Origin of the sequence: Micromonospora terminaliae, assembly GCF_009671205.1 — a bacterium.
GTDB classification, from domain to species: domain Bacteria; phylum Actinomycetota; class Actinomycetes; order Mycobacteriales; family Micromonosporaceae; genus Micromonospora; species Micromonospora terminaliae.
Map to the genome: position 1 here is coordinate 2556565 of NZ_CP045309.1, position 55323 is coordinate 2611887.

The following is a 55323-nucleotide window of genomic DNA, read 5'->3' on the forward strand; positions in this document are numbered from 1 at the left end:
GCCGGCCGACGCGACACCGAACCTCCCTTCGCAGCACGGTCCGGCGGCCGAGTGATCGGCCGCCGCAGGAACGTGCGCGTTGTCGGCCGGTCAGACGCCGGCGCCCTCTGCGATCCCGGGCTGGGACCTCCCCGCTGCGGCCCAGGATCGTCTCGATCATGGGCCGGCCAGTTGCGCTGCCACTATATCGGGCTCCCCCGACCGGCTCCGGGCCCCGCGCTGCGCCGGTGCTCAGCTTGTGCCCTTGTGCGGCGCGGTACTACCCGTACGGCATCCTAGGATACTAGCTGACCGGCGTCGTCCCCGCTGGTGCGGTGGGCGGGTCAGGCGGTGCGGGCCGTGGAGTCGGAGCCCGCCTGCGGGGCGTTCATCGACGCAGCCTGGCCGAACGCGACCAGTGCCAGCAGCAGCTCGTGCTGCATCCGGTTGGGCATCCGGTCCAGGACCGCCTGGACCGCCCGGTGCCGCCGCTCGGTCAGCTCGCGCAGCAGGGTCTCCGCCGCGGCCGTGGGGAGGAGCCGCACCTCGCGCCGGTCGCGAGGGTCGGCCACCCGGCGCAGCAGGCCGACGGCCTCCAGGCGGTCACAGAGCCGGCTCGCCGACGAGGGCACCACATCGAGCAGCTCGGCCAGCCGGTTCACGTTGGTCTGCGGGTGGGCCATGATCAGCGACAGCACCCGCAACTGGGTCGGCGACACGCTGACCGTGTGCCGCGACGTGGCGGAGTCGAGCACACCGATGAGCGCCTCGGCCGCCGCATCGATGGCCGCGGCAAGATTCGGAGGTCGCTCCACCCGCTGTCCCCTGCGATCGTCCCGCTCGTGTTCGCTCCGCCGGTCCGTCACCGCCCGCCGACGCCGTCCGGTGGGCTGGAACCGCGCCAGTCCAAGCAGACGACGACCGCGTCGTCGCGCAGATCCGCGTCGGCATGATACGCGTGCAACTCGCGCATCACCGTACCAACTGCCTCGGTCGCCGGTTGCAACCGAGTGGACCGCATCGCGCGCGCCATGGCCCGCTCCCCGTACGGCTCCAGGCCGGACGGCTCCGCCGCGTAGACCCCGTCGCTGACCACGAAGAGCCGATCCCCCGGCTCCACGGTGAACTCCTGGACGTCGTAGCGGGTCTCGGCGAACATGCCCAGCGGCAGTTGCTGCTCCAGCGTGATCGGGGTGACGACCCCGGCGCGCAGCCGCAGGACGTGCGGCGAGCCGGCGTCCACGGCGCGCACCACGCCCCGCCGGTTGTCCAGCTCCAGCAGCAGCGTGGCCACGTGCCGGCTCCCCCGGTGCTGGTAGAAGATGGTGTCCGAGGCCAGCTCGGCCTGCTCCACGAGGCTGCCACCGGAACGTCGCGCGTTGCGCATGGCGTTGACGGTCACCGCGGTGAGCAGTGCGGCGGCCAGCCCGTTGCCGGCGCCGTTGAGCACCGTGACGGTGAGCCGGTCGCCGTCGACCGACCAGTCGAAGTGGTCACCGCCCACCGTGTACGCCGGTTCGAGCTGCCCCGCCAGCACGAAGTCGCCGTGCGTGACGCTGCGCCCGGGCAGCAGGTCCCACTGCATCTCGGCGGCCATGCTGAGCCGTTCCCGGCGGCGCGCACGCCGGTAGCGGTCGGTCTCCCGGTCCGCCGCCCGCAGCGCCACGGCCAGCTCGCCCGCGACGTCGTGTGCCGCCGTCACCGTCGCGGCGTCCGGCGCGGCCGGCAGCTCCACCATCAGCACGCCGAGCCGCTCCCCCCACGCCGACAGCGGCAGGTAGGCGCGGCACCGGCCGTCCTCCCCGGTGTCCAGCACCGGCTGCTGGCTGCTGAAGCAGCGCTGCGCGACGCCCTGGCAGGCGAGGAAGCCGCCCTCGGGCAGCTCCGGGTCGAGCACCGGCCAGAGCCCGGTGAACCGGTAGTCGGCGACGAACACCTCCGTCCGCGACGCGTCGAGCACCCGGCGGACCGCCGCGTCGGCGGCCTCCACCAACTGGTCGGGGGGCGCGGCGCGCAGGGCGCGCGCCACTACTCCGGACGCGTCCGGCATGCTGACATCCTCCGATGACGACTATTGCTGTAGGGCAAACATCATACGGAGCCGCGGAGACACCGGCACGGCCCGGTTCCCGACCTGCGCCGCGAGGGGCGCCGGTCGGGGTGGACGGCCCTGCTCAGCCCGCCGGCTTGACCGCCAGCGCGCCGTAGAAGGCGTCCGGCACCGGCTCCGGGGCGCCGGCCGGCCGCCATTGCGCGACCGGCACGATGCCATCCGCCGTCGGCTGCCAGCGGCCGAGCAGCGGCGCGAACCGCGCGGGCGCCCGCATCCGGAACGCCGGGCCCATCATGGCCAGCGCGTCCGGGTACGCGGCGAGCTCCTCGCTGTCGAAGTCGATCGCCAGGAAACTGCCCGGCGCGACCGCCTCGTACAGCTCGTCGAGGGTCCGGGCGAGCGTGTCGTCGTCGAGGAACGCGGCCAGCCCGAGGAAGACCACCCCGACCGGCCTCCTCCCCCACCCCGGCACGAAGCGGTGCAGCTGGGCCGGGTCGACGGTGCCGATGTCGGTGGCGTCGCCGTAGCCGTAGCCGGCGCGGTCGCTGTCGGCCAGCAGGCGCTGGCCCAACCGGACCGTCGCCGGGTCGACGTCGGTGTAGAGCACCGTGGCGTCCGGCGCCACCTCGTGCACGTTGCCGCAGGTGGGCACGCCCGCGCCGAAGACCAGGAAGCCGTCCACCCCGGCGTCGGCGATCGACCGGACCGCCCGGCCGAGAAAGTCGCGCAGCGCGCGGAAGATCGCCGCACAGGGCCCGTACGCGTTCTCGAAGGCGCCGGCCGCGGCCACGTCGACCGGGTGGTGGTGCGCGCCACCGAGCCAGTAGTCGATCATGCGGGCGGTGCTCGGCTGGTCGGGCTCGGCCATCGACGAGACTCCCTTTCTCGGCGCTGGCCGCCAGCGTACCCACGGGCCGGCTCGCGCGGTATCGCCTCGGCGACGGGCCGCCGGCCGCGATACTGGCCGCGGGCGCCGACGGCGAGGAGGTACGGCGTGAACTCGGCGAACGGCGCGGCGGTGGTGGTCGGGGTGGACGGCTCGAAGCCGGCACTCAAGGCCGTGCGGCTGGCGGCGCAGGAGGCGGCGCGGCGGGAGCGGCCGCTGCGGGTGGTGCACGGCTTCATCTGGCCGCTGCTGCGCGTACCCGTGTCGGCGCCGGCCGGGGCGCCACCCGGAAGCGGACTGCGGCAGCAGGCCGAGGAACTGGTCGCCGCGGCGGTCGCCGAGGCCGAGTCGGCCGCGCCCGGGCTGCGGGTCTCCGGCGAGATCATCGACGGGGAGGCCGCCGCCGTGCTGCTCGGCGAGTCCCCGACCGCCGCGATGATCGTGCTGGGCGACCGGGGCCTGGGCGGCTTCGCCGCGCTGGTGGTCGGCTCGGTCGCGATCCAGGTCGCCTCGTACGCCGACTGCCCGGTCCTGGTCGCCCGTGGCTCGCCGCGGGCCACCGGCCCCGTGGTGGTCGGGGTGGACGGCTCGACCCTGTCCCACGCCGCGGTGGACTTCGCCGCCGAGGAGGCTGCGGTCCGCGGGACCCGGCTGCACACCGTGCTCGCCTACACCCACCCGGCCTCCAGCGGCCCCGGCGACATGCAACCGCTGGTGTACGAGGAGAGCGAGCTGCGCGGCGAGGAGGACCGGGTGCTGGCCGAGTCCCTCCGCGGGCTGGCCGAGCGCCGCCCCGGGGTGCCGGTCACGCGGGCCGTGGTGCACGCCCGGCCGGTCGCCGCGCTCGTCGAGGCCTCCCGCGAGGCCCAGCTGCTGGTCGTCGGCCGGCGGGGCCGGGGCGAGCTGACCGGCCTGCTGCTCGGCTCGGTGAGCCAGGGAGTGCTGCACCGCGCCGACTGTCCGGTGGCGGTGGTCCGCGCCCCCGGGTGAACGGTTGGCGGGGGCCCCGGCGGGTAGACGGTACGGTCAGCCACAGCGACCGGAGGAGGCAGCGATGCCAGGACCACGGCCGGGCAGCAACGCGTACGACAAGGAACGGGCGCGGCTGCGGGATGTGATCGAGCAGTCCGGGCGGGCCGCCGACCAGGAGGCGAACCAGGTCGCGAACCGGATCCTCCAGGACGACCGCGGCCAGCGGGGCGTCGTGCGGGGCGAACGGACGTTCGGGCCCAAGGGCGAGCGCGAGCCGGGCGACCCGAAGTGAGGGCCGCTCCCGTCGTCGACGGCGCCATCGCGGGCGCCGTCGGCAGCGCGGCCTTGAACGTCGTCACCTTCCTCGACATGACGCTGCGCGGACGGCCGGCGAGCAGCACCCCGGAGCAGACCGCCGGGAAGCTGGCCGACGCGGCGCACGTGGACCTCGGGCCCGCGGAGAAGGCGGCCAGCCGCCGTACCGGCGTCGGGTCGATCATCGGCTACGGCACCGGCATCGCCGCCGGTGCGCTCTTCGGCCTCCTGGCCGCCCGCCGCCGGATCCCGCTGCCGCTGGCCGTGGGGATGCTCGGCGGCGGGGTCATGGCCACCTCCGACGGTTCGCTGGCCGCCCTGCGCATCAGCGACCCGCGCACCTGGAGTACCAAGGACTGGGTGTCCGACGTGGTGCCCCACCTCGCGTACGGAGCGGCGGTCGCAGCCACCTGGCGGAGGCTGCGACCGCCGTCGCGGCGGGGCTGAGTCAGCCCCGCCGGTCGCTCTCGTCGTCGGCCACCGGCTCGCCGGCCGGGCCGTACGGCGACACCTGTCCCTTCGGGACCGGCCGGCCGACGTCCGCGTTCGAGCTGCCGCCCTTGCCGTGGGGCCCTCGGCTCCCGGACTGTGGAATGAGTTCCCGGCTGTCCTGGCTGGTCGCGCCCTTGTCGTTGCGGCGCAGTTCCTCCTGCTGCGGCTTGACCACAGGTCTCTCCTTCCGGTGGCGGCGCACGGCGTGGGCCGCGCACCTGCGCTGGGTACCCGCCGCCGCCGGGCACATTCCGGCCCGGCCGTGGGGCGTCTGGTCCGGCAGCGGGCGGGTATCCCCACCGGATGCCAGACGATCGGAACGTGGCCCGGGCCCTGCTGGACCGGCAGTCCCGCACCTACGCGGAGGAGGCCGGGATCGGCCTCGCCGACCGGCCGGGCCCGCTCTACCAGCTGCTGGTGCTCACCACGCTGCTGAGCACCCGGATCCGGGCGTGCGTGGCGATCGCCGCGGCCCGCGAGCTGTTCGCCGCCGGCTGGCGCACCCCGCAGGCCATGGAGGCGGCGAGCTGGCAGGACCGGGTCGACGCGCTCGGCCGCGGCCACTACCGGCGCTACGACGAGCGGACCGCCACCATGCTCGGCACCGGGGCGCGGCTCTGCCTGGACCGGTGGCACGGGGACCTGCGCCGGATGCACAAGGAGGCCGACGGCGACCGCGGGGTGCTCCGCCGGCTGCTCACCGAGTTCCCCGGCATCGGCCCGACCGGCGCGGACATCTTCCTCCGCGAGGCGCAGGCCGTCTGGCCGGACGTGCGCCCCTACGCCGACCGGCGCACCCTGGCCGGCGCGCGCCGGCTGGGCCTACCCGGGAACACCGGCGGCCTCGCCCGGCTGGTCGGCGAGGCCGACTTCGGGCGGCTGGCGTCGGCCCTGGTGCGGGTGGCGCTCGGCGAGGAGTCGGCCGGGGAGGTCAGCCGGACCGCGGCGGCCCGCTGAGCCGCCCGGGCCTCACTTCGCCGGCCCGGGCTTGGTCAGGTTCCAGGCGAGCGCCGAGGCGAGCAGCGCCAGCAGCACCACGCCGCCGGAGATGCCCCCGCCCTCCCCGCCGCTGCTGCGATGGCCGGTGGCGCCGAAGTAGATCACGGCCAGCCCGGCGAGCACGGTGACGAACGTCCGCAGTCCTCGGTCCTTCACGTTCGGAGACGCTACGGCCGCCCGCGGCCCCGGACGGCCGGTTTCGCCCGCTTGTCCCCCGGTCGGGTGGTCACTCCGCCCGGCAGCCCGCGGCCGGACCGCGCAGGCGTACCCGGCGGATCGCCCGGTCCACGACCTCGACCACCTCGACGGTGAGCCCGGGCAGCCGGATCCGCTCCCCCGGCCCGGCGGGCAGGTGACCGAGCCCGGCCAGCACCAGCCCCGCGACGGTCGTGTACTCCCGGGTCAGCGGGAAGGTCAGCTGCACGCCCGCGTCGGGCAGGTCGTGCAGCGGGAAGTCGCCGGGCAGCAGCAGGGCGCCGTCCGGCTCCCGGACCGCCTCCCGCACGTCCCGGTCGGTCTCGTCGTACAGCTCGCCGACGACCTCCTCGAGCAGATCCTCCATGGTGACCAGGCCGTCCACGCCGCCGTACTCGTCGATCACCAGGGCGAGCTGCTCGTGGCGCTGGCGCAGCTGCCGCATGGCGTCGGCCACCGGCAGCGTGCCGGGCAGCAGCACGGGCGTGCGGGCGCGGTCCCCCACGGCGGCGCCGTCGGCGTCGACCAGGTCGCGGATGTGGACCACGCCGCGCACGTCGTCCAGCCCGCCGGGGCCCGTCACCGGCGCCCGGGAGCGGCCGGTGGCCGCCAGCCGGCGCATCGCCTCCGCCGCGGTCAGCTCCGCCGGCAGGAACGTCACGTCGCGGCGGGCCACCAGGATCTCCCGCAGGGTACGGCCGGCGATGTCGAACGCCCCGGCCAGGATCTCCCGCTGCTGCGCGGAGAGCCCGCGCTGGCTGACCAGCATCTCGCGCAGCTCGTCCTCGGTCATCTCCTGCCGGTTGGCCCGGGGATCGCCGCCGGCCAACCGGACGAGCAGGTCGGTGGCCCGGCTGAGCAGCCACACCGCCGGGCGGGAGATCCGGGCCAGCACGTCCAGCGGCGCGGCGCTGAGCAGCGCCCAGCGTTCCGTCGCCTGCATGGCCAGCCGCTTCGGGGCCAGCTCACCGACGACCAGCGTCACGAAGGTCAGCACCACGGTCACCAGCACCACGGCCACCGGGCGGGCGGCCCGGCCGAGGAAGCCCAGCGGCCCGACGAGCGGCTCCGCCAGCGACACGGCGGCGGCCGCCGAGGCGAGGAAACCGGCCAGGGTGATGCCGAGCTGGATGGTGGCCAGGTAGCGGTTCGGCTCCCGGGCCAGCCGAATCAGCCGCGCCCCGCTGCGCCCCGCGCGGCCCAGCCGCCGCAGCTGCCCCTCGCGCAGCGTCACGATGGCCATCTCGCTGCCGGACAGCGCCGCGTTCACCAGCACCAGGACCAGCACCAGGGCGAGCTGTTCGGCCATCAGTCGGTCTCCAGGTCGTCCAGGGAGATCGCGTGCGTCATGAGCCACCGGGCCAGCGCACCCATTCCGAACAGCCACAGCGGCGCCGACTCGGTGGTGCCGTTCGTGGCGAAGACGGCGAACCGCAGGTCCGGTGCCCGGTACGCCTCGATGCGCCACCGGTGGTTCCTGTCCCGCCAGACCGCCGAAGGGTCCATGGCGTCACCGTAGGTGACCGGGTGCGGCTGCCGGTGCCGCTTGGCTCACCCGGGAGGGTGGACCACCTCGCGGGCGTCGTCGGGCAGCCGGCGCGTGGCGCCGCGGCGGTCGAGCAGTTCCAGCAGCGGCACCGCCACGCGCCGGGTGGTGTCCAGGGCCTGCCGGGCCGCGCTGAGCGTGAACGGCTGCGACAGCCCGGCGAGCACCCGCACCGCGTCGTCCAGCGCGCCGGGCAGCAGCACCACGTTGTCGGCGAGCTTCAGCAGGGCGCCGGCACGCACGGCCGCCCCGATCTCGCGGGGGCCCAGGCCGAAGTCGGCGAGGCGGTGCGTCTCGGGGGCCTGGAAGGGGCGGTCGCCGTACTCGGCGCGGACCCGGGCCACCGCCCGCGCCACGGGTTCGGGCAGCGTGTCCGCCGCGGTGGCGGTGACCCGGCCGGCCCGCAGCCGCAGCGGCGGGCGCAGCAGCGCCTCCACGAGCGCCCGGTCGGGCAGGTCGAGGCGGTGCCGCAGCACGTCGACCGGCACGCCGGCCGCCAGGGGTTGCTCGCGGGCGTACCGGGCGACCTCCTCGGTGAGCCGGCGGCCCAGCTCCCGCCAGTGGTCCGGGTCGGCGAGCCAGTCCCCGGCGACCGGCGCGGCGGTGGCCGGCACGCCCATCCGGGTCAGCTCGCCGGCCCGCACGAGGCGCCGCCGGCGCAGCTCCCCCGCCAGGTCGGGCCGGCCGTCCAGCCCCGCCAGCACGATGGCGCGGGCGGCGGCCGCGCCCCGGCGCCGCAGCGGCGGCGGGTCCACGTCCAGCACGGTCACCCCGCCGCTGACGTGGTGCCGGCCGGGGTCGCGCAGCAGCGCCCGGTCGCCGATCACCAGCGGCAGCGGGCGGGCCAGCCGGAGCCGGACGGTGTCCGGCCCGAGCGGGCGGACCCGGGCCGGCACGGCGGCCGAGCCCACGTGCAGGGTGAGGGTGGGCGGCAGGTCGGCGGCCGGATCACCGGCGAGCCGGACGTCGAGCAGGTCGGTGCCGCGGAACCGGCCGGGGCTGAGCAGGGCGTCGCCGCGGGCCACCCGGTCGCGGGGCAGCCCGCGCAGGTTCACCGCCACCCGCGCCACGGCGCCCACCTCGGCGCGGGCGGTGTTCAACGCGTGCAGGCCGCGGACCCGCACCGGTTCCCCCGTGGCGGCGAGTTCGAGCGTGTCGCCGACGCGCAGCCGGCCGGCGCCGAGGGTGCCCGTGACCACCGTGCCGCTGCCGCGGACCGTGAACGAGCGGTCCACCCAGAGCCGGACCGGGGCGTCGGCGGCCGGGTCGGGCAGCCGGGCGACCAGCCGGTCCAGCGCGGCCCGCAGCTCGGGCAGGCCCGCACCGGTGACCGCGCTGACCGGCACCGCCTCCACCGCGCCGAGGGAGGTCGCGGCGATCTCCTCCCGCGCCCGGGCCAGCGCCGGCCCCGGGTCGGCCAGGTCCGCGCGGGTCACCGCGAGCAGCCCGTGGGACACCCCGAGCGCGTCCAGCGCGGCCAGGTGTTCGGCGGACTGCGGCATCCAGCCCTCGTCGGCGCCGACCACGACCAGCGCGGCCGGGACGGGCCCGACGCCCGCCAGCATGTTCGGCACGAACCGCTCGTGCCCGGGCACGTCGACGAACGCGACGGTGCCGCCGGCGGGCAGGGTGGTCCAGGCGAAGCCGAGGTCGATGGTCATGCCCCGGCGGCGCTCCTCCGCCCACCGGTCGGGTTCCATCCCGGTCAGCGCCCGGACCAGCGTGGACTTGCCGTGGTCGACGTGCCCCGCGGTGGCCACCACCCACACGGTCAGGCCCCGACCCGCAGGATCGCCGCCCGCACGTCCGGGTCCGCGGCGGCGGGCACGCAGCGCAGGTCGAGCAGGAGCCGGCCGTGCAGCACCCGGCCGAGGATCGGCGGCGCGCCGGTGCGCAGCGGCTCGGCGTACCGCTCGGGCAGGCTCAGCGCCCACGAGTCGAGTTCGACCCCGGGGGCGCCGCCGCCGCCGACCACCGCCGCGCTGGGCACCACCTCGGCCTTGCAGCCGTCCTCGCCGAGCCGGTCGCGCAGCCGTTCGGTGCGGGCGCGCAGTGCCCCCGGCTCGGCGTGCAGGGCCTCCCGGGTCGGGGTGGTCGGCGCGTGCAGGGTGGCGGCGAGCGCGGCCAGGGTCAGCTTGTCGACCCGCAGCGCCCGCGCCAGGGGGTGCCGGCGCAGCCGCTCGACCAGGTCGGCCGCGCCGAGCAGCAGCCCGGCCTGCGGCCCGCCGAGCAGCTTGTCGCCGCTGGCCGTGACGAGGTGCGCACCGGCGCGCAGCGTGGTCGCGGCGTCCGGCTCGTCGGGCAGCAACGGGTCGGGCGCGAGCAGCCCGGAGCCGATGTCGGCGACCACCGGTACGCCGAGGGTGGCCAGCTCCCCGACCGGCACGGTGGAGGTGAAGCCGGTGACCCGGAAGTTCGACGGGTGCACCTTGAGCACGAACCCGGTGCGCGGGCCGACCGCGGCGGCGTAGTCGGCCAGGGCGGTGCGGTTGGTGGTGCCCACCTCGCGCAGCCGGGCCCCGGTGCTCTCCAGCAGGTCGGGCAGGCGGAACCCGTCGCCGATCTCGACGAGTTCGCCGCGGCTGACCACGATCTCCCGGTCCGCGGCGAGCGCCGTGGCGGCCAGCACCAGGGCGGCCGCCCCGTTGTTGACGACGTGCACGGCCGGCGCCTCGGGCACGGCGGCGGCGAGCGCGTCGAGGGCCTCCCGGCCACGCCGGGCCCGCCGCCCGGTACGCAGGTCGAGTTCCACGTCGGTGTGCCCGGCGGCGGCCACCAGGGCATCGACGGCAGCGGCCGCCAGCGGGGCCCGCCCGAGGTTGGTGTGCAGCACGACGCCGGTGGCGTTGAGCACCGCCCGGGGCGCCGGCGCGGGCAGGTCGGCCAGCGCGGCGTCGCGTACCTGCTCGGGAGTGAGCTGGCCGGCGCGGGCCCGGCCCTGGGCCCGGACGATCGCGGCCTTGACCCGGTCGCGGCCGAGCGTGCCGGCCGCGGCGGCCAGCGCCGGGTCGGCGAGCAGCGCGTCGGTGCGCGGCACCCGCCGCCGCGGGTCCACGTCACGCATCGGGTCTCCCAGGGAACGGCTTGGCGGAGACGGACGGGAATCGAACCCGCCTGGCCCGGGTCCCGGACCACACCGGTTTTGAAGACCGGGAGGGGCACCAGCCGCCTGAACGCCTCCACGAGCACTTAACCACACCTGATCTCCGGCCGCCCGGGGAGGACCGGATCAGGGCCCGGGCGTCTGGAAGTGGGGCCGCGGCTTGCCGGGAGCGGTGGGCAGCCGGGTGATCGGCGGGAGCACCAGCGCCACGAACGCCAGGATGCCGATGACCGTGAAGGGCAGGGTGTAGCTCTTGCCGCTGGCCTCGTAGAGCAGCGAGGTGAGCAGCGGGCCCACGACACCGCCGATGCTCCACGCCACGATCATCGCCCCGTAGATGGCGCCGGCGTTCGGCGTGCCGAAGTAATCCGCCGCGGTCGCCGGCATGGTGCCGAAGCCGCCGCCGTAGGCGAGGTAGACCAGGGCGGCGAGGACGGCGAAGAGCCAGAACGCGGAGGCGTGCGGCAGGATCAGGAAGCAGACGCCCTGGAGGGCGAGCATGCCGATGAACGCCGGCATCCGGCCGACCCGGTCGGACAGCCACGCCCACGCCACCCGCCCGCCACCGTTGAACAGGCCCAGGACGCCGACCATCCCGGCGGCCGTCGCGGCGCCGACCCCGGCGACCGTCTGCGCGGCGTCCGCGGCCTGCGAGATGAGCGCGATGCCGCAGGTCACGTTGAGCGTGAGGATCAGCGTGAGCAGGTACCACTGCCGGGTGCGCAGGGCCTCGCCGAAGGTGTAGACCCGGGTTCCGGCGACGGCCCGGCCGCCGACCGCCGGCGTGAAGCCCGGCACCTGGTAGCCGGCCGGCGGGTCCCGGAAGAACGACGCCCCGAGCAGCACCGCCACCAGGTAGGCGATGCCCAGCGGCAGGAAGACGCTGGTCTTGTGGTCGGTGCCGGCCAGCAGGCCCTTCGCCACCGGTGCGGTGATCACCGCACCGAACCCGAAGCCGGCGACGGCGATCCCGGTGATGAGCCCGCGCTTGTCCGGGAACCACTTGCTGAGCATGGCGATCGGTGTGATGTACGCGGCGCCGAGCCCGATGCCGCCCAGCACGCCGTAGGTGAGCAGCAGCAGCCACAGCTGGTCGCTCGACGACACCAGCGACGCGAGCATGGTCCCGACGGCGTAGAGGATCCCGCCGCCCAGGGCCACCGGCCGCGGCCCGCGCCGGTCCTGGATACGCCCACCCACCAGGCTGCCGATGAAGATCGTTCCGATCGCCACCTCGAAGGGCAGCACCACCTCGGCCTTGCTCCATCCGAACTCGTCCTGGAGCGGCTTGTTGAACACACTCCAGGCGTAGACGGCGCCCAGCGCGAGCTGGACGAGGACGGCAGCGATCACGAGGCCCCAGCGGCCCCGGGTCGGTGGTGGATTCCCCCGCGAACGAGCGGCTGTTGTGGCCATGAGCGGTACCCCCGTATCGGCTCATGGGCCCGGCGCCTGTCCTGCCTATCCCCCGTTCGGGCCGGCGCCCGGCCCGTTGACGTGTGGTTGCTGGCTTGCCCGCCGCTGCGCGCGTTCCCGCTGCGGCACGACGGTGTACTTGGGATCCCGCGCCGAGGCCACCCCGCCGTGGAAGATGCCGAACCGGGTGCAGACGGACGCGGCGAGCAGCGCGCCGCCGGACAGGGCCGACAGCATCCGGCTGCGCCGCCCGACCAGGGCGCCGGCCACCCCGGCGGCGGTGAGCGTCCGCCCGGCGCGCAGCAGCCTCCCGGCGGTGCCCGTCGTGTAGGGCTCGCTGAGCAGGCCCAGCCGGTTCTCCACCCGGTGCGAGCCCCACAGCTCCAGGGCCGCGCCGGCGACGGCGAGACGCCGCGCCGGCCCGGCCTGGCCGGTGGGCGCGGCCAGCAGCCCCACGCCGGCGCCGCTGGCCAGCGCGCTGCCCGCGAAGACGACCGGCAGTTCCGGGTACGCCTCGTGCCAGGACGGCACCGCCGTGTCGGCCAGCAGCACCCCCGTGTACGTGGCCAGGGCGGGCGCGGTGACCGCAGCGACCAGCCCGGCGGCGTTCCCGGCCGGCGGCAGCAGCTTCCGCCCGAGCCCGAGCACGCCCCGCTCGGGCAGCCAGGGCGCGGCCTCGGCGACCGCGGCGATCCCGGCGGCGGGCCCGAAGGTGGTGAGGATCCAGGTGCCCACGGACATCGGCGAGGTCAGCTTCGCCACCCGAAGCATGTGGTGGAAGCGGCTGGGCTTGCCCAGGTCACGGACGAGGAAGACGGTGCTGGCGCTGACCGCCGCAAGGGAGGTGACCCGGCCGGCCCGGCGCAGCGCCGGCCGGCCGGTGAGCTGGCCACCGGCCGCGAGCAGCGACGAACCGGCCGCGAGCCCCCCGGTGAACAGGTACGCGGCGATGTCCCACTTCCAGACGGGCGCCTTCAGGATCGGCCGCCCGTAGTACGAGGTGAACTCGGCGGGAGGCACCGCCAGCTGCTCCCCGCCGCCCCCGCGCCGACCCCGACGCCGTTCCGCGGGCCGGACGTCGCGGGGCGGCTGGGGCGCCAGCCCGGCCTCGGCGGCGCCCGCGTCGGTGCGGGCCACGCCGGCCCCGGTGCCGGTCGCCCGGCTGCCGTTCGCGCCCACCTTCGGGGCGTGACCACCCGGCTCGCCCGGGCGGGCCGGCACATCGGCGGCGAGCCGCTCACGGAAGCGGCGGAACAGGTCGCCGACGGCGGGGCGGTCCGGACTCACGATGAACCTCCGACGAACGCGGCGACGGCCGCCGCCGCCATGGCCAGGGCGGCCAGCCCGGCCCGCTTCCACATCTTCGGCAGGTCCCGGGTGGTGACCACCGGGTCCGGCGGCAGGCCGTACACCTCGGGCTCGTCGAGCAGCAGGAAGAACGCGCCGTCCCCGCCGACGCCGTCGGTCGGGTCGTGGCCGTAGAGGCGGGCCTCCGGCACGCCGCGCTGGTGCAGCGTGGCGACCCGCTCGGCGGCACGTTCCCGCAGCTCGTCGAGAGGACCGTACTGGATCGACTCGGTGGGGCAGGCCTGCGCGCAGGCCGGCGTCTTCCCGGCGCCCAGCCGGTCGTAGCAGAGCGTGCACTTCCAGGCCCGGCCGTCGCCCTTGCGCTGGTCGATCACCCCGTAGGGGCACGCGGAGATGCAGTAGCCGCAGCCGTTGCAGATGTCCTCCTGCACCACCACCGTGCCGAACTCGGTGCGGAACAGCGAACCCGTCGGGCAGACGTCCAGGCAGGCGGCATGGGTGCAGTGTTTGCAGACGTCCGACATCATCAGCCAGCGGAAGTCGGAGCGCGTCTCGGCGCCGGTGGCCCGCCCGGGCGGCTGGGCGCCGGGCATGCCGAGGAACTCCGGACCGGCCGCCATCCGCGCCGCCGCGTCCGGGCGCCCCGGCGGCAGCCCCGGAACGGTGCCGGTGTCGGTGCCCGTGCCGGCGGCGGCAGCCGCGCTCTCCGCGCTGGTCGGCGGCCCCGTCGGGTTCTCCGCGAAGGGCGGTGTCCGGTGCCCGGCCGGGCGGGGCTGCTCGATGAACGCGACGTGCCGCCAGGAGTTGGCGGTCAGCGCGCCGGTGTTGTCGTACGACATGCCGAGCAGGTCGAAGCCCGAGTCCGGGACGCCGTTCCACTCCTTGCAGGCCACCTCGCAGGCCTTGCAGCCGATGCAGACGCTGGTGTCGGTGAAGAAGCCCATCCGCGGGCCGGCATCGACCCAGCCGGCGTCCGGGGCCGGGTCCAGCGGGCCGTAGAGGCTGTTGGCGTCAGGCATCCCCGCTCCCGTCCCGCGCCCCGCCGGTGGTCCGCTCGTGGGCTTCGCCGGCCGCGCCGGTGGTGACGATCGGCACCGTCCGGTCCGGCGTCATCCCGGCCCGGCGCTGGTAGTCGGCCACCAGGTCGAGCAGGGCCGGCCCGGTGGGCCGCCGGCCCGGCCGCACGTCACAGGTGCCCACCTTGCTCTCCTGGATGAGCACGTTCGGGTCCAGGGTGATGCCGAACAGGTCGTTGACCGTGTCGCCGGTGACCAGGCCCTCGCTGCCGAAGTGGTACGGCAGCCAGACCTGGTGGATCGTCCGGCCGTCGACCCGCAGCGGGGTCAGCCGGTCGGTGACCAGCACCCGCGCCTCGATCACGGCGCGGCCGCTGACCAGGTGCGCCCAGCCGAGGTGCGCCAGCCCCACCTCGGCGGCCAGCTCCGGGGACACCTCGACGAACAGCGCCGGTTGCAGCTCGGCCAGGCGCGGCACGGTCCGGCTCATTCCGCCGGCCGTGTGGTGCTCGGTGAGCCGGCTGACCGTGAACACGTACGGGAAGACCTGGCTGTGCGGCTCGGGCGGGCTCGGGTTCATCCGGTTCACCGGGTGCGTGTAGACCTTGCGGGTCGGGTTGGCCTGCTGCCCGTAGAGCGGGTTGCGCAGGGGCGACTCGGCCGGCTCGTAGTGCGTCGGCAGCGGCCCGTCGAGCACGCCGGTGGGCGCGTACAGCCAGGCCTTGCCGTCGCCCTGCATGACGAACGCGTCGTCGCCGGCGAGGCCCGCCGTCCCGGAGGCGCCGTCCGGCGGACGGTAGCTCGGCGGTTTGGTCTTCTCGAAGTCCGGCACGTCGTAACCGGTCCACGCGCCCTGGTCGGGGTCCCACCAGACGTACTTCTTGCGCTCGCTCCACGGCCGGCCCTCGGGGTCGGCGGAGGCGCGGTTGTAGAGGATGCGCCGGTTGGCCGGCCACGCCCAGCCCCACTCGGCGGCCACCCAGTCCTGCTCGTGCCGCGACTTGCGGCGGGCCGCCTGGTTGACGCCGTCGGCGTAGACGCCGGAGTAGATCCAGCAGCCGACCGCCGTGGAGCCGTCGTCCTTGGCCTCCGGGAACCCTCCGAGCGGGCGGCCGGTGGCCACCTCGTAGCCGTTGATCTCCTTGAGCACCGCCTCGGCGCTCGGCTCGGCCTCGGGGCCGTGCGTCGGGTAGTCCCAGGCGAGGTCGAGCAGCGCCCGGTCGCGGGGCTTCGTGGAGCCGGCCAGCTTCTCCCGCAGCTTCCGGCCGAGGTGGTAGAAGAACCACAGCTCGGAGCGGCAGTCGCCCGGCGGCTCGACGGCCTTCTCCCGCCACTGGAGCAACCGCTGGGTCTGGGTGAAGGTGCCCTCCTTCTCCACATGCGAGGCGGCGGGCAGGAAGAACACCTCGGTGCGGCACTCCTCCGTCACGATCTCGCCGGTGGCGATCTCCGGGCTGTTCCGCCAGAAGGTCGCGCTCTCGATCATGAAGAGGTCGCGGACGACCAGCCAGTCCAGGTTGGCCATGCCGAGGCGCTGGGCCCGGCCGTGCGCCGAGCCGACGGCCGGGTTCTGGCCGAGCAGGAAGTAGCCCTTCACCTTGCCGTCGATCATGTTCAGCACCTGCTGGTACGTCCCGTGGTCGCCGGTCATCCGGGGCAGATAGCCGTAGCAGAAGTCGTTCTCCGGCGTCGCCGCGTCCCCCCAGTACGCCTTGAGCAGGCTCGCCGCGAAGGCCCGGGAGTTGCCCCAGAAGCCCTTCTGGCCCGGGTGACGAATGCTGTCGACCCACTCGTCGAAGGTCGGGTGGTCGGCGTGGTGCGGCATCGGCAGGTAGCCGGGCAGCAGGTTGAACAGGGTCGGGATGTCGGTGGAACCCTGGATGCTGGCGTGTCCGCGCAGCGCCAGGACGCCGCCGCCCGGCCGGCCCATGTTGCCGAGCAGGGTCTGGATGATCGCGCCGGTGCGGATGTACTGCACGCCGACGCTGTGCTGGGTCCAGCCCACCGAGTAGACGAGCGCACCGGTCCGCTCCCGGCCCGAGTTCTCCGTCCAGGCGCGGGCCAGCTCCTCGAACTTCTCCACCGGGATGCCGCAGATCCGGGCCACCATCTCCGGGGTGTAGCGGGAGAAGTGCCGCTTGAGGATCTGGTAGACGCAGCGCGGGTGCTGCAACGTCTCGTCCCGCTGGGTGGTCCCGGCCACCGGCATGCCGTGCGACTCGTGCCGCAGGGGGGCCGCGGTCTCCCGCTCCTTCGCCGTGTCCTCGGATTCACGCTGCTGCTCGTGGCCCTGGTACTTCCAGCTGCCCTGGTCGTAGCTGTTCCGTTCCGGGTCGTAGCCGGAGAAGAGTCCGTCGAGGTCCTCGGTGTCGGCGAACTGGTCGGTGATGATCGTCGCGGCGTTGGTGTAGGCCAGCACGTACTCCCGGAAGTCCAGCTCGTTCTCCAGGATGTACCGCACCACGCCGCCGAGCAGCGCGATGTCGGTGCCCGCCCGGATCGGCAGGTACGTGTCGGCGAGCGCGCTGGTCCGCGTGAACCGGGGGTCCACGTGGAAGACCTTGGCGCCGCGCTTCTTGGCCTCCATCACCCACTGGAAGCCCACCGGGTGGGCCTCGGCCATGTTGGAGCCCTGGATGACGATGACGTCAGCGTTGATCAGGTCCTGCTGGAAGTCCGTCGCGCCGCCGCGACCGAAGCTGGTCCCCAGACCGGGGACGGTGGCGGAGTGTCAAATGCGGGCCTGGTTCTCGATCTGGAGCGCCCCCATCGCCGTGAACAGCTTCTTGATGAGGTAGTTCTCCTCGTTGTCCAGGGTCGCCCCGCCCAGGCTGGAGATGCCCAGCGTCCGGTTGAGCGGGCGGCCCTGGTCGTCGACGTCCTCCCAGGTCTCGTCGCGGGCGGCGAGGATCCGGTCGGCGATCATGTCGAGCGCGACGTCGAGATCCAGGTCCTCCCACTCCGTGCCGTAGGGCCGGCGGTAGCGCACCTTGGTCTGCCGCAGGGGGCTGGTCACCAGGTTCTTGCTGGCGGAGCCCTTCGGGCAGAGCCGGCCGCGGGAGATGGGGCTGTCCGGGTCGCCCTCGATCTGGGTGACCTGCCCGTCGGAGACGTAGACCCGCTGCCCGCAGCCCACCGCGCAGTAGGGGCAGACCGACCGGGCCACGCTGTCGGCGGTCTCGGTGCGGGCGGTCAGCGCCGCCGAGCGGGCCGACTGCGCCGCGGCGCCCCGCCCGAGCGGGTCCGTGCCGGTGAGCTGCCGGTAGACCGGCCACCCCTGGATGAAGGTCTTGAGACCCATCCCGGCACACCCCCTCCGCGGCTCGCGGGTAGCTGACCTTTTGCACATTAGGCCAGCCGAGGGGTGCTCGCGACCCGGGACGCGAAACAGCGGCGCCCCGGCCGGAAGAGCCGGGGCGCCGCTGGGCGTCGGTGTGCAGGTCGCCTCTCGGCGAGTGGCGCGACGCGGCTCCAGCCGGACGGTATTCCGCGAAGGCAATTTAGGTGAGGCCCGGGGACACTGGACACACCGACGCTCTGCACAACGGTACTGGCTCGGGTGTTCTTCCGCTTGTTCTCGGTGAGGGCGGTCACTGGGTGGTTGCGCTCGGGTTCCCTGGTGCGCCGCTGGCCGGCGCCCCGGTGTTCGGGGTGCCGGCCAGCGGTTCGTTGTGTGTGTCAGCTGTTCCAGTACTGGCCGACGATGTCGGCGGCCTGCTGCTCCCACTGCGCGTAGGCGTCCGGGTAGGCCGAGACCTGCACGGTCTGCGCGGCCTCGGTCAGCGGCATGTCCTGCCACCCGTCGACCTGCTTCAGACCCTTCAGGAACGCCAGCGTCGAGTACTCCGGATCGGTGATCTGCTCCGGCGAACCCCAACCACTGGACGGGCGCTGCTGGAACAGGCCCAGCGAGTCATGGTCGTTGGCGTCACCCAGGTGACCCAGGTTCTCCAGCTTCGACTCCTGCAGGCTCGTGGCGATCGAGATGACCGCCGCCCGCTCCGGCAGACCGGCCTTCTTCGTCGCCGCGATGATCGCCTTCGCGTTGCCGACCTGCTCGTCGCTCAGATCGATCCGCGACTGCACGCCCTGCACACCGTGCGGGATCAGCTTGCCCGCATCCGGCTTGTCCGCCTGCACCACCGCAGCCTCCGACAGACCCGACGGCCCCACCTCATGGTGGTTCAGCGGACCGGCAGCCAGACCACCGGCAACAGCCAGACCAGCAATACCCAGCACACTCTTACGCAGCATCGTGTTCACGGGGGTAGCTCCATTCGGGGGTCGACGCACACCCACCGACGGGGGGCCGGCTGAATGGTGTGCGCAAGCACCGTCAGGCGCTCAAAAGTCACTCCGGGGGATCACCGACGCGCGAGGCCGGGGGGCCACTTCACCGCGCCGGGACCATCTACAACGACCGCCGGCCCACCAACATTCCAGGCCACGGGCACCCGCCTCCACGGGCCACCCTCCTCGGTCGCGCACCGGGACACAACGACCCCCACCCGCCCGCCATTCCGCCGCCGGGGTGCCACCGGTCACCGCCGAAACGGACACCATGCGCAGCCCGCGACGGTGGGTGGAACAGCATGGGTGGATCCCGGCCCCGGAGACACCCATGGCGTTCCACTCACCACGTCGGGCGAGCGCAGAACCGGACAAAACTCCCGTCGTCGCGGCCGGGTGGGAGGTTGGGACGATGGGAAAACGCGGGACAGGGGTTACCCTGACACCATGTCGGCCACCAGCACCGCGTACCTCGCCCGGCCCGGGCGACCCGCCGTGGTGGCGCGCACCCTCGGCGAGCTCGCCGGCCCCACCCGGGGCATCGTCGAGCTGCCGGTGCGCCTGATGTGGAGCAGCGAGCGCGCCTTCGACCTCGCCGACCCCGACGACCTGCTCTGGATGTACGAGAACGTGCTGCGCGAGACCAGCCGCGTGGAGGACCTGCGCGAGCTGATCGACGGGGGGACGCTGCGCCGGGTGTGGCCGCTGCTGAACCTGCCCCGGGGTGTACGCCTGGCGTGGGAGAGCCGGCACCGGGGCCTGCGCACCGCGTGACCCACCTGCACGACTTCTACCGGGAGGTGGCCCGGGTGGCCCTCGCGGCCGCCGGGCCGCACCGTTTCGTGCTGGGCGGCGGGGTGGCCTGGGCCGCGCACGGCCTGGTCACCCGCCCGACCGAGGACGTGGACCTCTTCGCCGACGTGGAGGGCGCGGCCGCCGCGGCGGCGGCCGGGGTGCGGGCCGCGCTGGAGCGCGCCGGCTACCAGGTGGCCGACGCCGACCCGGGCAGCGAGTTGGGCGAGCTCTTCGACGGGTACGACCGGGACCTACGGGACTTCGTGGTGGGCCGGGACGGCCGGCAGATCCGGCTCAGCCTGGCCCGCCTCGACCGGTACCGCAGCCCGGTGGTGATGGACCTCGGCCCGGTGATGGACGTCCGGGACCTGCTCGCCAACAAGACCGCCGCGCTGGTCAACCGCCGCGAGGTGCGCGACTACATCGACGTGGCGGCCGCGCTGGACCGGTACGCCGTCGCGGACCTGCTGGAGCTGGCGCGGCAGGTGGACCCGGCCCTGGACGCCGACGACGTCCGGGCCGCCGGGCGCTACCTGGACCGGGTGCCGGACCGCCGGTTCGCCCGCTACGGCCTCGACCCGGACCAGGTAGCCGAGGTGCGCCGCCGGATGGCCGCCTGGCCGCGCTGACCGCAGGCGCGGCCGGAGGCCCGCTCACTTGGTGGGCTTGCCGCCGGTCACGCCGAGGATCTCGCCGGTCACGTAGCGCTCGATCAGGTTCCGGCAGTTCGCCTCCTCCCGCACGTCGCAGCGCACGGCGACGCCCGTGCGCCCGGCCTGCTCGACGAGGCTCACCGTCTCCCGGGCGTCGGCCTCCTCCTCCTCGCCGAGGTAGGAGATGGCGCTGGTGGTGTGAGATACCTCGGGGCGATGTGGCGTCTGTGACAACCGGTCGTTATGGTGCGCAACGGCGCCCACGAGGCGCGTCCACCCCCATGGAAGGGCACCTCATGACCTCCTCCTCCGGCGCCTCGCGCCGCCAGGTGCTGGCCGTCGCGGCCGCCGCCGCGACCGCTCCCCTGATCGCCGGCGCTCCCGCCGAGGCCAAGCCGAAGGCGCCGAAGACCTGGGACCTCACCGTCCTCGGCACCTCGGACACCCACGGCAACGTCTACAACTGGGACTACTACCGCGACGCCGAGTTCGACGACAGCAAGCACAACGACGTCGGCGTCGCGAAGCTGGCCACCCTGGTCAACCAGATCCGCGCGGAGCGCAAGGGCAAGGCGACCCTGGTGCTCGACGCCGGTGACACCATCCAGGGCACCCCGCTGGCCACCTACTACGCCAAGCAGGAGCCGATCACCACCACCGGTGAGACGCACCCGATGGCCAACGCCATGAACGTGCTGAAGTACGACGCCGTCACGCTGGGCAACCACGAGTTCAACTACGGCCTGCCGCTGCTCGCCGCCTGGATCGGCCAGCTGGGCTTCCCCGCCCTGGCCGCGAACGCGATCAACGAGAAGACCGGCAAGCCGGCCTTCCTGCCGTACGTGATCAAGGAGGTCGCGCTCGGCGGGTACGACGCGCCGACGCTGAAGGTCGGGATCCTCGGCCTCACGAACCCGGGCGTGGCCATCTGGGACCGGGCCAACGTCGAGGGCAAGCTCGTCTTCGCCGACATGGTGGCCACGGCCGCCAAGTGGGTGCCGGTCATGCGCGAGCGCGGCGCCGACCTGGTCATCATCTCCGCCCACGGCGGGGACAGCGGCACCTCCAGCTACGGCCCGGAGCTGCCGAACGAGAACCCGGTCGCGCTCATCGCCGAGCAGGTCCCGGGCATCGACGCGATCCTCTTCGGCCACGCCCACAACGAGGTGCCGGAGAAGTTCGTCACCAACAAGGCCACCGGCGCGCAGGTGCTCACCTCGGAGCCGTCGAAGTGGGGCCAGCGGCTGACCCGGATGGACTTCACCCTGACCCGGGAGAAGGGCCGCTGGAAGGTCGTCGGCAAGGGCTCGACCATGCTGAACACCAACACCGTGGTCGAGGACCCGGCGGTGCTCGCGGCCGTGCGCGGCCAGCACACCAAGACCGTCGGGTACGTCAACCAGGTCGTGGCGCAGTCGGAGGTGGAGCTGTCCACCGTCGAGTCCCGGTACAAGGACACCCCGATCCTGGACTTCATCAACCACGTCCAGGCCGAGGTGGTCAGCAAGGCGCTCGCCGGCACCCAGTACGCGAGCCTGCCGGTGCTGTCGCAGGCGTCGCCGTTCAGCCGCACCGCCGTGTTCCCCGCCGGTGACGTGCGCATCCGCGACGTCGCCGGGCTGTACGTCTTCGACAACACCCTGGAGGCGGTCGTCATGACCGGCGCCGAGGTGAAGGCGTACCTGGAGTACTCCGCGAAGTACTTCAAGACCTGGGCGGCCGGGGAGACCATCGACCTGCCGAACATCAACGACCCGAACGTCCCGGACTACAACTACGACGTCATTTCGGGGCTCGACTACGACATCGACATCTCGAAGCCGGTCGGCCAGCGGATCACCCGCCTGGTCCTGCCGGGCACCGACACCCCGGTCCCCGCGGACGCGCAGTTCGTCGTCGCGGTCAACAACTACCGGCGCAGCGGTGGCGGCAACTTCCCGGGCATCGTGAAGACCCAGGTCTACAACCAGCAGCAGGAGATCCGCCAGCTGCTCATCGACTGGGCGCAGGCCAAGGGCGTGATCCGTCCGGCCGACTTCTACGTGGCGAACTGGAAGCTGGTCCGCGAGGGCGCGCCGGTCTTCTGATCCGTACCGGTCACGACGGGCCCCGGGTGCCACACCCGGGGCCCGTCGGCGTCGGTGGGCCGGTCAGCCGCTGCCCGCGCGCAGGTCCCACTCGTGCTGACCACCGGTCGGGTCGGGCCGGTCCCGGCGCGGCTCGGTCTCGCTCTCGGTCGACTCCACCCGGTCCTCGGGACGCACCGCCTGCGGCAGCTCGCCGAAGCGGACGTGCCGCAGGAACGCGTACTCCTCGTCGGTGAACGACTCGCGCGGCTCGCTCATGGGCGCATTGTGCGCCCGCCCCGCCACCCGCCGCATCAACCGATCCGGTCCGGGTAAGCCGCCGCGACGACCCGTCCGGCGACGAGGTGGAGGGCGACCATGCGCGCGGTACGGATGACCGCACCCGGGGTGCTGGAGCAGGTGGAGGTGCCCACCCCGGCCGCCGGGCCGGGCGAGGTGCTGCTGCGCGTCGGCGCGGTCGGCGCCTGCCACTCCGACCTGCACATCCTCGACGCGCCGGCCGGGCTCTTCCCGATGCCGATGACCCTCGGGCACGAGATCGCCGGCACCGTCGACCAGGCCGGCCCGGGCGTCACCGGGTGGACCGCCGGGGACCGGGCGGCGGTCTACGGGATCATCGGCTGCGGTCGCTGCCGGGCGTGCCTGCGCGGGGCGGAGAACCAGTGCCGGGTGGTGCCGGTCGGCGGCATCGGGCTGAGCCGCGACGGCGGGCTCGCCGAACACGTGGTGGTGCCGGCCTCCCGGCTGCTGCACATCGGTGAGCTGGACCTGACCCAGGCGGCCCCGCTCACCGACGCCGGGCTCACCCCGTACCACGCCGTCGAGCTGGCCCGGGAGCGGCTGCGCCCCGGCACCTCCTGCGTGGTGATCGGCATCGGCGGGCTGGGCCACATGGCGGTGCAGATCCTCGTCGCCACCACCGCGGTGCGGATCATCGCGGTGGACACCAGCGTCGCGGCCCTCGACCTGGCCAGCCGGATGGGCGCGCACGAGGTGGTGCAGGCCGGGCCGGACAGCGTGGACCGGATCCGGGCGCTGGTGGGCCCGCCACCGGACGGCGCGGACGTGGTGCTCGACTTCGTCGGCGCCGACCCCACCGTCACCACGGCCCGGCAGGTGGTCGCCACCGGCGGTCAGGTGCTGCTGGTCGGCCTGGCCGGCGGCACCCTGCCGGTGCGGCCGGTCGCCGACGAGCCGCCGACACTGCCGCTGGAGACGGCGGTCGAGGTGCCGTTCTGGGGTACCCGGGCGGAGCTCCAGGAGGTGATCGCCCTGGCCCGGGCGGGACAGTTGCAGGCCGACGTGCAGACCTTCGCGCTGGCGGACGCGCCGGAGGCGTACGACCTGCTGCGCCGTGGCGAGATCCACGGGCGGGCCGTCATCGTGCCCTGACTACCGCGGGCCGGACTCCTCGGTGCCCTCCGGCCGCCGCGGGGGCAGGCGGTCCAGCAGGGCCAGGCCGGCCCGCACCGGGCGGCGCGCCAGGACCCGGTCGAAGCTTGCCTGCCCCAGGCAGAACCGGACGAACATCCGCCAGCCGGGCGGGGTGGCCAGCAGCGCGTGGAACACGTCGGGCCGCCGCGTGAAGACCTCCAGCAGCCGGTGCCCGGCGCGCATCTCCGGCACGAGCCGGAGCTGGACCTCCTGCTCGTAGCGGTCGAGGTCGCCGCCGGCCACCGCCTCGCCGGCCAGCCGGCCGGACCGCAGCGCGTAGCTGATGCCCTCCCGGCTCCACGGCTCCAGCAGGCCCGCCGCGTCACCGGCGACCAGGACCCGGCCGCGGCGCAGCGGCGAGTCCTCCGCCCGGCACCGGGTCAGGTGCCCCGAGTCGTGTTCCGGGGTCGCGTCGGACAGCCCGAGCCGGGCCACGAAGTCACGCAGGTAGGCGCGGGTCCGCTCACCCTCGCCCCGGCCCGCGATGACGCCCACGGTCAAGATGTCGCCCTTGGGGAACACCCAGGCGTACGAGCCGGGGACCGGGCCCCAGTCGATGAGCACCCGCCCGCGCCAGCGGTCCTGCTCGGCCGGTGGTACCGGCAGCTCCAGCTCCAGCCCGAGGTCGACCTGCCGCCAGGTCACCCCGACGTGCCGGGCCGTCACGCCGGAGGAGCCGTCGGCGCCGATCACCGCGCGGGCGCGTACCGTGTCGCCGTCAGCCAGCCGCAGGCGTACCTCGTCGGGGTCCTGCTCGACGGCGCGGACCGCGACGCCCTCGCGGACCTCGGCCCCGGCGGCGACCGCGGCGGCGCGCAACCGGTCGTCGAACTCCTCCCGGCGCACCATGGCCACCAGCGGCGCGGAGTGCCGGCGGGTGAAGCCGCGTCGCCCGTCCCGGGTGAAGGTGATCCGGTCGACCCGGTCGTGCGCGGGCACCTCGATCCGATCGGTGATCTCGGCCAGTGAGGTGCCGATGAGCCCGCCGCCGCACGTCTTGTACCGGGGATGGGTGGCCCGCTCGACCACCAGGGTGCGGACGCCGGCCCGGGCCGCCGCGTGGGCGGCGGAGAGGCCGGCGGGGCCGCCACCGACGACGACGAGGTCCCAGATGATCACGGGTGCAGCCTAGGCCACGGCCTGCCCGTCCCGCCCGGCGCGCGACGCCCGCGACCCCCCGATCGGGTGGGCATCATCGGACACCGTCCGGGTAACCGCCGGGCGCAGACCGCCCGCCGGTCGGGCGGTCCACGCCGAGGAGGGAAGCGATGCAGCAGGTACAGCTGTCTGCGATCGAGGAACGGGTGTACCAGGCGGTGACCGCGCTGGAGGTGCGGGGGCACGTGCCGTATCCGGACCTGATCGCCCAGGAGGCCGGTATGACCCAGGAGGAGCTCAGCGAGCCGCTGCACCTGCTCACCGAGCGGGGGCTGCTGCACCGGGAGGACTCCCCGATGGCCGGGCTGGACTTCGGACCGCGGTGGTGCGCGCGTCAACCCGCCTGACACCGTCGTTTGCCCCACCGGGGGCCGGGTAGCGATCGGGGATGCGTGATCGACGGTCTTCGGGAGGCACGATGAGCACGGACCGGTCGTCGGCGCCGGTGGAGACCGGGGGGCCCGACGACCGGCATCGCTGGAAGGCGCTCGGGGTCGGCCTCGTCGCGGCGTTCATGACCCTGCTGGACGTCAGCATCGTCAACGTCGCCGTGCCGTCGATCGACCGGGCGCTCCACGCCACGCCCAGCGACCTGCAGTGGGTGCTGTCCGGCTACGCCCTGACGTTCGGTCTGGTGCTCGTACCGGCCGGGCGGTTCGGCGACGCCCGCGGCCGGCGTACCGCCTTCGTGGTCGGGGTGGCGCTGTTCACCGTGACCAGCGCGCTGGCCGGGCTGGCCCGCTCGCCGGAGTGGCTGGTCATCGCCCGGCTGGTGCAGGGCGCCGCGGCCGGGGTCGTCAACCCCCAGGTGAGCGGCATGATCCAGCAGCTGTTCCGGGGCGCCGAGCGGGGTCGCGCGTTCGGCCTGCTCGGCGCCACCATCGGCATCTCCACGGCGGTCGGCCCCCTGCTCGGCGGGCTGCTCATCCAGCTCGGCGGGGAGGAGCACGGCTGGCGCTGGGTCTTCTTCGTGAACATCCCGGTCGGCATCCTCGCCGTGGTGCTCGGCTGGCGCCTCATCCCCGCCCGCCCGGCCGGCCAGCCGGACCGGCACCGCTTGGACCCCACCGGGGTGGTGCTGCTCGGCGTCGGGGTGACCCTGGTGCTGCTGCCCCTGGTGCAGCGGGAACAGTGGCGCGGCGCCGGCAAGTGGGCGCTGATCCCCCTGGGCCTGCTCTTCCTGGCCGGCTTCGCGCTGTGGGAGCGCTGGTACGGGCGCCACCGCCCGCCCCTGTTCGACCTGCGGCTGTTCCGGCTGCGCTCGTACACGCTGGGCTCGCTGATCGGCCTGGTCTACTTCGCCGGGTTCACCGCGATCTTCTTCATCTTCACGCTCTACCTCCAGGTCGGGCTCGGCTACAGCGCGCTCGCCGCCGGCCTGGCCATCACCCCGTTCGCGCTCGGCTCCGCGGCCGCCTCGGCGATCGGCGGCCGGGTCGTCACGCGGTACGGCCGGCCGCTGGTCGCCGCAGGCCTGCTGGTCGTGATCCTCGGCCTGCTCGCCACCGTGTGGGTGCTGCGGGACGAGCCCCGGCACTCGGTGCCGCTGCTCCTCGCCGTGCCGTTCCTGCTCGCCGGGCTCGGCAGCGGGCTGGTCATCGCGCCGAACCAGACGCTGACGCTCTCCGAGGTGCCCGTGCCGCAGGCGGGCAGCGGCGCCGGCATGCTGCAGACCGGGCAACGCATCGGCTCGGCGGCCGGCATCGCCGCGGTCGGCGCCCTGTTCTTCTCGACGCTGAGCGACAGCCGTGGTGACTTCACCGTTGCGTACCGGCACTCGCTGCTGCTGGCCGTCGCGATCATCGCGGTGGCCCTGGTGGCGGCGGTGGTCGACGTCGTGGCCGGACGGCGTCACTCCCCGTGAATTGAGAACCGGCGCAGAACATTCTGCGAATTCGCCGTCCTGAGGGGTGCGCCGGACAGGTAGACGGCGGTAGATACCTGGGGCATGACGAACACCCTCGACCGTCGTACCCTCCTGCGCCTCGCCGGTGCCTCCGCCGGCACCGCCGTGCTGGCCGGCGCCACCCTCGCCGACCCCTCCCCCGCCGGCGCGGTCACCGCCGCCTTCCGGCACGGGGTCGCCTCCGGAGACCCGCTGCCGGACGGGATCCTGCTCTGGACCCGGGTCACCCCGACCCCCGACGCCCTGCCCGGCTCCGGGGCCGGCCCGGACGTGGAGGTGAGCTGGCAGGTCGCCACCGACCCCGACTTCCGGACGCCGATCGCCGCCGGCACGTTCACCACGGGACCGGCCCGGGACCACACGGTGAAGATCGCCGTGTCCGGCCTCGCCGCCGGCACCACCTACTGGTACCGCTTCGGCCACGGCGGCGCCTGGTCGCCGACCGGCCGGACGATGACCGCGCCGCCCGTGGACGCGGCCGTCGACCGGCTACGCCTGGGCGTCGTGTCCTGCGCGAACTGGGAGGCCGGCTACTTCGCCGCGTACCGGCGGCTGGCCGACCGCGGCGACCTCAACCTCGTCGTCCACCTCGGCGACTACCTCTACGAGTACGCCACCGGAGAGTTCGCCGCCGCCGGCCGGGTGGTCCGGCCGACCCAGCCGGCGCACGAGGTGCTCACCCTGGCCGACTACCGGATCCGGCACGCGCTCTACAAGACCGACCCCCACCTGCAGGCGCTGCACGCCGCCGTGCCGTGGGTGATCACCTGGGACGACCACGAGGTGGCCAACGACGAGTGGTCCGGCGGCGCGGAGAACCACACCCCGGGCACCGAGGGCCCGTTCGCCGACCGGCTGGCGGCCGCCCGGCAGGCGTACCTGGAGTGGATGCCCGTACGGGTCGGCGCGGACGGGGCGATCTACCGGCGGTTCCGGTTCGGCCGCCTGGCCGAGCTGTCCATGCTGGACCTTCGCTCGTACCGGTCGGCGCAGGCCTCCGGCCCGGCCGTCGACGACCCGAACCGGACGATCACCGGCGACGCGCAGATGGCCTGGCTGAAGGCGGGACTGTCCGGCTCCGCCGCCCGGTGGAAGCTGGTGGGCAACCCCGTGATGATCGCCCGGCTGGACGTCGGCGCACTGCCGTCCTGGCTGCTCGGCCCGCTCGGGAAGCTGCTCGGCATCCCGGAGAACGGCGCGGTGCTCAACGCCGACCAGTGGGACGGCTACAACGCCGACCGCAACGAACTGGTCGACCACCTGCGGGCCACCGGGACCCGGGACGTGGTCTTCCTGACCGGCGACATCCACACCTCGTGGGCAAACGAGGTGACCACCCGGTCGACGCTGTTCGAGCCGGCCGCGGCCGAGTTCGTCGTACCGTCGGTGACCAGCGACAACGTCAACGACTTCCTCAAGCTGCCGGCCGGCAACGCGCTGAGCCAGCTCGGCGCCGGGCTGCTCCGCTCGACGAACCCGCACGTGCGCTGGGCGGAGCTGGACGGGCACGGGTACGGGGTGCTCGACGTGACGCCGCAGCGCTGCCGGATGGACTGGTACCACCTCGCCGACCGGACCAGCAGCACCAGCGGCAGCCGCTGGGTGGCGGGCTGGTCGGTGGGGACGGGCTCCTCCCGCCTGCGCGCCGAGAGCGCCCCGGCGTGAAGACGCCGCTGGCCGGCACCCCGTTGTTCGGGGTGCCGGCCAGCGGCTTGTTGCTGTGGGTCAGCTGTTCCAGTGCTGGTGGACGATGTCGGTGGCCTGCTGCTCCCACTGGGCGTAGGCGTCGGGGTAGGCCGAGACCTGCACGGTCTGGGCGGCCTCGGTCAGCGGCATCTTGTCCCAGCCGTCGACCTGCTTCAGGCCCTTCAGGAAGGCGAGGGTGGAGTACTCGGGGTTGGTGATCTGCTCCGGCGTGCCCCAACCCGAGCTCGGGCGCTGCTGGAACAGGCCCAGCGAGTCGTGGTCGTTCTTGTCGCCGAGGTGGCCCAGGTTCTCCAGCTTCGACTCCTGCAGCGACGTGGCGATCGAGATGACCGCCGCCCGCTCCGGCAGACCGGCCTTCTTCGTCGCGGCGATGATCGCCTTGGCGTTGGCCAGCTGCTCGTCGTTCAGGTCGATCTTCGACTGCGCGCCCTGCACGGTCGCCACCGCGACCGGCTTGCTGTCGTGCACCGGCTCCGCCGCGTGGGCGGCGACCGGACCGGCGAAGATCCCACCGGTGAAAGCCAGACCAGCAATACCCAGCACGCTCTTACGCAGCATCGTGTTCATGAGGGGTAGCTCCATTCGGGGGTTGGCGCACACGCCGATGGGGGTCGGCCGTGCGCAAGCACCACGTCAGGCGCTCAAAGGAAAGTCTTGGGGGATCATCGGCGCGCGGGGCAGAGGCCTCTTCGTCGCGCCGGGACCATGTACAACGACCGGCGGCCCACCATCATTCCGGGACCGGCACACCCACCTACGGCGAGCGGGTCCGGGGGCCCGAGCCACCCCGACTCGCGGGGCGCCTTCCTCGGCCGTGCACCGGGTATAACGACCCCCGCCCGCCGGCCATTCCGCCGCCGGGATGCCGCCGATCACCGCCGCGATCCGGACATTCACCCCAGACCGTGCGATGGTCGTCGCGCCGGCTGCAGATTCTTGGACAGTTACCGTTCGCTACGACCAACAACTGTCCAAGATCTCGACGGGGCGGGCTGGAGAGCCGCACACGCAAGGCCCGGTCCCGGGGGTCAGTGGGACACCATGGGTGTATCCGGGCCTCGGAGACACCCATAGCGCTCCACTCACCGTCGTCCAGCACAGCGCAAATCGGCCATTCATCCCAGCCAAGAGTGACGTGTGCGCGGCTACCAACGTGATGACGTGAACGGACCGCCGCGGCCCCCATCAGATCGTGTCCTCTCGGATGCCTGTCGACCTGACGTCGACAACGACTCAACAGCGAGCGCGCGGGCAAGCGGAAACGCTGACCCAGCCCCTCGCCCCACCCAGCCCCTCGCCCCACCCAGCCCGTCGTCCGCCAGGCTCGCTCGCCCCTTGCTCTGCAGCCACGGAAGCAACACCTGCGCACCCCGGGCGCTGCGTCGGTGGCTGCAGAGCAAGAGCGGCGCGAAGAGGGGCGCGGCGCAGGGCAACAGCGCCCGATGCGCAGCGGCAAAGGGCGCAGACAACAGCGCCGCCCGCCCGGTGCGCAGCGGGAAGGGGTGTAGACAACAGCGCCGGCCGCCTGATGCGCAGCGGGAGGGGCGTAGACAACAGCGCCGGCCCCCCCGGTGCGCAGGGAGCGGGCGGGGCGTAGACAACAGCGCCGCCAGCCCCCGGAGGGGGCGGACGGCGCTTGGGTGTCGGTGTGCAGGTCGCCTCTCGGCGAGTGGCGCGACGCGGCTCCAGCCGGACGGTATTCCGCGAAGGCAATTTAGGTGAGGCCCGGGGACACTGGGCACACCGACGCTCTGCACAACGGCCCGACCGGGTCCGCTGTTCCGGGCCGGGCGGTGTCCGCCCTCACAACCGCATCGGGGGCAGACGGAGACGGCCGGCCCCGCACGGGGCCGGCCGCTTCGCTGGTCTTGTCACCAGAGCTGCTGGACGATGTCCGCCGCCTGCTCCTCCCACTGCGCGTACGCGTACGGGAAGGCGGACACCTGGACCGTCTGGGCCGCGGCGGTCAGCGGCAGGTCCTGCCAGCCGCCGACGTTCTTCAGAGCGTTGAAGAACGCCTTGCTGGCGTAGTCCGGGTCGGTGACCTGGTCGGGGGTGCCCCAACCGGACGACGGGCGCTGCTGGAACAGGCCCTCGGAGTCATGGTCGTTGTAGTCGCCGAGGTGGCCGAGGTTGTACAGCTTCGACTCCTGCAGCGAGGTGGCGACGCCGATCACGGCGCCCCGCTCTCCGACACCGGTCTCCTTGGCCGCCTTGACGATGGCCTTGGCGTTGTCGAGCTGCGCGTTGTCGAGCGGGATGCGCGACTGGGCGCCCTCGACGCCGCGCGGCATGAGCTCCTCCCGGCTGGGCTGGTCGGCCTTGGTCGGGACCTTGTCGCTGCCGGTGGTCAGGTCGGACTTCACACTCTCGGTGCCGGTCCTCTTGCCGGTGGCCAGGTCGATGGCGGCCAGGGCACCGGCGTGCGGGCCGCTGGTCACCGGGGCGGCGACGGCGGTGGGGCCGAACGCCAGCCCGCCCAGGCAGGCCACGCCCGCAACGGTCAGCGCGGTACGGCGGTTCGGGCTGGCGGCGATGGCGGTCTTCACGGTGGCGGACTTCGCCAGAGCGGACTTCGCCACGGCGGACTGCGCGATGGCGGAGTTCGCCACGGCGGTCTTCACGGTGGTGGTCGTCGCCACGGCGGTCTTCGCGATGGCGGGGAGCCATCGAGTGAAGTGCTGCTTCACGATGGTTGCCCTTTCGTCGTTACGACGCGCTCCGGGGTGAGCGCCCCTGGGGGAACTACTGACCGGTCCGGGTTTGCGTTCCGGCGGTACGGGGAACACAACCCGCTCGACGTGTCGGGCATTCCGGAAATGCCCGGTGCGGCCGTAGCTGCGGCCCAGGTCACCTGGGTTCTGGACAGAGGTGGCGCCGAGGGGCGAAACCGGGTCAGCGGGTCGCCGGTGCCCCGAACCGCACCAGGACGTGCCAGAGCTGCTTGAGGTGCTGCAGGGTCACCTCGGCCGGACCGCGGTCGGCCCAGCGCTGCGGCTCGCGTACCAGGGAGGCGGCGGCCCGGCCGATCAGCGCGGCGTGCACCGGCTCCCCCGGGCGGGCGAACTCGGCGTGCACCCGGACGGCGAGCGGCGGGATGGCCGGCCCGCGGAACTCGGCGTCGATCCCGTCCACCGGCAGTTCGAACCCGGTGTGCCAGCACAGCGCGAAGCCGTGCCGCCGGGCGATCCCGGCCAGGATGCGCCCCTCCGCAGTGTCCCGGAACGAGGGATCGACCACCACGGCCTCGACGTCGCGCGCCAGACTCAGCTCGCCGTGCACCTGCGCCTCGATGTAGTCGTCCAACGCCCGGCCGGCCGCATCGGATGCCCGTTCACGGCGGCGCAGCAGGGTCTGCAGCAGTGTGACGGTGTCCATGCCGGCCACGCCGAGGCTGATCCCGGTCGTGGCGGTGGCCGCCAGCAGCGCGGCGAGCACCGGCTCGAACACCGTCACGGTGCCGAGGTCCTTCGGCTCGATGTGGCTGTCGCCGAAACTGAAGGTGGCCCGCGCGAGCGCCGCGGGCCGCAGCCGCAGATGGCAGGAGCCGAACCGCGGGCACGCGCCGTCGGGATGGTCGAGCAGGTTGAGGCCGCCGTACTTCGGGCGCTCGGCCGGGGACACGCCCGGCCGCTGGTACGCCCCACCGAACAGCGTCTCCTCCCAGCGGTCCCGGTCACCGCCGGGGAAGGCAGTCAACCCACCGTTGGAGACGCCCGTCTCGAACTGGCTGCGGTAGACGCCTTCCTGGTCGAGCGCCTCGGCCACCGTGCGGCCGTCGCGCAGCAGGCGGTCGGGGTGGAAGTTGAGGGTCAGCCGGCCGTGCGCGGCGACCGCCGCGACGATCTCCTCCGGGCGGTACGCGGCGCCGGAGCCGGCGAGGTGCCGGGCGATGACGGTGAGCGCCGCCGGCCGGTCGCGGAGGGCGACGTCACCGACGTGCCGGAGGGCGGCGGCCTGCGCGGAAGTCAACATCACGTCGGGCACGGGCCCGAGTATCGCCGGGCTCGCCCGCGACACGCCACGCGATTCTCAGGCGTCGGTGCCGAACCCGTCCAGGGTCTCCCGCTCCGCCGGGTCGCGCAGCTCCCGGAAGACGGTGAGGTGCAGGCCCGCCGGGCCGTCGAGGCGGGCGTTGAGCGACTGCCACGGGGTGACCGTCGGCGGGGCGACCTCGGTGGCGCCCGCCGCCACGAGACGCTCGGTCACCGCCCGGCTATCGTCCACCTCGAACGCCACCCGCAGCCGGGGCGCGACCTGGCGGCCGACCTCCACCTCGTCGATGAGTCGCTTCTGCGCGGGGTTCGCCAGCTCCAGCGTGGCCCGGCCGGCCTCCAGGATCACCACCCGGGCGCCGTCGCCGCCGGAGAACGCCGCCTGCTCCGGCAGGCCCAGCGCGTCCCGGAAGAAGGCGACCGCGGCGTCGTAGTCCTCGGCCTCGACCACCAGGCGCAACTGGCGTACGGTCGGTGGCCCGTCGGGAGCGTTCATGACCGCTGATCCTAGCCGCGGGTCGCGGCGCCGAGGCGGGCCAGGAAGTGGGCGTTGCCGCCGGTGGTGGCGAGCTGGCGGAGCAGCTGGTCCAGGGCGGCCTGGCGGTCCAGCGTGGACAGCGCGGTACGCAGCGCCCGCAGGCGGTCCCGCTCGGCCTCGGTGAGCAGCAGGTCCTCTCGGCGGGTGCCGGAGGCGCGCACGTCGACGGCGGGGAAGGTCCGCCGGTCGGCCAGCGTCCGGTCCAGCTTCAGCTCGGCGTTGCCGGTGCTCTTGAACTCCTCGAAGATGAGGCTGTCCGCGGCGGAGCCGGTGTCGACCAGGGCCGAGGCGACGATGGTCAGCGAGCCGCCCTCCTCGACCGCGCGGGCCGCGGCGAGCAGTTGCTTGGGCGGGGTGAGCGCGGCCACGTCGACGCCGCCGGAGAGCGTACGGCCGGCCGAGCGGACGGTCAGGTTGTAGGCGCGGCCCAGTCGGGTCAGCGAGTCGAGCAGCACGACCACGTCCTGGCCCAGCTCGACCAGGCGCTTCGCCCGCTCGATCGCCAGCTCCGCCACCGCGGTGTGGTCCTGCGGCGGACGGTCGAACGTGGCCGCGGCGATCTCGCCCTTCACGGACCGGGAGAAGTCGGTGACCTCCTCGGGCCGCTCGTCGACCAGCACCACCATGAGGTGACACTCCGGGTTGTTGCGGGTGATCGCGTTCGCGACGGCCTGCAGCACCATCGTCTTACCCGCCTTCGGCGGCGAGACGATCAGCGCTCGCTGGCCCTTGCCGATCGGCATCACCAGGTCGACGACCCGGGTGGTGAGAAGGTGCGGCTCGGTCTCCAGCCGCAGCCGCTCGTGCGGGTGGATCGGCGTGAGCCGGTGGAAGTCCGGGCGGCGGCGCGCCTGTTCGGGGGTCGTCCCGTTGACGGTGTCGACCCGGACCAGCGGGGCGTGCCGGCCCTTGTGAGGCGTGGTGGCGACCGCACCGGTGACGAGGTCGCCGCGGCGGAGGCCGTACCGGCGCAGCTGGCCGGCGGTGAGGTGGGCGTCCGCGGCGGAGGGCAGGTAGCCGTCCACCCGGAGCAGCGCGTGGTCGTCGACCGTGTCGACGATGCCGCTCACCGGGAGCGGCGCGGAGGTGTCGTTCATCGGGTGCCTTTCGAGGAGCGTTCGTCGCCATGGGACGGACGCGGGGAGGCGAGCGGTCGGCTCGCCGCTGGTGTGCGGAGGCGAGGGATTTCCCGGCCCGAGCGGATCGTGGCGCTTCGACGCGGAGGTTGAGGCGCCCGAGGCGCTGTGGACGGGCGGCCGGAGGCGTGGGCATCCGCGCCCGAGGGTCCGGTGACAGGCGGCGGTGGGCCGGGTGACGGCCGCCGGACGGAAGCCGACGCGGGTGAGTCGCCGCGCGGGGAGAGTGGACCGCGGGTGGCGTGATCCGCCGGCATCCGGGTCCATCGGCAGACTACCCCGGGAAGGTCGCCGTCGCCAAGCGGATCGCCGCCGGTCCGGTCGGCCCCGCCGGCGCTACAGTGAGGGACGCGCCGACCGGGAAGGCCAGCACCGTGACTGCTACAACCGTGGTCGACCAGGTTCGCCTTGGCGACCACGTCTGCTGGACGCACGACGACGAGAGCGCGGCTCTCGACGCCGTCGGCCGCTTCGCCGCCGCGGGCCTGCGCCTCGGCCACAAGGTCGTGTGTTTCACCGAGACGTCGCCGCCGCACGCGGTGCGTGCCCGCGTCGACGCCGTCGGCGTGCCGACCGAGGCCGCCGTGGCGGCGGGCCAGCTGCGCATCGTGCCGGCTCTGGAGGCGTACCCGACGGCCGCCCGGCCGGCACCGGAGACGATGGTCGCCATCGTGGTCGACGAGGTCGACCGCGCGCGGCACGAGGGCTACCCGGGCATCCGGCTGGCCGGCGACATGGCGTGGGTGCTGCGCAGCGGCACCAGCCTGGACGACCTGCGCCGGTACGAGGCCGCGCTCAACCCGCTCTTCCTGGACGTGGGGATCGCCGGACTGTGCCTGTACGACCGGCGCCTCTTTCCGGCCGACCAGCTGCGCGCCCTCGCCGCCGCCCATCCGGGCACGGCCGGGCCGCGGGCGGCGCGGACGTGGGCGCCGCTGCTGCGGGCGTACCGGACGACCGACCCGCCGGGCCTGCGGCTGGTGGGGCAGGTGGACCAGAGCAACCGGGAGGCGTTCACCGCGGTGCTGGCGGCCGTGACGGCCGGCCGGCGGGCGGCGGGACCGCCACCGGTGCTGGACGTCTCCGAGTTGAGCTTCGCCGACGTGGGCGCGGCCACCGCCCTGGTCCGGGCGGATCGGGCCGGCGCCGACGGCATCCGGCTGGTCGGGTGCCGGCCCGCGCTGCACCGGCTGCTGCACCTGCTCGAGGCCGTGCCGACGGAGGGGCGGGCGTGAGGGCGGCCGCCGGGCCGGCATCGGCCGAATTCCGCCACGAACTGGCCTTCTACACCGACACCGCGAGCCTGCTCGCGGTCACCGTGCCGTTCATCAGGGAGGGACTGGCCGCGGGCCATCCGGTGCTGGTCGCCACGCCCCGCCCGCGGTTGACGCTGATCCGCGCGGCGCTCGGCGCGGCGGCCGACGCCGTCGGCTGGGCCGACATGGCCGACGCGGGCCGCAACCCCGGCCGGATCATCCCGGGCGTGCTGCAGGCGTTCGCCCACCGCCATTCCGACCGGCCGGTCCGGATCATCGGCGAGCCGGTCTGGGCCGGGCGAACCGCCGAGGAGTACCGGGCCTGCGCGCAGCACGAGGCCGCCATCAACTGGGCCTTCGCGGGCCGGGAGGCGAGCATCCTCTGCCCGTACGACGCGGGGCGGCTCGGCCCCGGCGTGCTCGCGGAGGCCCGCTGCACGCACCCGCTGCTGGTCGAGCCGGGCGGGTCCCGCCGCCTCGCCGGCTACGCCCCGGCGGCGGTCACCGAGCGGCACAACAAGCCGCTGCCCGCCCCGCCCGAGCCGGTCGCGCTGCTCCACTACGACCTGGCGACCCTGCCGCACGTCCGGCGGTTCGTCGCCGACCACGCCGTGGCCGCCGGGCTGGCTGCCGACCGGGTGGCCGACCTCCAGATCGCGGTCACCGAGCTGGCCAGCAACAGCGTGGCGCACGCCGGCGGCACCGGCACCCTCCGGGCGTGGCACACCGACCGGCACCTGGTGTGCGAGATCCACGACGACGGCTGGCTCGCCGACCCGCTCGCCGGCCGGCTCGTCCCCGCGCGGGACGGCATCGGGGGGCGGGGGCTGGTCATCGTGCACGCCCTGTGCGACCTCGTGCTCCTGCACACCACGGCGGCCGGCACCACCGTCCGGCTGCACATGCTCAGGGAGGCACTGTGACGGGAACCGAACACCTGCTGTATCCGGTCGGCCGGGTGGAGTCGCCGCTGACCGATCCGGCGGCGGCGCCGAAGCAGGGCGACGAGGGCGCCCCGGAGGCGTGGCTGGTCTTCGACGCGGCGTACGCCCGGGCACTGGACGGGCTGCGGCCCGGCGCGGACGTGCTGGTGCTGACCTGGCTGGACCGGGCCCGGCGGGACGTGCTCGCGGTGCACCCGCGCGGGGACGTGTCCCGGCCCGAGACGGGGGTGTTCGCCACCCGTTCGCCGCACCGGCCGAACCCGGTCGGGCTGCACCGGGTGCGGGTGCTCGCCGTGGACGGCGTGCGGCTGCGGGTGGCCGACCTGGAGGCGGTCGACGGCACGCCCGTACTCGATGTGAAGCCGGTCCTCGACGGCGAGCGCTGACGCCGGTGCCCGGCCGGGCCGCTGACCCGGCCGGGCGGGCCGTCAGTGGCCGCGGGCGATCCACTCGTCGAGGTGGGGCGCCTCCGCGGCGATCGTGGTGTCGTCGCCGTGCCCGGTGTGGACCACCGTCTGCGGCGGCAGGGTGAGCAGCCGGGTGCGGATCGACTCGACGATCGTGCCGAAGTCGCTGAAGGAACGGCCGGTCGCGCCGGGACCGCCCGCGAACAGGGTGTCCCCGGTGAAGACCGCGCCGAGGTCGGGGGCGTGGAGGCTGCACGCGCCCGGGCTGTGGCCGGGGGTGTGCAGCACCCGGAGGGTGGTGCCGCCGACCTCGACGGTCTGCCCGTCGGTGAGGTCACCGTCGGGCGGGGAGTCCGGGTGGACCAGGTCCCAGAGCACCCGGTCGGCCGGGTGCAGCAGCACCGGCGCGCCGGTGGCCCGGGCCAGTTCGGGCGCGACCCGGACGTGGTCGTCGTGCGCGTGGGTGGCCAGGATCGCGACCACCCGGCGGCCGCCGACGACCGCGCGGATGGCGGCCACGTCGTGCGGCGCGTCGACGACCACGCACTCGGCGTCGTCGCCGATCACCCAGACGTTGTTGTCGACGTCGAACGTCTGGCCGTCGAGTGAGAACGTGCCGGAGGTGACGGTGTGGTCGACGCGGGCCGTCACGGGAAGACCACCACCGACCGGAGCACGTCGCCGTGGTGCATCCGGGTGAACGCCTCCTCGACCTGGTCGAGGGCGATCTCCTCGGTGACGAACGCGTCCAGGTCGAGCCGGCCCTGCCGGTAGAGCTCGGTGAGCATCGGGAAGTCGCGGCTGGGCAGGCAGTCGCCGTACCAGCTGGACTTGAGGGCGCCGCCCCGGCCGAAGACGTCCAGCAGCGGGAGCTCGATCCGCATCTCGGGGGTGGGGACGCCGACCAGCACCACGGTGCCGGCCAGGTCGCGGGCGTAGAAGGCCTGCTTCCAGGTCTCCGGCCGGCCCACCGCGTCGATGACCACGTCGGCGCCGAACCCGCCGGTCGCGGCGCGGATGGCCTCCACCGGGTCGTCCTCCGAGGCGTTGACGGTGTGCGTGGCGCCGAACCGGCGCGCCCAGTCGAGCTTCCGGGAGTCGGTGTCGACGGCGATGATGGTGGTCGCACCGGCCAGGGACGCACCGGCCACCGCCGCGTCGCCGACCCCGCCGCAGCCGATCACCGCCACCGAGTCGCCCCGGGTCACGTTGCCCGTGTTCATGGCCGCGCCGAGACCGGCCATGACGCCGCAGCCGAGCAGGCCGACGGCGGCGGGCCGGGCCGACGGGTCGACCTTCGTGCACTGGCCCGCGTGCACCAGGGTCTTCTCGGCGAACGCGCCGATGCCCAGGGCGGGGGCCAGCTCGGTGCCGTCGGTGAGCGTCATCCGCTGCGCGGCGTTGTGGGTGTTGAAGCAGTACCAGGGGCGGCCCCGCCGGCAGGCGCGGCACTGCCCGCAGACCGCCCGCCAGTTGAGGACCACGAAGTCGCCGGGCGCCACGTCGGTGACCCCCTCCCCCACCTGCTCCACGACGCCGGCGGCCTCGTGGCCGAGCAGGAACGGGTAGTCGTCGTTGATGCCGCCCTCGCGGTAGTGCAGGTCGGTGTGGCACACCCCGCAGGACTGGACGCGGACCACCGCCTCGCCGGGCCCCGGGTCGGGCACCACGATCGTGGTGACCTCCACGGGCGCGCCCTTGCGCCGCGACACGACTCCCCGGACTTCCTGACCCACGGTCCCTCCCTCGCTCGACTCCAGCCGAACCTACCGCCGATCATCGTCGGCGGCCCACCGTCCAGGGGGCGGTTATCCGGCGCGTCGCGGGGTACGCGGTGGCCCGGTTCTCCGGCACCGACGGGAGTGATCATGAGGTTGACCCATGCGCCACTACGGATCATCATCGGCGCGTTCTTCCTGAATTCCGGGCTGTCCAAGCGGACCCTGGAGGGCGAGGCCGCCGCCGGCATGCACGGGATGGCGGTGGGCGCGATCCCGCAGCTGCGGCAGTTTCCGCCGGACCAGTTCGCGAAGTTGCTCTCCCGTTCCGAGATAGCGCTGGGCGCCGCGCTGCTCACCCCGTTCGTGCCGGCACTGCTGGCCGGCGCCGGGCTGACCGCCTTCGGGGCCGGCCTCGTGCAGCTCTACCTCAAGACGCCCGGCATGCGGGAGGGCAACAGCCTGAAGCCGTCCCAGGCCGGCATCGGGCTGGCCAAGGACAGCTGGCTGGTCGCCGCCGGGCTGACGCTGGTGCTGGACTCGCTGGCGCACAAGCGCCGGTTCACCTGACCGGACCCGCCACGGCGGCGGCGTTCACCGGCACGGCGCCGGCGGCGTAGCGGCGGCGGGCGGCGTTGCGGTAGCGCAGCACCTGCACCGCGCCCAGCCCCCAGAGCAGGTACTGCACGGCGAACGCCCAGCGGAACGCCGACAGTGGCGGCGTGCTCCGGCTGGCCGGGGTGGCCAGGTCGAGCACCACGCCGACCGCCAGGATGAGCAGGATCGAGGCGACGAACCCGCCCACGTTGACGATGCCGGTGGCGCTGCCGATCCGGTGCACCGGGTTGAACGTGCGCGCGTAGTCGAAGCCGATCACCGAGCCGGGGCCGTTCACCGCGAGGACGACCACGAGGGCGACCAGCAGCCCGTGCGGCGCGCGGCCGGGCCAGGCCAGCACCACCGCCCAGACGGCGGCGGTGCCGGCGGTGATGGCGAACACGACGGCCGAGCGGTGGAACGGGTGCCGGGCGCACAGGTGCGCGATCACCGGGCCGCAGACCAGGGTCACCACGGTCATCAGGGTGAGCAGGCCGGCCGCCGCGGTGGGCGAGAAGCCCTGACCCTGCACCAGGAACGGGTAACCCCAGAGCAGGGCGAACACCGAGCCGGAGAACTGGGTGACGAAGTGCGTCCAGAGGCCCAGCCGGGTGCCGGGCTGGGCCCAGGCGTCGGCGAGCTGCCGGCGTACGGTGGCCAGGTCGGGGGCGAGCGCCGTGGTGTGCTCGGCGTGCGGGGTGTCGCGGACCCCGACGAGCACCAGCAGCAGCACGGTCGCGCCGAGCGCCGCCGCGGTCAGGAACGCGGGCGTCCAGCCGGCGTGGTGCAGCAGGGCCACCAGGGGTACGGCGCCGAGCACCGCGCCGAGCTGCCCGATCGTGCCGGTGAGCTGCACCAGCAGGGGGTTGCGCCGGCCCGGGAACCAGAAGGCCACGATGCGCAGCACGCTGATGAAGGTCATGGCGTCGCCCAGGCCGACCAGCACCCGGGCGGCGACGGCGAGCCGGACGTCGGTGGCCACGGCGAAGCAGAGCTGACCGGCCACCATGAGCGCGCCGCCGGCCAGCAGGAGCCGGCGGGAGCCGAACCGGTCGAGCAGCACCCCGACGGGGACCTGCATGGCCGCGTAGACGGCGAGCTGCGCCACGCTGAAGGTGGCCAGGGCGGCGGCGTTGATGTGGAAGCGGTCCGCCGCGTCGACCCCGGTGACGCCGAGCGAGCTGCGGTGGAAGACCGCCGCCACGTACGCGGTGACGGCCACCGCGAAGACCAGGGCGGCGGAGCGGCGCGGGGCGACCGTACGGGCGGTCGTACTCACCGCAGCGTCCGCAGCACGGTCGCGGCGTTGTCGATGTGCGCGCCGACCGCGTCGAGCCAGGCCTGCGGGTCGTCGCCGTCGAGGGCGGCGAGCTGGCCGGCGTGCTCGGTGAGGGCCACCTCGGCCCAGCCCGGCGAGAGCCGGAAGCTGGCCTCGCCCATCCGCAGCTGCCGGTCGCGAAGCCGGTGGTACAGCTCGGCGAGGATCTCGTTGCCGGCCGCCTCCACCACGGTGGCGTGGAAGGCCCGGTCGGCGGCCATCAGCGCGGTGACGTCGCCGGCCGCGTGCGCCCGGCGCATCTCGTCGAGCCAGCGGGCCAGGTCGTCGCGGATGGCGGCCCGGCGCGGCCACACCTGCTCGGCGGCGTGCAGCTCGACCAGGCGGCGGGCCTCGATGACATCGGCGATCTCCCGGGCGGAGACCGGCCGGATCAGCGCACCGCGCTTGGGGTAGAGCTTGACCAGGCCCTCGGCCTCCAGGCGCAGCAGCGCCTCCCGCACCGGCGTCCGGGACACCCCCGTCGCCTCGGCGATCTCGCCCTCGCTGATCAGCAGCCCGCCGGGGTAGACCTGCTCGAGAATCGCCCGCTTGAGGTGCTGGTACGCCCGCTCGGCGGCGGACGGAGCGGCCGGGCGCGCGCCGGACACCGGGGTGGGATGCGTCATGTATCTATGATGCGTCGACGCGGGCCCGGCACCCCAGGCCACCAGCGGGAACGTGGCCCAGGCCACGTCAGCGGAGCACGAGCGCCCCGTCGGAGGCCCGGGTGAAGCGGGTGCCGGAGGGCCGGCCGAGGGTGTCGAGGAGGTCGGCGAGCCAACCGGCCTCGGCGGGTGTGGCGGCCTGCAGGCGCATCCGGCGCATCCGGACCGGGATCAGGCGCAGCCGCCGCAGCTCGCCGGTGGCGGCGTCGAGGGTGGGCAGGTGCAGCAGCCGCAGCTCCGGCCGGTACGCCTCCTGCCCGCCGATCCCCTCGTAGTCGTCGACGAGGTCGCCGCAGCCGTAGAGGACGAGCCGGCCGCGGTAGCGCTCGACCGGGCGCGGATGGTGGGACGAGTGGCCGTGCACCACGTGCACCCCGGCGTCGACCAGGGCGTGCGCGAACTCCACGTGCTCGTCCGGCACCTCGTGGCCCCAGTTGGTCCCCCAGTGCACCGACACCACCACGAGATCACCCGGCCGTACGGTGCCCGCCATCCGCTCGGCGAGCGCGCCGGCCGTCGCCGCCGACACCTCCGGCAGGTACGCCACGCCGGGCCGGCCGGCCTCCGCCGCCCACTGCGGGTAGACGCCGCTGGACACCGCGCCCGCCGACCAGACCAGCAGCCGGCGCTCACCGGCCAGCGGCACCACCGCCGGCCGCCACGCCTCCGCCGCGTCCCGGCCGGCGCCGGCGGTCCGGATCCCCGCGCCGCGCAGCGCGTCCAGGGTGTCAGCCAGCCCGACCGGGCCGAAGTCCAGCACGTGGTTGTTGCCGAGGGCGCACACGTCGAGCCGCGCGGCGGTGAGGCAGGGCAGGTTCGCCGGGTGCATCCGGTAGTGGATGCCCTTGCCGGGATGGTGCTCGCCGCGGGCCGTCACCGCCGTCTCCAGGTTGACGATCCGGGCGGCCGGACGTTCCGCGTCCAGCAGCCGCAGCGCCTCGCCCCACGGCCACTCGGGCGGGACCGGGCGCGGCACCGGGCCGGACGCGGACTCCGCCAGCGCCACGTACCGGCGGGCGTCGGTCACCAGCTGCTCCCGTAGCGCGGGTGACCCCGGGCGGGGCAGGATCTGGTCCACGCCGCGGCCGGTCATCACGTCACCGGCGAGGAAGAGCGTCACCTCGGCCATGTCCCGGGTGTTCCCGCCGCGCGCCGCACCACGCGTGAGACCGGCCGGGGTACCAGGGCCGCCATGACGACGGACGTGACGATCGTGGTGGCCACCCGCAACCGCCGGGACCAGCTGCTCGCCCTGCTGCCCCGGCACACCGCCCCGGTGATCGTGGTGGACAACGGCTCCGGCGACGGCACGCCGGCCGCCGTGGCACGGGAGTTCCCCTCGGTCCGGGTGGTGGAGCTGGGCCACAACGCGGGCGCCGGTGCGGCCCGCAACGTCGGGGTGGGGCTGGCCCGCACGCCGTACGTGCGCGCAACCGGGTGCTCCCCGCGGCGCTGCGCCGGCCGGCCCGGGTGCTGCGCGCGGTGGTCGCCGACGCCTGGCGGGACCCGGCCGGGCGGGCGGGGCTGCGCGACGCGGTCCGGCAGGCCGGTTGGGTGCTGCGGGGCCGGCGGCGGCTGCCGGCCGGGCTGGAGGCCGCGCTCGTCGCGCTGTCCCGCGCCGACGCCGCAATGCCCCGTTCCGCCGGAGTTCCCCGGCCGGCGGGGTCCGCGGCGGCCTGAGCTGGTTATCGTGTGGGCGCAGCTGACCGGCCGGCGGCGAGGAGCACCGGGTGAAGAACACCGCGTCCTTCCGGGCCTGGTACCGCCCGATGCGGGCCCGCCGGCGCGACGAGGAGCACCGGGCGGCCACCCCGCTGGAGCTCTTCTTCGACCTCTGTTTCGTGGTCGCGGTGGCGCTGACGTCGGAGGGTCTGCACCACAACGTCGCGGAGGGGCACGTCGGGCACGGCCTGATCGGTTACCTGAGCGTCTTCTTCGCGATCTGGTGGGCCTGGGTGAACTTCACCTGGTTCGCCTCCGCCTACGACACCGACGACGACGTCTACCGGCTGACCGTGCTGGTGCAGATCGCCGGGGCGCTGATCCTCGCCTCCGGCGTGCCGCGCGCCTTCTCCGACGGCGACTTCACGACGATCACCTACGGGTACGTCGTGATGCGGCTGGGCTCGGTGGTGAACTGGCTGCGGGCTGCCGGCGGCGACCCGGCGCACCGGGCCACCGCACTGACGTTCGCGATCGGCGTGGGCGTGGTGCAGGCCGGCTGGCTGCTCCGGCTCCTCCTGCCGCACGCCTGGCTCGCGCCCGCGTTCGTGCTGCTGGTCCTCGCGGACCTGCTGGTGCCCGTGCTGGGCGAACGGCGCCGGCAGACCACCTGGCACCCGCACCACATCGCCGAGCGGTACCAGCTGTTCACCCTCATCGTGCTCGGTGAGGTGGTGCTCTCCACGTCGGTGGCGATCCAGCGCGGGGTGGACGCGGGCAACGGGCAGCTGTGGTCGCTCGCCGCGGCCGGCACGCTGATCGTCTTCGCGATCTGGTGGCTCTACTTCGACCGGCCCGACCCGCTGCCGCCCGCGTCGGTGCGCGGGGCGCTGTCCTGGGGCTACGGGCACTACTTCGCCTTCAGCTCGATCGCCGCGGTCGGCGCCGGGCTGGCGGTGGCGGTCGACCACGACCTGCACACCGGGCACGTCTCCGGCCGGGTGGCCGGCTACGCCGTCGCCGTGCCGGTGGCGGTCTTCCTGGTCACGCTCTGGGCGCTGCACCTGCCGGCCAAGCACGGCGCCGGGCTGGTGCTGTTCCCCGGCGCGGCGGCGCTGGTGCTGCTGGCGCCGTGGCTGGTAGCGCCGGTCGACCTGATCGCCGCGGTGCTGGTCGTGCTGGTGGCCGTCACGCTGGTCCTGCGTCACCGCGCGGCGACCAGAATCGCCTGACCAGGGCCTCGAACTCGGCGGCCCGCTCGATCTGCGGCATGTGGCCGGTGTCGCGGAACAGGTGACCCTGCGCCGCGGGCAGCCGGGACCGGGCGTACGAGAGGTGGGCGGTGGGCAGGACCAGGTCCCGGTCGCCCCAGACGACCAGGGTGGGCAGGCCGAGCGCCGCCACCGCGTCGAGCAGTTCGGCCCGCCACTCGGGCCGTACGCCGCGCCAGGTGCCGAGGCTGCGGACCACCTCCAGCAGCACCCGGGCGGCGTGCGGCTGCCGGGCCGCGGCCAGGGCGGTGGCGAGCCGGGCCTCGGTGACGTACGACGGGTCGTGGAAGATGGCCCGCTCGGTGCGGCGGGCGATCGCCGGGTGCGGGCGCAGCAGCAGCCGGGCGAGGGGCCGCACCGCGAGCAGCCGCAACGCGAAGGTGACCTCCCGGCCGAAGCCGGCGCTGTTGACCAGCACGAGGCTGGCCGCCCGGTGCGGCCCGTCGGCGGCGAGCCGCATCGCCACCGCCCCGCCCAGGGAGTTGCCGACCAGGTGGGCCGGACCGGTGACACCGGCCGCGTCGAGGAACTCGGCGACGGCCGCGGCCAGGGTCGGCAGCGTGTGCCGCTCGTCCAGCGGCGTGGAGCCGCCGTGCCCCGGCAGGTCCACGGCGAGCACCCGGTGGTCGCGGGCCAGCCCCGCGTGCACGTCGGCGAAGTCCTCGAGGGTCCGGCCGATGCCGTGCAGGAGCACCACCGGCGGGCCGTCGCCGGCGATCCGGCAGCGCACCCGCCGCCCGGCGACGGTGAGTTCGTCGGCCGGCGGCAGGGCGAGGGTCACGCCGGCCGCCCCGGGTCCGACGGGACCGGTTCGGCGGGCGGCCGCGGGGCCGGCACGGTGGCGGGGCGCGGTCGCATGCCCAGGGCCAGCACCCGTCCGTACCCGGCGGGGGCCACCCGGGCGAGCAGGTCGGGCAGCTTCGCCGACCAGCCGATCAGCACCCGGCCGCGGCGGCGCTCGACCCCGCGCAGGATCACCTCGGCGGCCTTCGCCGGGTCGATGGAGAGCAGCTTCTCGAACTGCCGGCGGCCGGCCTCGTACTCCTCGATCGGGACGCCGCTGCCCACGCGGGCGCTGCTCGCGATCCGGGTGCGGATGCCACCCGGGTGCACCGAGGTGACCCCGACCCCGTCGTCGGCCAGCTCGTGCCGCAGGGCCTCGGTGAAGCCCCGCACGGCGAACTTGCTGGCCGAGTAGGCCGCCTGCCCGGCGGGCGCGATCAGCCCGAAGAGGCTGGACACGTTGACCAGGTGAGCCCCGGGTTCGGCCTTGAGCGCGGGCAGCAGCGCGTGGGTCAGCCGCACCACGGCCCGGAAGTTGATGTCGATGACCCAGAGGAACTCGTCCAGGGTGACCTGGTCGAACCGGCCGCCCAGTGCCACGCCGGCGTTGTTGACCAGCAGCCGGATCCGCGGGTGCGCCGCGAGGATCTCGGCGGCCACACGGTCGGTGGCGCCGGCGTCGGCCAGGTCGACCACGTGGGTCTCGACGCGCCGGTCGGGGTGCGCGGCGCGGATCGCGGCCACCACGGCGGCCAGCCGCTCGGCGTCCCGGTCGAGCAGGACCAGGTCGGCGCCGCGCCGGGACAGCCCGTGCGCCAGGGCCTCGCCGATGCCGCTGGCCGCGCCGGTCAGCACCGCGGTGCCGCCGGGGAAGACGAAGTCACGCATGACGCTCCTCGGGAGTCAGGCGACGGGCGCGGGCCGGTCGGCGACGGTGGCGGGGGTGCCCGCGCGGGAGAAGCGCACGCCGGCGTCGGTGAGCCGCCCGTGCCGCATCAGCAGCACGTCGCGGGGGTAGTTCTGGTGCAGCCGCCAGGGCGCCGCCGGGCCCTGCTTGGGCAACCGGTCGACGGCGCGCAGCACGTAGCCGGACTGCAGGTCGATGATCGGCACGAGCTCGTCGGAGTCCGGGGCGAGCGGCGTGACGATCTGCTGGCCGGTGTCGTCGAGGTGGCGCAGCAGCCGGCAGACGTACGTGGCGACCAGGTCGGCCTTCAGCGTCCAGGAGGCGTTGGTGTAGCCGATGGTCATGGCGAAGTTCGGCACGCCGGAGAGCATCATGCCCTTGTAGGCGACGGTCGAGGCGAGGTCGACCTCGGCGCCGTCCACCGCGAGGGTCATGCCGCCGAGGGCGAGGAGGTTCAGGCCGGTCGCGGTGACCACGATGTCGGCGGGCAGTTCCGCGCCGGAGGTGAGCCGGATGCCCCGCTCGGTGAAGGTGTCGATGGTGTCGGTGACCACCGCGGCTGTCCCGGCGCTGAGGGCGGCGAACAGGTCGCCGTCGGGTACCACGCAGAGCCGCTGGTCCCAGGGGTTGTAGCGGGGCGAGAAGTGCCGGTCGAGGTCGTAGCCGACCGGCAGCCTGCCCCTGGCCGCCCGGCGGAGGAACGTCTTCACGAGGCCCGGTGCGCGCCGGCTGAGCTGGAAGTTGGCCACCGCGAGCGCGACGTTCTTCCAGCGCGTCACCGCGTACGCGGCCTTCGCCGGGAGCCGGCGACGCGCCGCGTCGGCGAACCGGTCGCGGGAGGGCAACGCGATGACGTACGTGGGTGAGCGCTGGAGCATGGTGACGTGGGCGGCCCGTTCGGCCATGGCCGGGACCAGGGTGACCGCGGTGGCCCCGCTGCCGATCACGACCACCCGCTTGCCGGCGTAGTCGAGATCCTCGGGCCAGTGCTGGGGGTGCACGAGCCGGCCGGCGTACCGCTCGACGCCGGGGAACTCGGGTGTGTAGCCCTCGTCGTAGCGGTAGTAGCCGGAGTTGGTGAACAGGAAACCGCAGGTCAGGACCACGTCCTCGCCGGTGTCGTCGCGCCGGGCGTGCACCGTCCAGCGCGCCGTGACGCTGTCCCACTCGGCCCGCAGGGCCCGGTGGTGGAAGCGGATGTGCTGCTGCACGCCGTACTCCCGGGCGGTCTCCCGGACGTAGGACCGGATGGCGTCGCCGTCGGCGATCGCCTTCGGGTTGGTCCACGGCTTGAACGAGTAGCCGAGGGTGAACATGTCGGAGTCGGAGCGGATGCCCGGGTAGCGGAACAGATCCCAGGTGCCGCCGACGGCGCCGCGGGCCTCCAGCACCGCGTACGTCTTGCCGGGGCACTCGCGTTGCAGGTGGACGGCGGCGCCGACGCCGGAGAGCCCGGCACCGACGATGAGGACGTCGACGTGGTCGGAGGCCATGGCATCTCCCGTTCGGCCGGCAGTGGACCGGACACTATCCAGCACCGTCGACGCCAGTCAACACCATGTCGAGTGGAATCGACAGGGTGTCGAACGGGTGTAACATCGGCCGACATGACACCCGCCCGTACGTCGACCGGCAGCGCGCCGACGCGCGGGCGGCGGCCCGGCCGCTCCACCGGCGACGACCGGGAGGTGGCCATCCTCGCCACCGCCGAGCGGCTGCTGGGGCAGCGGCCCTTCGGCGAGATCTCCATCGACGACCTGGCCCGGGGTGCCGGCATCTCCCGGCCCACGTTCTACTTCTACTTCCCCTCCAAGGACGCCGTGCTGCTCACCCTGCTCGACCGGGTGACCGAGGAGGCCGACGCGGCCGCCGGCGACGCGCTGGTCCGGCTCGCCGAGGACCCGCGGGCCCGCTGGCGGGAACTGATCGCCCGGTTCCACGCCACCTTCGGCGGCCACCGCGACGTGGTGCTGGCCTGCGCCCAGGTGCGCGGCACCAACGCCGAGGTGCGCCGGCTCTGGGCCGAGGTCCTGGAACGCTGGGTACGCGCCGTCGAGGCGGCCGTCGAGGGGGAACGCGCGCGCGGCGCGGCCCCGGACGGGCTGCCCGCCCGGGACCTCGCCATCGCGCTGAACTCGATGAACGAGCGGGTGTGGTACGCGACCTTCGCCGGCGACGGGCCGGCCGTGGCCGAGCGGGACGTCGTCGACGTGCTGCTCGACGTCTGGCTGACTGCGATCTACCGGACCACCACCCCGCCGGTCAGCCCGTCCGGGTGAAGTCCATGACCCAGTTCGTCTCCCAGGTGCGCTCGCCGTCGGTCGAGAAGGCCTGCTCCCAGCGGCAGGAGGTGGGCGTGATCCGCGACCAGATGAACCGGCAGCGGATCGCCCGCCCCTCGTCGGTGTCGTCGGCGTAGAAGGTGCCCACCCCGTCGACGAACCGGCCCACCATCGGCGGCTGTTCGAGCACCCCGCGGCGGCTGTTCATCCAGTAGATCGACCACAGCCCGGTCTCCGCGTCGCGGATGCGGACCGTCGAGCCGGAGAAGCCCCGGGTCGGGAACCGGATCTCGTCGAAGCTGCCGGCGCCGTCGAAGAACGAATTGGCCACACTCGTGCCGGGGAACTCGTCCCAGTCGTCGCTGCCCACGTGCCGCTTCCGCAGCCGCCGGTTGGTCACGTCCCAGGTGCCCACGAAGAAGTCGAAGTCGCCCATCAGAAACCCACCTTTCCCTCGGCCCGGTTGTCGGCCAGGTAGCCGGCCAGGTCCGGCCGGTCGGGGGCGAGCACGTGCCGCACCCAGGCCGTCCGCTCGTGCTCCAGCACGCCCAGCTCCCAGACGCACCCGACGCCCGGGCGCTCCAGCGGGACGAAGTGCGCCGGGTCCTCGTCCGGACAGTCCAGCGCGGGCTGACCGGCGATCGCGATCCGGCACTCCACCACGTTGTCGAAGAACCAGCTGTACGCCAGCAGGTACGCGCCGGTGTCCGCGCCCCGGTGGAGCACCACCCAGCCGGCGGGCGGGGTGGTGCCGTCCGGGGCGGGGAGCAGCTTCGGCAGGTACGCGTACGCGGCCTCGACCACCTCCGGTTCGAGGCGGCGGTCCGGCTGGTCGATGTGGTAACGCTTGACGTGCCGGCCGGCGACCTCGACGGTCCCCGGCACGGTCAGTTCCTTGTCGTGGAAAGCCATGTCGGGACGGTAGGACCACTCCCCTGACAGCTAGTGTCAGTGGAATGCGGGCCAGTCGCCTCCTGTCCATCCTGCTGCTGCTCCAGGCCCACGGCCGGCTCACCGCCGCCGAGCTGGCCGACCGGCTGGAGGTCTCGGTGCGCACCGTCTACCGGGACGTCGAGTCGCTGCACGCCGCCGGCATCCCCCTCTACGGCGAGGCCGGGCACGCCGGCGGCTACCGGCTCGTCGACGGGTGGCGGACCCGGCTGACCGGGCTCACCGCCGAGGAGGCCGACCGGCTGCTCTTCGCCGGGCTGCCCGGGCCCGCCGCCGAGCTGGGCTACGAGTCGGTGGTGGCCACCGTGCAACTGAAGCTGCGCGCCGCGCTGCCGCCGCCGCTCGCCGACCGGGCCGCCCGGCTGGAGCAGCGGTTCCACCTGGACACGCCGGGCTGGTACTCCGACGGGGACCCGTCGCCGTACCTGGCGGCCGCGGCCGAGGCGGTGTGGCGGGAGCACCGGATCCGGGTCCGCTACCGCAGCTGGACCGGCGAGGTGACCCGGGTGCTCGAACCGTACGGGCTGGTGCTCAAGGGTGGCCGCTGGTACGTGGTGGCCGCCCGGCCGGACCGGGCCGAGCCGGCCACCTACCGGGTCAACCAGATCCTCGGCCTGACCCCGCTGGACGAGCCGTTCGACCGGCCGGAGTTCGACCTGCCGGCCTGGTGGCGGGCGCACGTGGTCGCCTTCCGGGCCGGGCTGCACCGCGACGAGGCGACCATCCGGCTCTCGCCCCGGGGCCGCGAGCGGCTGCGGGAGGTCGCCAGCGACGCGGTGGTCGCCGCGGTGGACGCCAGCGCCGGCCCGCCCGACGCGGCGGGCTGGGTGCGGGCCACCGTACCCATCGAATCGCTCACCCACGCGCACGGCGACCTGCTCCGGCTCGGCGCCGAGGTGGAGGTCCTGACCCCCGCCGCCCTCCGCGACCGGCTCGCCGAGACCGCCACCGCCCTCGCGGCCCTCTACCACCCGGCCGGGTCAGCGTAGGTCGTGGAGGGTCGTTCCCAGGGCCTGCACGGCGCGGTCGATGTCCGACGGTGGGTTGGCGGCGTAGCCGAGGACCAGGCCGGGGGGTTGCGGGCGCTGGCCGTGCCAGGACAGGGGCTGCACCTTGACGCCGCGGCGTAACGCCGCCGCGGCGAGCGCCGTGTCGTCGACCTCGCCGGGCAGGGTCACCAGCAGGTGCAGGCCCGCCGCCGCGCCGTGCACCACCGCACCGGGCAGGTGCTCGCGGACCGCCCGGATCATCGCGTCCCGGCGGCGGACGTGCCGGCGGCGCAGCAGCCGCAGGTGGCGTTCCAGCGCGCCGGAGTCCATCAGCTCGGCCAGCACCAGCTGCGGCAGGGCGGCGTTGCCCAGGTCGGCCATCCGCTTGGCCGCCACCAGGCCCGCGTGCAGCCGGGGCGGCACCAGCACCCAGCCGATCCGCAGCGCCGGGGCGAGCAGCTTCGAGACGCTGCCGGTGTAGCAGACCGCCTCCGGCAGCATCCCGCGCAGCGCCGGCACCGGCGGGCGGTCGTAGCGGTGCTCGGCGTCGTAGTCGTCCTCGATGACCAGTCCGCCCTGCCGCGCCCAGCGCAGCAGCCGGCGGCGCCGGTCGCCGTCGAGCACCACACCGGTCGGGAACTGGTGCGCCGGGGTGAGCATCACGGCCGGGGCGCCACTGTCGGCCAGCCGGTCGACCCGCAGGCCGTGGGCGTCGACCGGGACCGGTGGGGTGTCCAGCCGCCAGTTGTTCAGGTGCTGGCGTACGCCGAGCGAGCCGGGGTCCTCCACGGCGACCGTGTGCACCCCGTCGGCGTGCAGCACCTGGGCGAGCAGGCCGAGCGCCTGGGACACCCCCGCCACGACCACCACCTCGGCCGGATCGACCCGGATGCCGCGGTAGCGGGCCAGCCAGGTGGCCACGGCGAGCCGCAGCGCGGGGGTGCCGGTCGGGTCGCCGTACCCGAAGGCGGCGGGCGTCAGGCGTTGCAGCACCGCGCGTTCGGCACGCAGCCAGGCCGCGCGGGGAAAGGCCGCCAGATCGGGTACGCCGGGCGTCAGGTCCAGCTCCGCCGGGGCGGTGCGCAGCGCGTCGAAGACGGTGGTGTCCGGCCGCGCGGCGAACACCTCCGGCGGGCGGCGCGGCACCGGCGCCCGGGTGACCACGGCCGCCGGGGTGGCCACCACGACGGTGCCGGCCCGGCCCCGCCCGACCACGTGCCCGTCCTCGGTCAGCCGCTGGTACGCCTCGGTCACCACGCCCCGGGACACGCCCAGCTCGGCGGCGAGCACCCGGCTGGCCGGCAGGCGGGCGCCCACCGGCACCCGGCCGTCGGCGATCGCGGCCCGCAGCCGGGCGGCCAGCCAGTCGGCGCGCCCGCCGGGCGGGGCCTCCCCGACGTCGAGCTGGAGGAAGTCGGCGCCGGCCGTTATGGACCCCTCGACCGCCATCGGTTTGGCACTGCCCATCGGACCATTATGGTCGCAGGCTGGACCGCGTGACCATCACCTTCCTGTTGACCACGCTCGTCGTGGTGATCACCCCGGGCACCGGGGTCGTCTACACCCTCGCCACCGGCCTCTCCGCCGGCCGCCGCGCCGGCCTGGTAGCCGCCCTCGGCTGCACCGTCAGCCTCGTCCCGCACCTGGTCGCCGCCGTGACCGGGCTGGCGGCCCTGCTCCGCGCCGGCACCCCGGCGTTCCGCGTGGTCACCTGGCTGGGCGTCGCGTACCTGCTCTGGATGGCCTGGGCGGCGCTGCGCGACCGCGGCTCGCTGCTGCCGGCCGACGAGCACCGCCCGCCCCGCCCGGCCGGCCGGCTGTTCCGCGACGGGGTGCTGCTGAACCTGCTGAACCCCAAGGTCACCGTCTTCTTCGTGGCGTTCCTGCCGCAGTTCGTCCCACCGGACGCGCCGGACGCGCCGGCCCGGATGCTGGCCTGCGGCGTCGTGTTCATGCTGGCCACCCTGGTGGCCTTCGCCGGATACGCACTGCTGGCCGGCGCGCTGCGCCGCCGGGTGCTGGCCCGGCCCCGGCTGACCGCGCTGCTGCGGCACGGCTTCGCCGGCAGCTTCCTCGCCCTGGGCCTCGGCCTGGCCCTCACCGCCCGATAGGAGTCCTGCCGTGCGCTTCCGCCACTCCCCCGAGATCTGGTCGGCCTTTCCCGAGCTGACCTGCGGTGTCCTGCACGCCACCGGGATCACCCCGGCCGCCGACGTCACCCCGCGGCTCACCCGCTACGCCGACACCGCCCGCGCCCGCCTCGCCGGCGGGACGGAGGGCGGCTTCCCGGAGATCCAGGCCTGGCGGCGCGCCTTCGCCCGAACGGGCTCGCCGCCGACCCGCTACCGGTGCGCGGCCGAGTCGCTGCTGCGCCGGTTCCGCCGCGACGGGGCGCTGCCCCGGCTGCACCCGCTGGTCGACCTGGGCAACGCCCTGTCCCTCGGGTACGCCGTGCCGGTCGCCGTGCTGGACCTCGCCCGGATCGCCGGGGACCTGACCGTGCGGCCGGCGCTCGGCACGGAGACCTACCTGACCCTCGGCGGCGACGAGGAGCATCCGGAGCCGGGTGAGCCGATCTTCGCCGACGCGGCCGGCCGGGCCCACTCCCGCCGCTGGACCCACCGGCAGAGCGGCGCGTCGGCGGTGCGCGCGGAGACCGCCGAGGTGCTGGTGGTGATCGAGGCGATGCACGAGGACGGGCCCCGGGTCGTGCCCCGGATGCTCACGGAACTGGCCGGCGCGCTGGCGGAGGAGTGGGGCGTGCCGGCCCGGACGGCGCTGCTCACCGCCGGGGCGCCGGAGTTCGCGGCGCCCGCCACGCGCACCGCCTGAGGCCCCGGCCCGTCCTGCGGGGTGGTCGCCCCACGCGAGGGGTGCTCCCGGTGGCCGGGCCACCGGGAGCACCCACGCGATCAGGGCAGCTCCGGCGGATCCAGCCAGGCCCAGGTCACGCCGTCGGCGGAGAGCCAGGCGCCCGTGCTGTCCGGCCAGCCGGTCTGCACGTACCCGCCGGGCACCGGGCGCGGGTCGGCCCCCGGGCCCAGCGGGGCGGGACGGAACGTCGCACCGCCGTCGGAGCTGGCGAACATCCGGGGGTCCTCCCGGGCGGAGACGCCGGCCTGGACGACCAGCACCCCGTCGGGCCGTACGGCCGCCCGGACGGTGCGCTCACCGACCTGGGCCGTTCCGGCGGCACGCGCCCAGGTGCCGCCGCCGTCCGCGCTGCGCCAGACCACCAGCGCGCCCCGCACCCGGCCGACCGCGAAGACGGTGCGCCCGTCGTGGGTGGCGACCGCCGGGCCGCCGACGTCGTCGCTGGCGGTGAGGTTGTCCGGGAACTCGTGTCGCGACCAGGTGCGGCCGCCGTCCCGGCTCGTCTCGACGGCGCTGCCGGTCCAGACGATCCGGCCGCCGTCGCCCGTGCGCTGACCGGTCCAGCCGCTGACCCAGATGCCGGCGCTGCCCGGCACGCTCTGCACCACGGCCGCGTTGCGCAGGGCCGACCGCTCGCGGAGCTGGGCGATGTCGCCGGTGGCCGGGTCCACGGCGACGAGCGCCTCGTCACCGGGGCCCGGTTGCCGGCCGAGGACCTGCCAGCCGGCCGGCAGCGCGTCCACCCGCCGCACGGTCACCTCCCGCCAGGTGGTCCCACCGTCGGTGCTGGCGATCCACCGGGCGGACCCGTTGTCCGCGGCGGAGCGGGAGACGTACCAGGCCACCACCGTGCGCGGCCCGGCGGCGCGGAGGTCCACCCCGGCGCCGTGCGGCACCGGCAGCGGACCGGTGCGCCACCGCCGCCCGCCGTCGTCGGTGCCGGCCCAGCGCAGCGGGCACCCCGTGCTGCACTCGCTCCAGCGCAGGTAGACGTGGGTCAGGTCGCCGGCGGCGGGACGGCCGGTCAGGATCCGCGGGCCCGGATCGGCGGTGGGCGTGGCGCCCGGGGTGGCGATGAAGTCCGGGGTGCGGTCCGTGCCGAACCGGACCGGAGGCGGGGCGGAGTCGTCCGGCCGGGTCGCCACGGCGACACCCGAACCGGTGACCAGCAGCGCCACCGTGGCGACGGCGACGATCCGGCGCCGGAGTCGGCGCCGCCGGGCAGCGGCGACGACCTGTGCGAAGTGCGGCTTGAAGCCGGCCTGGGCGGCGGCGTTCAGGCCGGTGAAGTCCAGCTCAGGCATGGCGCGCCTCCCGCTCCGGCCGGGCCGTGGCCGGACCGGCGGGCGCCGGCCGGGGGACGTCGTCCTCGCCGAGGTGCTCGGCGAGCACGCGACGGGCCCGGACCAGGCGCGTCTTCACCGCCTCCACCGAGCAGCCCAGCGCGGTGGCCACCTCGGTCACCGGCAGGTCCGCGAGGTGGTGCAGCACCACGGTCTCCCGGGCCGGTCGGGGCAGCCGCTGCAACGCCGCCACGAGCGCGACGTGGTCCGGGGACAGGGCCGGGCCGCTGGGCTGCGCCGGGTCCAGCCGCCCGGAGCGCACCAGCCCGTGCAGCAGCACCCGGCGACGGTGCCGGGACCGGGCGACGTTCAACGCGACCGTCCGCAGCCAGGCCTCCGGGTTGGCCACCTCACGGAACCGGGCCGGGCGGGCCAGCGCCCGGACGAACGCCTCCTGCACGACGTCCTGCGCCTCCGCGTAGTCGCCGGTCATCGCGTACATCTGGGCCACCAGCCGGGCCGCCGAGGCGGCGTACACCTGTCTGACGTGTTGCTGTGGGTCCACATCGTCCCCTCCCGTGTCGGTCGCTTCGTCCGTACGACCGGCGAGCGGGTGGCGAGGTGACATTCCCGGTGGGTGACGGGTCAGGCGTCGGGGCGGTCCGGCTCGTCGGTCGACATGATCTCGTCGAACTCGGCCGGGGTGATCTCGCCGTTGCGCAGCCGGCGGGCGTTCGCGGCGAACCGGGCCACCGCGGCTCCGCGCGGGTCGGGCGGGGTCAGCAGGCCGGAGTCGGCGGCGAGCGCGGTCGCGGCGTCGGCCACCTGGCGGGGGTCGCCGGTGTCGACCCGCTCGCCGTGCAGCTCGCGCAGCGCGGCGGCGAGCCGGGCGTCGGCCGTGGCGCCGGCGCCCCACCAGCGCCGGGCCAGGTCGACCGTGCGGCCGAGGCTGTCCTCGCCCACCCGCTCGGCCCGCAGCTCGGCCCGCATCATGCGCAGGAACGTGACGGTGACTGCGTCGGAGTCATCGGCGATCATGCCCGCACCCTAGCGACCGGCTGCGACAAACCCGGTGGGCCACCCGGCCGGCGGCGGCATGATCGGGGCATGGAGCGACAACCGGCCCGCGGGCACCGGAACATCCCGCACACCGCCGACGTACGCATCGAGGCGTGGGCGCCGGACCGGGAGGGTTGCGTGGCCGAGGCGGTCACCGCGCTGGTGGAGACCTTCGTGGACACCACGGGGGCGGTCGCCGACGGGGAGACCGGGTTCCGGGTGCCGCCGGGAGCCGACGCGGACCTGCTGGTCGGCGTCCTCGACGAGGTGATCTTCCGGCTGGACACGGCGGACGAGCTGCCGCTGGAGACCGAGGTGCGGGCGGCCGGGGACGGCGGCCTGGCGGTGCGCTGGCGTACCACCGGCACCGACGCGGTC

General features: G+C 74.7%; 58 protein-coding genes, 1 tRNA gene and 2 pseudogenes (2 of these 61 cut by a window edge). 23 read left to right on the forward strand and 38 right to left on the reverse strand.

Going from position 1 to position 55323, the window contains the following annotated elements; genetic code table 11:
- From clsA to GCE86_RS11400, 4 genes are all read right to left on the reverse strand, one after another.
- Positions 1-17, reverse strand: the start of a protein-coding gene (clsA, locus tag GCE86_RS11385) for a cardiolipin synthase ClsA (RefSeq protein ID WP_154226920.1). It extends 622 nt beyond the left edge of the window; only the first 17 of its 639 coding nucleotides appear in the window; the start codon lies at positions 15-17; its stop codon lies off the left edge, out of view.
- 306 nt (positions 18-323) lie between these two features.
- On the reverse strand, positions 324-794 hold the full coding sequence (locus GCE86_RS11390) for a MarR family transcriptional regulator (RefSeq protein ID WP_154226921.1): 471 nt from the start codon (positions 792-794) through the stop codon (positions 324-326).
- Between the two features lie 47 nt (positions 795-841).
- Entirely contained in the window at positions 842-2029 is a 1188-nt protein-coding gene (locus tag GCE86_RS11395; RefSeq protein WP_154226922.1) for a PP2C family protein-serine/threonine phosphatase, read from the reverse strand.
- A gap of 124 nt (positions 2030-2153) precedes the next feature.
- Entirely contained in the window at positions 2154-2900 is a 747-nt protein-coding gene (locus tag GCE86_RS11400) for an SAM-dependent methyltransferase (protein ID WP_154226923.1), read from the reverse strand.
- Between the two features lie 126 nt (positions 2901-3026).
- Between GCE86_RS11400 and GCE86_RS11405 the strand changes: the two genes are divergently transcribed.
- From GCE86_RS11405 to GCE86_RS11415, 3 genes are all read left to right on the forward strand, one after another.
- Positions 3027-3908: a universal stress protein gene (locus tag GCE86_RS11405; RefSeq protein ID WP_154226924.1), complete on the forward strand. Its 882-nt coding sequence runs from the start codon at positions 3027-3029 to the stop codon at positions 3906-3908.
- A gap of 64 nt (positions 3909-3972) precedes the next feature.
- On the forward strand, positions 3973-4182 hold the full coding sequence (locus GCE86_RS11410; protein ID WP_091258078.1) for a phosphatidylethanolamine-binding protein: 210 nt from the start codon (positions 3973-3975) through the stop codon (positions 4180-4182).
- On the forward strand, positions 4179-4652 hold the full coding sequence (locus tag GCE86_RS11415) for a hypothetical protein (protein WP_154226925.1): 474 nt from the start codon (positions 4179-4181) through the stop codon (positions 4650-4652). Before GCE86_RS11410 ends, GCE86_RS11415 begins: the two co-directional genes overlap by 4 nt.
- Position 4653: 1 nt before the next feature.
- Here GCE86_RS11415 and GCE86_RS11420 read toward each other — a convergent pair whose 3' ends face one another.
- Positions 4654-4872: a hypothetical protein gene (locus GCE86_RS11420; protein WP_154226926.1), complete on the reverse strand. Its 219-nt coding sequence runs from the start codon at positions 4870-4872 to the stop codon at positions 4654-4656.
- A gap of 128 nt (positions 4873-5000) precedes the next feature.
- Here GCE86_RS11420 and GCE86_RS11425 point away from each other — a divergent pair, with 128 nt between their 5' ends.
- The gene (locus tag GCE86_RS11425; protein ID WP_154226927.1) at positions 5001-5654 is read left to right on the forward strand and encodes an HhH-GDP family DNA glycosylase; all 654 of its coding nucleotides are present in this window, start codon (positions 5001-5003) and stop codon (positions 5652-5654) included.
- Between the two features lie 12 nt (positions 5655-5666).
- On the opposite strand, the gene GCE86_RS11430 is transcribed toward GCE86_RS11425, so the two are convergent.
- The 11 genes from GCE86_RS11430 to GCE86_RS11485 form a co-directional block, all read right to left on the reverse strand.
- On the reverse strand, positions 5667-5852 hold the full coding sequence (locus GCE86_RS11430) for a hypothetical protein (RefSeq protein WP_154226928.1): 186 nt from the start codon (positions 5850-5852) through the stop codon (positions 5667-5669).
- A gap of 70 nt (positions 5853-5922) precedes the next feature.
- Positions 5923-7200 carry a hemolysin family protein gene (locus tag GCE86_RS11435; protein WP_154226929.1) on the reverse strand — a complete coding sequence of 426 codons (1278 nt, stop codon included), beginning with the start codon at positions 7198-7200 and terminating at the stop codon, positions 5923-5925.
- Positions 7200-7397, reverse strand: a complete 198-nt coding sequence (locus tag GCE86_RS11440; RefSeq protein WP_154226930.1) for a hypothetical protein — start codon at positions 7395-7397, stop codon at positions 7200-7202. Before GCE86_RS11440 ends, GCE86_RS11435 begins: the two co-directional genes overlap by 1 nt.
- 45 nt (positions 7398-7442) lie before the next feature.
- Positions 7443-9206 (reverse strand): selenocysteine-specific translation elongation factor, encoded by a 1764-nt coding sequence (selB, locus tag GCE86_RS11445; RefSeq protein ID WP_154226931.1) that lies wholly within the window; start codon positions 9204-9206, stop codon positions 7443-7445.
- A 2-nt stretch (positions 9207-9208) separates the two neighbouring features.
- A complete protein-coding gene (gene selA / locus GCE86_RS11450) occupies positions 9209-10501 on the reverse strand; it encodes an L-seryl-tRNA(Sec) selenium transferase (protein ID WP_154226932.1) in 1293 nt (430 codons plus the stop codon).
- Positions 10502-10522: 21 nt separating this feature from the next.
- Positions 10523-10618, reverse strand: a tRNA-Sec gene (locus GCE86_RS11455).
- Between the two features lie 48 nt (positions 10619-10666).
- On the reverse strand, positions 10667-11893 hold the full coding sequence (locus GCE86_RS11460) for an L-lactate MFS transporter (RefSeq protein WP_204342142.1): 1227 nt from the start codon (positions 11891-11893) through the stop codon (positions 10667-10669).
- A gap of 108 nt (positions 11894-12001) precedes the next feature.
- Entirely contained in the window at positions 12002-13243 is a 1242-nt protein-coding gene (gene nrfD, locus GCE86_RS11465; RefSeq protein ID WP_154226934.1) for an NrfD/PsrC family molybdoenzyme membrane anchor subunit, read from the reverse strand.
- Positions 13240-14283 (reverse strand): 4Fe-4S dicluster domain-containing protein, encoded by a 1044-nt coding sequence (locus tag GCE86_RS11470; protein WP_154226935.1) that lies wholly within the window; start codon positions 14281-14283, stop codon positions 13240-13242. The genes nrfD and GCE86_RS11470 overlap by 4 nt, the downstream gene beginning before the upstream one ends.
- A complete protein-coding gene (gene fdh / locus GCE86_RS11475) occupies positions 14276-17581 on the reverse strand; it encodes a formate dehydrogenase (protein ID WP_275587131.1) in 3306 nt (1101 codons plus the stop codon). The genes GCE86_RS11470 and fdh overlap by 8 nt, the downstream gene beginning before the upstream one ends.
- A 377-nt stretch (positions 17582-17958) precedes the next feature.
- Positions 17959-18543 carry a hypothetical protein gene (locus GCE86_RS11485; RefSeq protein ID WP_154226938.1) on the reverse strand — a complete coding sequence of 195 codons (585 nt, stop codon included), beginning with the start codon at positions 18541-18543 and terminating at the stop codon, positions 17959-17961.
- A 474-nt stretch (positions 18544-19017) separates the two neighbouring features.
- Here GCE86_RS11485 and GCE86_RS11490 point away from each other — a divergent pair, with 474 nt between their 5' ends.
- Positions 19018-19344 (forward strand): hypothetical protein, encoded by a 327-nt coding sequence (locus GCE86_RS11490; protein WP_107078942.1) that lies wholly within the window; start codon positions 19018-19020, stop codon positions 19342-19344.
- Entirely contained in the window at positions 19341-19994 is a 654-nt protein-coding gene (locus tag GCE86_RS11495; RefSeq protein WP_154226939.1) for a nucleotidyl transferase AbiEii/AbiGii toxin family protein, read from the forward strand. The genes GCE86_RS11490 and GCE86_RS11495 overlap by 4 nt, the downstream gene beginning before the upstream one ends.
- Positions 19995-20018: 24 nt before the next feature.
- Here GCE86_RS11495 and GCE86_RS32025 read toward each other — a convergent pair whose 3' ends face one another.
- The gene (locus GCE86_RS32025; protein WP_244317265.1) at positions 20019-20282 is read right to left on the reverse strand and encodes a hypothetical protein; all 264 of its coding nucleotides are present in this window, start codon (positions 20280-20282) and stop codon (positions 20019-20021) included.
- 32 nt (positions 20283-20314) lie between these two features.
- Between GCE86_RS32025 and GCE86_RS11505 the strand changes: the two genes are divergently transcribed.
- On the forward strand, positions 20315-22105 hold the full coding sequence (locus GCE86_RS11505; protein ID WP_154226940.1) for a bifunctional metallophosphatase/5'-nucleotidase: 1791 nt from the start codon (positions 20315-20317) through the stop codon (positions 22103-22105).
- A gap of 63 nt (positions 22106-22168) precedes the next feature.
- Here GCE86_RS11505 and GCE86_RS11510 read toward each other — a convergent pair whose 3' ends face one another.
- A complete protein-coding gene (locus GCE86_RS11510) occupies positions 22169-22363 on the reverse strand; it encodes a hypothetical protein (protein WP_239543554.1) in 195 nt (64 codons plus the stop codon).
- A gap of 99 nt (positions 22364-22462) precedes the next feature.
- On the opposite strand from GCE86_RS11510, the gene GCE86_RS11515 reads away from it, so the two are divergent.
- Positions 22463-23497 (forward strand): NAD(P)-dependent alcohol dehydrogenase, encoded by a 1035-nt coding sequence (locus tag GCE86_RS11515; protein ID WP_154226942.1) that lies wholly within the window; start codon positions 22463-22465, stop codon positions 23495-23497.
- On the opposite strand, the gene GCE86_RS11520 is transcribed toward GCE86_RS11515, so the two are convergent.
- A complete protein-coding gene (locus GCE86_RS11520) occupies positions 23498-24658 on the reverse strand; it encodes a geranylgeranyl reductase family protein (protein WP_154226943.1) in 1161 nt (386 codons plus the stop codon).
- Positions 24659-24807: 149 nt separating this feature from the next.
- Between GCE86_RS11520 and GCE86_RS11525 the strand changes: the two genes are divergently transcribed.
- The 3 genes from GCE86_RS11525 (at position 24808) to GCE86_RS11535 (ending at position 28268) form a co-directional block, all read left to right on the forward strand.
- Entirely contained in the window at positions 24808-25044 is a 237-nt protein-coding gene (locus GCE86_RS11525) for a hypothetical protein (protein ID WP_154226944.1), read from the forward strand.
- 71 nt (positions 25045-25115) lie between these two features.
- Entirely contained in the window at positions 25116-26561 is a 1446-nt protein-coding gene (locus GCE86_RS11530) for an MFS transporter (protein WP_154226945.1), read from the forward strand.
- An 84-nt stretch (positions 26562-26645) separates the two neighbouring features.
- Positions 26646-28268: an alkaline phosphatase D family protein gene (locus GCE86_RS11535; protein WP_154226946.1), complete on the forward strand. Its 1623-nt coding sequence runs from the start codon at positions 26646-26648 to the stop codon at positions 28266-28268.
- 60 nt (positions 28269-28328) lie between these two features.
- On the opposite strand, the gene GCE86_RS11540 is transcribed toward GCE86_RS11535, so the two are convergent.
- From GCE86_RS11540 to rho, 5 genes and pseudogenes are all read right to left on the reverse strand, one after another.
- Positions 28329-28877 carry a hypothetical protein gene (locus GCE86_RS11540; protein WP_154226947.1) on the reverse strand — a complete coding sequence of 183 codons (549 nt, stop codon included), beginning with the start codon at positions 28875-28877 and terminating at the stop codon, positions 28329-28331.
- A 1304-nt stretch (positions 28878-30181) separates the two neighbouring features.
- Positions 30182-31000 (reverse strand): hypothetical protein, encoded by an 819-nt coding sequence (locus GCE86_RS11545; RefSeq protein WP_154226948.1) that lies wholly within the window; start codon positions 30998-31000, stop codon positions 30182-30184.
- 205 nt (positions 31001-31205) lie between these two features.
- A complete protein-coding gene (locus tag GCE86_RS11550; RefSeq protein ID WP_420846514.1) occupies positions 31206-32297 on the reverse strand; it encodes a DUF3626 domain-containing protein in 1092 nt (363 codons plus the stop codon).
- A gap of 45 nt (positions 32298-32342) precedes the next feature.
- The gene (locus GCE86_RS11555; protein ID WP_154226949.1) at positions 32343-32801 is read right to left on the reverse strand and encodes a VOC family protein; all 459 of its coding nucleotides are present in this window, start codon (positions 32799-32801) and stop codon (positions 32343-32345) included.
- Positions 32802-32812: 11 nt separating this feature from the next.
- Positions 32813-33919: pseudogene (rho, locus tag GCE86_RS11560) on the reverse strand (transcription termination factor Rho); the annotation flags it as partial.
- A gap of 434 nt (positions 33920-34353) precedes the next feature.
- Between rho and GCE86_RS11565 the strand changes: the two are divergent.
- Genes GCE86_RS11565 through tsaA form a run of 3 tightly spaced genes read left to right on the forward strand, consistent with a single transcriptional unit; the run spans position 34354 to position 36565 of the window.
- Positions 34354-35214, forward strand: a complete 861-nt coding sequence (locus GCE86_RS11565; RefSeq protein WP_163636985.1) for an MEDS domain-containing protein — start codon at positions 34354-34356, stop codon at positions 35212-35214.
- Complete coding sequence (locus GCE86_RS11570) at positions 35211-36158, forward strand: sensor histidine kinase (RefSeq protein WP_244317266.1); 948 nt, start codon at positions 35211-35213, stop codon at positions 36156-36158. The genes GCE86_RS11565 and GCE86_RS11570 overlap by 4 nt, the downstream gene beginning before the upstream one ends.
- Complete coding sequence (gene tsaA, locus GCE86_RS11575) at positions 36155-36565, forward strand: tRNA (N6-threonylcarbamoyladenosine(37)-N6)-methyltransferase TrmO (RefSeq protein WP_154226952.1); 411 nt, start codon at positions 36155-36157, stop codon at positions 36563-36565. The genes GCE86_RS11570 and tsaA overlap by 4 nt, the downstream gene beginning before the upstream one ends.
- Positions 36566-36607: 42 nt before the next feature.
- Here the strand turns inward: tsaA and GCE86_RS11580 are convergent, their stop codons facing one another.
- Both GCE86_RS11580 and GCE86_RS11585 read right to left on the reverse strand, forming a co-directional pair.
- Complete coding sequence (locus tag GCE86_RS11580; RefSeq protein WP_154226953.1) at positions 36608-37237, reverse strand: MBL fold metallo-hydrolase; 630 nt, start codon at positions 37235-37237, stop codon at positions 36608-36610.
- Positions 37234-38322: an S-(hydroxymethyl)mycothiol dehydrogenase gene (locus tag GCE86_RS11585; protein WP_154226954.1), complete on the reverse strand. Its 1089-nt coding sequence runs from the start codon at positions 38320-38322 to the stop codon at positions 37234-37236. The genes GCE86_RS11580 and GCE86_RS11585 overlap by 4 nt, the downstream gene beginning before the upstream one ends.
- Before the next feature lie 132 nt (positions 38323-38454).
- Here GCE86_RS11585 and GCE86_RS11590 point away from each other — a divergent pair, with 132 nt between their 5' ends.
- Positions 38455-38874 carry a hypothetical protein gene (locus GCE86_RS11590; RefSeq protein WP_154226955.1) on the forward strand — a complete coding sequence of 140 codons (420 nt, stop codon included), beginning with the start codon at positions 38455-38457 and terminating at the stop codon, positions 38872-38874.
- On the opposite strand, the gene GCE86_RS11595 is transcribed toward GCE86_RS11590, so the two are convergent.
- From GCE86_RS11595 to GCE86_RS11605, 3 genes are all read right to left on the reverse strand, one after another.
- Entirely contained in the window at positions 38867-40180 is a 1314-nt protein-coding gene (locus GCE86_RS11595; RefSeq protein ID WP_154226956.1) for an MFS transporter, read from the reverse strand. The two genes, GCE86_RS11590 and GCE86_RS11595, sit on opposite strands and share 8 nt — an antisense overlap.
- Positions 40177-40845: a GntR family transcriptional regulator gene (locus GCE86_RS11600; protein ID WP_154226957.1), complete on the reverse strand. Its 669-nt coding sequence runs from the start codon at positions 40843-40845 to the stop codon at positions 40177-40179. Before GCE86_RS11600 ends, GCE86_RS11595 begins: the two co-directional genes overlap by 4 nt.
- 67 nt (positions 40846-40912) lie before the next feature.
- Positions 40913-42013, reverse strand: coding sequence for a CapA family protein (locus GCE86_RS11605; protein WP_154226958.1), 1101 nt, complete (start codon positions 42011-42013; stop codon positions 40913-40915).
- Between the two features lie 63 nt (positions 42014-42076).
- Here GCE86_RS11605 and GCE86_RS11610 point away from each other — a divergent pair.
- The 3 genes and pseudogenes from GCE86_RS11610 to GCE86_RS11620 all read left to right on the forward strand — a co-directional run.
- A pseudogene (locus tag GCE86_RS11610) lies at positions 42077-42250 on the forward strand (glycosyltransferase family 2 protein); the annotation flags it as partial.
- Positions 42251-42321: 71 nt separating this feature from the next.
- The gene (locus tag GCE86_RS11615; protein WP_154226959.1) at positions 42322-42564 is read left to right on the forward strand and encodes a hypothetical protein; all 243 of its coding nucleotides are present in this window, start codon (positions 42322-42324) and stop codon (positions 42562-42564) included.
- Between the two features lie 50 nt (positions 42565-42614).
- Complete coding sequence (locus tag GCE86_RS11620; RefSeq protein WP_244317267.1) at positions 42615-43778, forward strand: low temperature requirement protein A; 1164 nt, start codon at positions 42615-42617, stop codon at positions 43776-43778.
- Here the strand turns inward: GCE86_RS11620 and GCE86_RS11625 are convergent.
- The 3 genes from GCE86_RS11625 to GCE86_RS11635 are packed head-to-tail and all read right to left on the reverse strand — an operon-like array spanning position 43735 to position 47000.
- Positions 43735-44598 carry an alpha/beta fold hydrolase gene (locus tag GCE86_RS11625; RefSeq protein WP_154226960.1) on the reverse strand — a complete coding sequence of 288 codons (864 nt, stop codon included), beginning with the start codon at positions 44596-44598 and terminating at the stop codon, positions 43735-43737. The two genes, GCE86_RS11620 and GCE86_RS11625, sit on opposite strands and share 44 nt — an antisense overlap.
- Positions 44595-45488: an SDR family NAD(P)-dependent oxidoreductase gene (locus tag GCE86_RS11630; protein WP_154226961.1), complete on the reverse strand. Its 894-nt coding sequence runs from the start codon at positions 45486-45488 to the stop codon at positions 44595-44597. Before GCE86_RS11630 ends, GCE86_RS11625 begins: the two co-directional genes overlap by 4 nt.
- Positions 45489-45503: 15 nt before the next feature.
- Positions 45504-47000: a flavin-containing monooxygenase gene (locus tag GCE86_RS11635; RefSeq protein WP_154226962.1), complete on the reverse strand. Its 1497-nt coding sequence runs from the start codon at positions 46998-47000 to the stop codon at positions 45504-45506.
- Positions 47001-47114: 114 nt separating this feature from the next.
- Between GCE86_RS11635 and GCE86_RS11640 the strand changes: the two genes are divergently transcribed.
- Positions 47115-47786 (forward strand): TetR/AcrR family transcriptional regulator, encoded by a 672-nt coding sequence (locus GCE86_RS11640; protein WP_154226963.1) that lies wholly within the window; start codon positions 47115-47117, stop codon positions 47784-47786.
- Here GCE86_RS11640 and GCE86_RS11645 read toward each other — a convergent pair.
- Together GCE86_RS11645 and GCE86_RS11650 are read right to left on the reverse strand one after the other, a co-directional pair.
- The gene (locus GCE86_RS11645) at positions 47770-48225 is read right to left on the reverse strand and encodes a hypothetical protein (RefSeq protein ID WP_154226964.1); all 456 of its coding nucleotides are present in this window, start codon (positions 48223-48225) and stop codon (positions 47770-47772) included. The two genes, GCE86_RS11640 and GCE86_RS11645, sit on opposite strands and share 17 nt — an antisense overlap.
- Positions 48225-48701 carry a hypothetical protein gene (locus GCE86_RS11650; protein ID WP_154226965.1) on the reverse strand — a complete coding sequence of 159 codons (477 nt, stop codon included), beginning with the start codon at positions 48699-48701 and terminating at the stop codon, positions 48225-48227. The genes GCE86_RS11645 and GCE86_RS11650 overlap by 1 nt, the downstream gene beginning before the upstream one ends.
- A 44-nt stretch (positions 48702-48745) precedes the next feature.
- Here GCE86_RS11650 and GCE86_RS11655 point away from each other — a divergent pair, with 44 nt between their 5' ends.
- Positions 48746-49729, forward strand: a complete 984-nt coding sequence (locus tag GCE86_RS11655; RefSeq protein WP_154226966.1) for a helix-turn-helix transcriptional regulator — start codon at positions 48746-48748, stop codon at positions 49727-49729.
- Here GCE86_RS11655 and pdxR read toward each other — a convergent pair.
- Positions 49721-51196 (reverse strand): MocR-like pyridoxine biosynthesis transcription factor PdxR, encoded by a 1476-nt coding sequence (gene pdxR / locus GCE86_RS11660; protein WP_154226967.1) that lies wholly within the window; start codon positions 51194-51196, stop codon positions 49721-49723. The genes GCE86_RS11655 and pdxR overlap by 9 nt on opposite strands.
- A 29-nt stretch (positions 51197-51225) precedes the next feature.
- Between pdxR and GCE86_RS11665 the strand changes: the two genes are divergently transcribed.
- A complete protein-coding gene (locus tag GCE86_RS11665) occupies positions 51226-51840 on the forward strand; it encodes a LysE family translocator (protein ID WP_154226968.1) in 615 nt (204 codons plus the stop codon).
- Between the two features lie 10 nt (positions 51841-51850).
- Entirely contained in the window at positions 51851-52561 is a 711-nt protein-coding gene (locus GCE86_RS11670; protein ID WP_154226969.1) for a B3/B4 domain-containing protein, read from the forward strand.
- 80 nt (positions 52562-52641) lie between these two features.
- Here the strand turns inward: GCE86_RS11670 and GCE86_RS11675 are convergent, their stop codons facing one another.
- The 3 genes from GCE86_RS11675 to GCE86_RS11685 form a co-directional block, all read right to left on the reverse strand.
- Positions 52642-53907, reverse strand: coding sequence for an exo-alpha-sialidase (locus tag GCE86_RS11675; protein ID WP_154226970.1), 1266 nt, complete (start codon positions 53905-53907; stop codon positions 52642-52644).
- Positions 53900-54451, reverse strand: coding sequence for an RNA polymerase sigma factor (locus tag GCE86_RS11680; protein ID WP_244317268.1), 552 nt, complete (start codon positions 54449-54451; stop codon positions 53900-53902). The genes GCE86_RS11675 and GCE86_RS11680 overlap by 8 nt, the downstream gene beginning before the upstream one ends.
- 80 nt (positions 54452-54531) lie before the next feature.
- Positions 54532-54924, reverse strand: coding sequence for a hypothetical protein (locus GCE86_RS11685; protein ID WP_154226972.1), 393 nt, complete (start codon positions 54922-54924; stop codon positions 54532-54534).
- 69 nt (positions 54925-54993) lie between these two features.
- On the opposite strand from GCE86_RS11685, the gene GCE86_RS11690 reads away from it, so the two are divergent.
- On the forward strand, positions 54994-55323 hold the 5' portion of the coding sequence (locus GCE86_RS11690; protein WP_154226973.1) for an archease. 99 nt of this gene lie beyond the right edge of the window; 330 of the gene's 429 nt are visible here — the first part of the coding sequence; its start codon is at positions 54994-54996; its stop codon lies off the right edge, out of view.

What these genes read in the sequence shown, in the direction of transcription:
- GCE86_RS11505 (WP_154226940.1), top strand. Translation starts at nt 20,315, where the DNA reads ATGACCTCCTCCTCCGGCGCCTCGCGCCGCCAGGTGCTGGCCGTCGCG.
- GCE86_RS11395 (WP_154226922.1), bottom strand. Translation starts at nt 2,029, where the DNA reads ATGCCGGACGCGTCCGGAGTAGTGGCGCGCGCCCTGCGCGCCGCGCCC.
- GCE86_RS11470 (WP_154226935.1), bottom strand. Translation starts at nt 14,283, where the DNA reads ATGCCTGACGCCAACAGCCTCTACGGCCCGCTGGACCCGGCCCCGGAC.
- GCE86_RS11525 (WP_154226944.1), top strand. Translation starts at nt 24,808, where the DNA reads ATGCAGCAGGTACAGCTGTCTGCGATCGAGGAACGGGTGTACCAGGCG.
- GCE86_RS11400 (WP_154226923.1), bottom strand. Translation starts at nt 2,900, where the DNA reads ATGGCCGAGCCCGACCAGCCGAGCACCGCCCGCATGATCGACTACTGG.
- GCE86_RS11590 (WP_154226955.1), top strand. Translation starts at nt 38,455, where the DNA reads ATGAGGTTGACCCATGCGCCACTACGGATCATCATCGGCGCGTTCTTC.
- GCE86_RS11425 (WP_154226927.1), top strand. Translation starts at nt 5,001, where the DNA reads ATGCCAGACGATCGGAACGTGGCCCGGGCCCTGCTGGACCGGCAGTCC.
- GCE86_RS11510 (WP_239543554.1), bottom strand. Translation starts at nt 22,363, where the DNA reads ATGAGCGAGCCGCGCGAGTCGTTCACCGACGAGGAGTACGCGTTCCTG.
- GCE86_RS11435 (WP_154226929.1), bottom strand. Translation starts at nt 7,200, where the DNA reads ATGGCCGAACAGCTCGCCCTGGTGCTGGTCCTGGTGCTGGTGAACGCG.
- GCE86_RS11555 (WP_154226949.1), bottom strand. Translation starts at nt 32,801, where the DNA reads ATGAACGCTCCCGACGGGCCACCGACCGTACGCCAGTTGCGCCTGGTG.
- GCE86_RS11490 (WP_107078942.1), top strand. Translation starts at nt 19,018, where the DNA reads ATGTCGGCCACCAGCACCGCGTACCTCGCCCGGCCCGGGCGACCCGCC.
- pdxR (WP_154226967.1), bottom strand. Translation starts at nt 51,196, where the DNA reads ATGGGCAGTGCCAAACCGATGGCGGTCGAGGGGTCCATAACGGCCGGC.
- GCE86_RS11675 (WP_154226970.1), bottom strand. Translation starts at nt 53,907, where the DNA reads ATGCCTGAGCTGGACTTCACCGGCCTGAACGCCGCCGCCCAGGCCGGC.
- GCE86_RS11650 (WP_154226965.1), bottom strand. Translation starts at nt 48,701, where the DNA reads ATGGCTTTCCACGACAAGGAACTGACCGTGCCGGGGACCGTCGAGGTC.
- GCE86_RS11640 (WP_154226963.1), top strand. Translation starts at nt 47,115, where the DNA reads ATGACACCCGCCCGTACGTCGACCGGCAGCGCGCCGACGCGCGGGCGG.
- GCE86_RS11655 (WP_154226966.1), top strand. Translation starts at nt 48,746, where the DNA reads ATGCGGGCCAGTCGCCTCCTGTCCATCCTGCTGCTGCTCCAGGCCCAC.
- GCE86_RS11685 (WP_154226972.1), bottom strand. Translation starts at nt 54,924, where the DNA reads ATGATCGCCGATGACTCCGACGCAGTCACCGTCACGTTCCTGCGCATG.
- GCE86_RS11515 (WP_154226942.1), top strand. Translation starts at nt 22,463, where the DNA reads ATGCGCGCGGTACGGATGACCGCACCCGGGGTGCTGGAGCAGGTGGAG.
- selA (WP_154226932.1), bottom strand. Translation starts at nt 10,501, where the DNA reads ATGCGTGACGTGGACCCGCGGCGGCGGGTGCCGCGCACCGACGCGCTG.
- GCE86_RS11440 (WP_154226930.1), bottom strand. Translation starts at nt 7,397, where the DNA reads ATGGACCCTTCGGCGGTCTGGCGGGACAGGAACCACCGGTGGCGCATC.
- GCE86_RS11530 (WP_154226945.1), top strand. Translation starts at nt 25,116, where the DNA reads ATGAGCACGGACCGGTCGTCGGCGCCGGTGGAGACCGGGGGGCCCGAC.
- GCE86_RS11635 (WP_154226962.1), bottom strand. Translation starts at nt 47,000, where the DNA reads ATGGCCTCCGACCACGTCGACGTCCTCATCGTCGGTGCCGGGCTCTCC.
- GCE86_RS11605 (WP_154226958.1), bottom strand. Translation starts at nt 42,013, where the DNA reads ATGGCCGAGGTGACGCTCTTCCTCGCCGGTGACGTGATGACCGGCCGC.
- GCE86_RS11645 (WP_154226964.1), bottom strand. Translation starts at nt 48,225, where the DNA reads ATGGGCGACTTCGACTTCTTCGTGGGCACCTGGGACGTGACCAACCGG.
- GCE86_RS11410 (WP_091258078.1), top strand. Translation starts at nt 3,973, where the DNA reads ATGCCAGGACCACGGCCGGGCAGCAACGCGTACGACAAGGAACGGGCG.
- GCE86_RS11630 (WP_154226961.1), bottom strand. Translation starts at nt 45,488, where the DNA reads ATGCGTGACTTCGTCTTCCCCGGCGGCACCGCGGTGCTGACCGGCGCG.
- GCE86_RS11600 (WP_154226957.1), bottom strand. Translation starts at nt 40,845, where the DNA reads ATGACGCATCCCACCCCGGTGTCCGGCGCGCGCCCGGCCGCTCCGTCC.
- GCE86_RS11540 (WP_154226947.1), bottom strand. Translation starts at nt 28,877, where the DNA reads ATGAACACGATGCTGCGTAAGAGCGTGCTGGGTATTGCTGGTCTGGCT.
- GCE86_RS11535 (WP_154226946.1), top strand. Translation starts at nt 26,646, where the DNA reads ATGACGAACACCCTCGACCGTCGTACCCTCCTGCGCCTCGCCGGTGCC.